Below are 56568 nucleotides of genomic sequence, written 5' to 3'. Positions count from 1 at the left end.
AAGAGAAGCTGGCAGACAAGACAAAAGCATTTTATTGGAAAAATCCCATAAAATGACAGTTGCTTGTTGTTGACTTCTGTTTTCTACACAGCTGTTATTATTTACCAGTTTTACCTTCTTTACGGCGTACAAATTCACCAACATAGCGAATCCCTTTGCCTTTATAAGGTTCTGGAGGACGAACGCCACGGATGTTAGCAGCTAATTCACCAACAACTTCTTTGTTGATGCCTTTAACGATAACTTGTGTGTTCGCAGGTACTTCAAATGTTACGCCTTCTGGTGCTGTCATTTCGACAGGATGAGAATAACCAACGTTTAAAGTTAATTTGTTGCCTTGTACTTGGGCACGGTATCCGACCCCGATAAGTTCAAGTGCTTTTTGGAAACCTTCAGAAACACCAACAACCATGTTGTTGAAGTTTGCACGAGTTGTTCCGTGGATTGTTTTCATTTCTTTTGAATCGTTTGGACGAGTGAATGTCACTTCGTTTCCTTCGATGTTCATTTTGATATCAGAAGAAAATTCGCGTGTTAATTCACCTTTAGGTCCTTTAACTGTAATGTTGTTTCCGTCTTGCTTGATTTCAACACCAGCAGGAAGAACAACAACTTTATTACCAATACGGCTCACTTAGAGACACCTCCTTGTGTATTTTTTAGAATTACCATACGTAGGCGATTACTTCGCCGCCGATATTTTTCGCTCTAGCTTCTTTGTCAGTAATTACACCCTCTGATGTAGAGATGATTGCAATTCCTAGACCGTTTAATACTTTTGGTACTTCGTCAGCTTTTACGTATGCACGTAAACCTGGTTTAGAAATACGTTTTAAGTTTGTGATAACACGTTCTTCGTTTTTACCATATTTTAGGAAAACACGGATTACGCCTTGTTTGTCATCTTCGATGTATTCTACGTCGCGGATAAATCCTTCACGTTTCAGGATTTCTGCGATATCACGTTTGATTTTTGAAGCAGGTACTTCTAAAGTTTCATGTTTAACCATGTTCGCATTACGAATGCGAGTTAGAAAATCTGCAATTGGATCTGTCATGACCATTGAACTATTTACCTCCTTTATGCGAGTTTACTTGTTTACCAGCTAGCTTTCTTCACGCCGGGAATTTGACCTTTATAGGCAAGTTCGCGGAAGCAAATACGGCAAAGATGAAATTTACGATAAACTGAATGTGGACGTCCACAACGTTCACAACGAGTATAAGCTTGTGTTGAATGTTTAGCAGGACGTTTGTTTTTAGCAATCATTGATTTTTTAGCCACGTAGTTCGCCTCCTTATATTATTTTTGGAATGGCATACCTAATTGTGCCAACAATTCGCGAGACTCTTCGTCAGTGTTCGCTGTTGTAACAATTACGATGTCCATACCGCGTACTTTATCTACTAAATCATAATCAACTTCTGGGAAGATTAATTGTTCTTTAATACCTAAAGTATAGTTACCACGACCATCGAAAGCTTTTTTGCTGACACCGTGGAAGTCACGTACACGAGGTAAAGAAACTGTTACTAATTTATCTAAAAATTCGTACATTCTTTCGCCGCGTAGCGTTACTTTCGCACCGATTGGCATTCCTTCACGTAAACGGAATCCAGCGATAGATTTTTTAGCTTTTGTGATAAGTGGTTTTTGACCAGTGATTAATGCTAATTCTTCAACAGCTTTGTCTAAGTTTTTAGCATTTGATACTGCATCACCCACACCCATGTTGATAACGATTTTATCAACTTTAGGTGTTTGCATAACTGAGCTGTAATTAAATTTTTCCACCAATGATGGTGTTACTTCTTTAATATATTTTTCTTTCAGGCGGTTCATTCAGTAAGCCCTCCTTCCGCAATTTTTATTTATCTAAAACTTCACCTGTTTTTTTAGAAACGCGGACTTTTTTGCCGTCGACTTCTTTAAACGCAACTTTAGTAGCTTCTCCGTTTGAAGGATCAATCACCATTACATTAGAAACATGAATTGGCGCTTCCACTTCAAGGATTCCACCTTGTGGGGCTGCTTGGTTTGGTTTTTGGTGTTTTTTAACGACGTTGACACCTTCAACGATAACTTTATCTTGTTTAGGAAACGCTGCTAAGACAACGCCTTCTTTGTTTTTATCTTTACCAGTGATAACTTTTACTTTATCGCCTTTTTTAACAAACATTACTGTTTCGCACCTCCTTTAACGTGGGCTCGAGATTATAATACTTCTGGTGCTAGAGAAACGATCTTCATGAAGTTGTTTTCACGTAATTCACGTGCAACTGGTCCGAAGATACGTGTTCCGCGTGGGCTTTTATCGTCACGGATAATTACCGCAGCATTTTCATCAAATTTGATGTAAGAACCGTCAGCACGACGAGCGCCAGATTTTGTACGAACGATAACGGCTTTAACTACTTCACCTTTTTTAACAACCCCACCTGGCGTTGCTTGTTTGACAGTAGCAACAATAACGTCACCGATGTTAGCAGTTTTACGACCAGATCCGCCTAGGACTTTGATCGTTAAAATTTCACGTGCGCCAGAATTGTCAGCGACTCTTAAACGACTTTCTTGTTGGATCACGATGTGTATCCCCCTTTCAGATTTTGTGCTTCAATCTATTAGGAAATTCTCGTTTTATTAGATAATAACTGCTTCTTCGACTACCTCTAGTAAACGGAAACGTTTTGTAGCTGATAATGGACGAGTTTCCATGATTTTTACGATGTCTCCAACTTTCGCTGTGTTGTTTTCATCATGCGCTTTATATTTTTTAGAATATTTCATACGTTTGCCATAGATAGGGTGGTTTTTCTTTGTTTCAACGACAACTGTGATTGTTTTATCCATTTTGTCTGATACCACGCGACCTTGGTAAACTTTACGTTGATTTCTTTCTTCAGTCATACGCGTTTGGCCTCCTTCCACTATTAGTTAGCTTGTTCACGCAATACTGTTTTGATGCGTGCAATCGATTGACGTACTTCTTTAATACGTGCAGTGTTTTCTAATTGACCTGTTGCTAATTGGAATCTTAAGTTGAACAATTCTTCTTTTAATTGTTTTTCTTTATCTAGCATTTCGGCAGTGGTTAATTCTCTGATTTCTTTAACCTTCATTCGATTCACCACCCATTTCCTCACGTTTTACGATCTTAGTTTTTACCGGCAATTTGTGAGATGCAAGACGAAGAGCTTCACGAGCTACTTCTTCAGGAACGCCTGCGATTTCAAACATGATTTTACCACGTTTAACTGGTGATACCCAGCCTTCTGGTGCCCCTTTACCTTTACCCATACGTACGCCGATAGCTTTACTTGTGTAAGACTTGTGAGGGAAAATTTTAATCCATACTTTCCCGCCACGTTTCATGTAACGAGTCATTGCAATACGGGCTGCTTCGATTTGACGGTTAGTAATCCAGTGAGATTCAGTTGCTTGTAAACCCCATTCACCAAATGCTACTTCTTTTCCGCCTTTAGCTTCACCGCGCATTTTTCCGCGGAATTCACGACGGTGTTTTACACGTTTAGGTACTAACATGATTATTTCCCTCCTTTCTCAGTGTTTTTTTTCGTTGGAAGAATTTCTCCACGATAGATCCACACTTTAACTCCTAGTTTTCCGTAAGTAGTGTCCGCTTCTTCCCATGCGTAATCAATGTCCGCACGTAATGTGTGAAGTGGTACAGTTCCTTCAGAGTATCCTTCTGAACGAGCGATATCCGCACCGTTTAGACGACCTGATACTTGAGTTTTGATTCCTTTAGCACCAGCACGCATTGCGCGTTGGATAGCTTGTTTTTGAGCACGACGGAAAGCAACACGGTTTTCTAATTGACGTGCAATTCCTTCGCCTACTAATTTTGCATCTAAATCTGGTTTTTTGATTTCAACGATGTTGATGTGAACTCGTTTGCCAGTTAATTTGTTTAATTCTTTTCTTAGGTTTTCGACTTCAGATCCGCCTTTACCGATAACCATACCTGGTTTAGCTGTGTGAATTGAAATGTTAACACGGTTTGCAGCGCGTTCGATTTCAATTGTAGATACAGCAGCATCAGCAAGTTTTGTTGCGATAAATTTACGGATTCTTAAATCTTCGTGTAAGAATTCAGCATACTCTTTTTCAGCATACCATTTCGCATCCCAGTCGCGGATGATGCCTACACGCATTCCAATTGGATGTACTTTTTGACCCACTGATTGTCCCTCCTCTTAAATGTTTAAGCTCTGTTTTCATAAAGAAAACAGCCTATTTCATGAGACTTATTTCTCTGTTACAACTACTGTGATGTGACTAGTACGTTTGTTGATTGGTGAAGCTGAACCTTTTGCACGAGGACGGAAACGTTTCATTGTTGGTCCTTCGTTAACAAATGCTTCAGATACGACTAAGCTTTCAACGTCTAAGTCAAAGTTGTTTTCTGCGTTAGCAACTGCTGACATTAAAACTTTTTCAATGATTCCAGCAGACTTGTTCGGTGTGAATTTCAAGATTGAAATTGCATCCGCAACGCTTTTCCCTCTGATAAGATCGATTACTAAACGTGCTTTACGAGGTGAAGTGCGAACTGTTTTTGCAGTTGCTTTAGCTGATGTAATTTGTTCTGACATTTGCATATCCTCCCCTCAAAATTAGCGTTTAGTTTTTTTATCGTCAGCAACGTGGCCACGATAAGTTCTAGTTGGTGCAAATTCACCTAATTTATGTCCTACCATGTCTTCTTGAATGTAAACAGGGACATGTTTCCGTCCATCATATACAGCGATTGTGAAACCTACGAATGATGGAAAAATTGTAGAGCGGCGAGACCAAGTTTTAATTACTTTTTTCTTTTCGGCACCTTGTTGTGCTTCGACCTTTTTCATCAAATGATCATCGACGAAAGGTCCTTTTTTTAAACTACGACCCATGGTGAACCTCCTCTCAAAATGTACGACACATGGTCAAAAAAATTATTTAGTACGACGACGAACGATAAGTTTGTCTGATTTAGCTTTTTTATTACGTGTTTTGTATCCAATTGCTGGTTGACCCCATGGAGATACTGGCGCTTTACGTCCAATTGGTGTTTTACCTTCACCACCACCGTGTGGGTGATCGTTAGGGTTCATTACGCTACCACGAACAGTTGGGCGTTTACGCATCCAACGAGAGCGGCCAGCTTTACCAATGTTGATTAATTCGTGTTGTTCGTTACCAACTGAACCGATTGTTGCACGGCAAGTTGCTAAGATCATACGAACTTCGCCAGAGTTTAAGCGGATTAATACGTATTTGCCTTCTTTACCAAGTACTTGCGCGCTTGTTCCAGCTGAACGGATTAATTGTCCACCTTTACCAGGTTTCATTTCAATGTTGTGGATAACTGTACCAACTGGAATGTTTTCCAATGGTAATGCGTTACCTACTTTAATATCTGCTTCTGGACCAGATACTAGGCGCATGCCTACTTCTAATCCTTTTGGTGCTAAGATGTATGCCTTAACCCCGTCTTCGTAATGAACTAACGCGATGTTAGCAGAACGGTTTGGATCGTACTCGATCGTTTTAACAACCGCTGCGACGTTATCTTTATTACGTTTGAAGTCAATCACACGGTATTGACGTTTGTGACCGCCACCTTGGTGACGAACCGTAATGCGACCGTTGTTGTTACGACCGGCATTGTTTTTTAATGGCTGTAACAATGATTTTTCTGGTGTTGAAGTTGTGATTTCAGCGAAATCAGAACTTGTCATGTTACGACGGCCATTTGTGGTAGGTTTGTACTTTTTAATCGCCACGTCTTATTTCCCTCCTACGTTGATATTGTTCAGGACTGCTTATTCAGCAGCTTCGAATAATTGAATTTCTTTTGAATCTTCAGTTAATGTAACGATCGCTTTGCGACGTTTTTTTGTATAACCTGCATATTTACCCATGCGTTTGAATTTTGGACGCACGTTTAAGATGTTTACGTTTGCTACTTTAACATCGAATGCTGATTCAACAGCTTGTTTTACTAAAGTTTTGTTTGCGCGAGTGTCCACTTCGAAAGTATATTTCTTTTCGTCCATAGCTAACATGGATTTTTCAGTGATCACTGGGCGTTTGATTACGTCTAGTAATTCCATTATGCAAGCACCTCCTCAATTTGAGTAAGAGCTGTTTGTGTTGCCAAGACTTTGTTAGCTGACACAACATCTAACACACTAACGTTATCAGAAGTTACTACAGAAACGTTTGGTAAGTTACGAGCTGATAAAGCTGCAAAGTCGTTACCATTTTCTAAAACAACTAATACTTTAGTATCGATAGACAAGTTAGCAAGAACTTGTTTGAATTCTTTTGTTTTTGGTGCATCGAAGCTTAAACCTTCTACTGCTACCAAGTTATTTTCAGCAACTTTGTCTGATAATACAGATTTCATTGCTAAGCGACGAACTTTTTTAGGAAGTTTGTAGCTGTATGAACGCGGTGTTGGTCCAAAGACTACGCCACCTCCACGCCATTGTGGTGAACGGATTGAACCTTGACGAGCACGACCAGTTCCTTTTTGACGCCATGGTTTGCGGCCACCGCCACGAACAGCGCTACGGTTTTTAACTGCGTGTGTTCCTTGTCTTAATGAAGCACGTTGCATGATGATTGCATCATAGACAACACTTTCATTAGGTTCGATTCCGAAGATTTCTTCATTTAAAGTGATTTCACCGTTTTGAGTTCCATCTTGTTTGAATAATGCTACATTCGGCATTCCTTAGTTCCTCCTTTCCCTACACTTATTTAGCTTTCACAGCTGATTTGATTGTGATTAAAGATTTTTTCGCTCCAGGAATGTTTCCTTTGATTAAGATAACATTTCTTTCTACGTCCACTTTAACAACTTCAAGGTTTTGAATTGTTACGCGGTCGCCACCCATACGGCCGGCTAGTCGTTTATTTTTAAATACACGGTTAGGCGCTACTGGACCCATTGACCCAGGACGACGGTGATAACGAGAACCATGAGACATAGGTCCGCGGCTTTGGCCGTGACGTTTGATTGCCCCTTGGAATCCTTTACCTTTCGTAGTACCTGTAACATCAACAACGTCTCCTGCTTGGAAAACATCTACTTTGATTTCTTTACCTACTTCATATTCTCCTAGCTCAACATTCTTGAATTCTTTAATGAAGCGCTTAGGAGCCGTGTTTGCTTTTGCAACATGACCTTTCGCAGGTTTGTTTGATAAAACTTCACGTTTGTCTTGGTAACCAACTTGGATAGCTTCGTATCCGTCAGTTTCAACAGTTTTCACTTGTAAAACTACGTTTGGCGTAGCTTCAACTACTGTTACTGGAATTAATTCACCAGACTCAGTAAAGATTTGTGTCATTCCCACTTTTTTCCCTAAGATTCCTTTGGTCATGAGTACACCTCCATCTTAATTTTATAGTTTGATTTCAATATTAACACCAGACGGTAAGTCAAGCTTCATTAGAGCATCAACTGTTTTTGGTGTTGGGTTCACAATGTCAATTAGACGTTTGTGAGTACGCATTTCGAATTGTTCGCGAGAATCTTTGTATTTATGAGTCGCACGAATAACTGTGTAAAGTGAGCGTTCTGTTGGTAATGGAATCGGACCTGATACGTCAGCTCCAGTTCTTTTTGCTGTTTCCACAATTTTATCCGCTGATTGATCTAAAATACGGTGTTCATACGCTTTTAAACGGATACGAATTTTTTGTTTTGCCATCTTGTTCCCTCCTTCGCCTATTTTAAAAGTAGACATAGCTCCACGAAAATTTATCCGGCATGCTCGTTCATGGCAAAGCGTCCGAGCGTGTCGCAACCTCTCGCTTCACAGCCGGCAAATCAAATCGTTGATCTACCAATGCTTTTTACACTCCTGTAAACAGCACCTTTTTGATTATACTATGAAAGGATAGTGTTAGCAAGGATTTTCTGCGTTTTTTTGAAAGAATTTTTTCTTGTTTTGAAAAGCATTTGTTTTGTTTTTCAATTCTTTTCATTCTATTTTTATAAAAAAAAGAATTTGAGATTCCTTTTTTACCAGAATCTCAAATTCTCTCTTTTTTATTCTATTAACCAATCCGGCGCATTGGAATATCATTGTTATCTGGATGAACCAATAAATATTGAATAACATCAATATTGCTTGCTTGGAATGAGGCTGCACATGCTTGCAAATATAAGTCCCACATTCGATAGAAGCGCTCGCCTTTTTCGTCAACAATTTCTGCTTCTATATTATGGAAGTTTTTTGTCCAATGTTCCAACGTCAATTGATAATCTCTGCGCAAACTTTCCAAGTCAATCACTTGCAAGTCGTTTTCTGTCATATGGCCGACTAGCTCAGTGACACCAGGAATATAGCCACCTGGGAAAATATAACGATTAATCCAAGCATTTTTAGCCCCACCTTGTTGGCGACTGATCCCATGAATCAACGCCGTACCTTTAGGCGCTAAATTTCGTTGAACGACGTCAAAATATTCATGTAGATTTTCTGCACCGACATGTTCAAACATCCCAACACTCGTAATATGGTCAAAAGACTCTCCTTTTAAATCACGATAATCCATCAATTTGACAGTCATTCGATCTTGTAGGCCTTCTTTTTCTATAATATGGCGAATATGATGAAATTGCTCTTCACTTAATGTAATCCCAGTTGCTTTGGCTCCATATTCTTTCACCGCAGTTAAAATTAACGTGCCCCAGCCGCAGCCAATATCCAGTAAAGTGTCGCCCTCTTTGATAAATAATTTATCTAAAATATGATGAACTTTATTCACTTGCGCTTGTTCTAATGTATCTTCAGGCGTTTTAAAATAAGCACATGAATACGTCATTGTTTGGTCAAGCCATTTTTTGTAAAAATCATTTCCTAGATCGTAATGGCTGTGAATATCCTCTTGCGAACGTTTTTTTGAATGACTTTCTTTAGGAAGCCATTTAATAAATTTAGCATTGTGTAAAAAGCTATCCTTTTGGTTATACACATCATAAATCAGTGCTTGGATATCGCCTTCGATTTCAATTTTGCGATCCATGTAGGCTTCCCCTAAAGTTAACGAAGCGTTATTCAGTAAATCCTTCACAGGAATTTTTTCATTGAATACAATTTTAAAAACCGGATCCCCCGACCCTTGCCCATACTCTTTGACGGTACCATCCCAGTATGTGACTTGTGTCTTTTTTGAAAAAGACCATTTAAACAGTTGACTGTACGTTTCTTTTTCTAACATTGCATTCCCTCCATTAAATACCATTTGAAGCCAAAACAAAAAGAAGTCGCTTTCCGGTAGTTCGTCAAAACAAACACCACAGTCCGTTCTAAACTGAAGCACAGAAAAGTTATCACCCCTTCTATGTTCCGCTTCTTGTTTTGCAATTACAGTTCTATTCTACTCCTCTTTTAAAAATTTGAACATTCTTTTAACGTAATACCTACTATTGTTATTCTTTATCACAAAAAAACTAGAGCCAGTCCTTGACAGACTCCTCTAGTTCTAAATATTATTCTTTCTTACGCATCCGTTGTTCCGCATGAGTGTATGCGCCATGCCACACGTGCCCCACATAAGGATTAACTTGAATACCGTGTTTAATCGCCGCTGCTACAAATTTTTTTGCTAAAGTTACTGCTTCTAACACCGAATAACCTTTTGCCAAGCCAGCTGTGATTGCCGCTGAAAAAGTACAACCTGCACCATGATTATAATCAGTAGGATATAATTCATTTTCCAAAAGATGCGCGGTGTGACCATCGTAAAACAAGTCCAGTGCTTTTTCACCAGCTAAGCGATGTCCCCCTTTAACCACGACATGTTTGGCTCCCATTTGTACAATTCGTTTTGCCGCTTCTTCCATCTCCGCCACGGAAGAAATTTCGCCTAAACCAGATAAGATGCCCGCTTCAATTAAATTAGGCGTGGCAACTAATGCTAATGGCAGTAAATCGTTTTTTAGGCCTTCCACACTTTTGGGTTGCAGAATTTGTGCCGTTCCCTTACAAGCAATGACTGGGTCAATCACGACTTTTTGAATTTTCTCTTGTTTAATGTACTTACTAGCCATTTTAATATTTTGTTCATTACCCATCATCCCTGTTTTCAAAGCCGCTACTGGACCGCCTGCAAAAACCGAAATCAATTGTTTTTCTAAGAGCGTTTCTGGCAATTCAGTTACTTCATGCGACCAGCCTGTCGTAGGATCCATCGTCACAATCGAGGTTAAACTTGAAAATCCAAAAACTCCATACTCTTCAAATGTTTTTAAATCTGCTTGAATTCCTGCCCCTCCAGTTGAATCGGAGCCTGCAATCGTCAATACTTTTTCCATTAAATCACCTAACCTTTTTCTCCAAGTATACTGAAGAAACAAGTCTGCTAAAACAGCCAATTGGCTTATTTTTTAGCCAGCCAATTTCTAAACAAAAAAAAAGACCAGAGAATAAATTCTCTGGTCTTACGTCCGAATACCCCAGTTTTTTACGCTGGTTAAAGCTATAGTTAAAAAGTTAATTATTTAACGATTTCAGTAACAACGCCTGAACCTACAGTACGTCCGCCTTCACGAATAGAGAAACGAGTTCCGTCTTCGATAGCGATTGGGTGAATTAATTCAACGTCCATAGCAACGTTATCACCAGGCATTACCATTTCAGTACCTTCTGGCAATTCTACAACACCAGTAACGTCTGTTGTACGGAAGTAGAATTGAGGACGGTAGTTAGTGAAGAATGGAGTGTGACGTCCGCCTTCTTCTTTTGATAATACGTATACTTCAGCTTTGAATTTTGTGTGTGGAGTGATTGTAGCTGGTTTAGCTAATACTTGTCCACGTTCGATATCTTCACGTGCTACACCACGTAATAAAGCACCGATGTTGTCGCCTGCTTCAGCGTAGTCTAATAATTTACGGAACATTTCAACACCTGTAACAGTTGTTTTAGATGTTTCGTCTTTAATACCAACGATTTCAACTTCGTCACCAACGCGAACTTCACCACGTTCAACACGGCCTGTAGCAACAGTACCACGTCCAGTGATTGAGAATACGTCTTCGACTGGCATCATGAATGGTTTGTCAGTATCACGTTCTGGAGTTGGGATATATTCGTCAACTGCAGCCATTAATTCTAAGATTTTTTCTTCATAAGACTCGTCGCCTTCTAAAGCTTTCAAAGCAGAACCTGCGATAACTGGAACATCATCGCCTGGGAAATCGTATTCTGATAATAAGTCACGAACTTCCATTTCTACTAATTCTAATAATTCTTCGTCATCAACCATATCCATTTTGTTTAAGAATACAACGATGTATGGTACACCAACGTTACGTGATAATAAGATATGTTCACGTGTTTGAGGCATAGGACCATCAGCAGCAGAAACTACTAAGATAGCTCCGTCCATTTGAGCAGCACCAGTGATCATGTTTTTAACGTAGTCCGCGTGTCCTGGGCAGTCAACGTGTGCATAGTGACGAGTTTCAGTTTCATATTCGATATGAGAAGTGTTGATTGTGATTCCACGTTCTTTTTCTTCTGGAGCGTTATCGATAGAATCGTAGCTTTGTGCTTCCCCGCCACCGTGTTTTGATAATACAGTAGCAATTGCAGCTGTTAATGTAGTTTTACCATGGTCAACGTGTCCGATAGTACCAATGTTAACATGGGATTTAGAACGGTCAAATTTTTCTTTTGCCATTTTGAATGTTCCTCCTAAAAATATAAATTTTATTGTTTGTTTTATATGTGATAGACGTTACTAAAAATCGTCTGATCATCATAAGCTATTTTACACGAAATCTTGAAAAAAGGATAGTTCTAAAAACAAACCTTTTATTCTCAAGGAAAATTATGCGTTGCCGCCGTTTTTCTTGATGATTTCTTCTTGAACAGACTTAGGTACGTCTTCATAGTGGTCAAATACCATCATAAATGTACCGCGTCCTTGTGTTGCTGAACGTAATGTTGTAGCATAACCAAACATTTCAGCTAAAGGTACCATCGCATTAACGATTTGAGAGTTACCGTGTGCTTCCATACCTTCAACACGTCCACGACGACTTGTTACGTGTCCCATGATATCACCTAAGTAATCTTCAGGAACAGTAATTGTAACTTTCATCATTGGTTCTAAAATAACTGGGTTTGCATTTTTAGCCGCAGCTTTCAATGCCATAGAAGCAGCTACACGGAAGGCCGTTTCATTTGAATCGACATCGTGGTATGAACCATCGTAAAGTTTTGCTTTGATATCAACTAATGGATAACCAGCAAGAACACCGTTGTTCATAGAGTCTTCTAACCCTTTTTCAACTGCTGGGATGTATTCACGAGGAACCACACCACCGACAATTGCGTTTTCAAACTCGAAGCCTTTACCTTCTTCATTTGGTGTAAATTCAACCCATACGTGACCGTATTGTCCTTTACCACCAGACTGACGAACGAATTTACCTTCTGCTTTAGTCGCAGCACGGAATGTTTCGCGGTAAGATACTTGAGGAGCACCTACGTTAGCTTCAACTTTGAATTCACGTTTCATACGGTCTACTAAAACGTCTAAGTGCAATTCACCCATACCAGAGATAACTGTTTCACCAGTTTCAACGTTTGTTTCAACGCGGAATGATGGATCTTCTTCAGCAAGTTTTTGTAGAGCCACGCCCATTTTATCTTGGTCAGCTTTTGATTTAGGTTCAACAGCGACTTGGATAACTGGGTCAGGGAATTCAATAGATTCAAGAATAACTGGTGCATCTAATGCACATAATGTATCACCAGTTGTTGTGTCTTTCAGACCAACAGCAGCAGCAATATCACCAGAGTACACTTTATCAATTTCTTGACGAGTGTTGGCGTGCATTTGTAGGATACGACCGATACGTTCTTTTTTGCCTTTTGAAGCGTTCAATACGTATGAACCACTTTCAAGGACACCAGAATAAACACGGAAGAAAGTTAAACGACCTACGAATGGGTCAGTCATAACTTTAAATGCTAATGAAGCGAAAGGTGCTTCGTCATCAGCTGGACGAGTTGTTTCTTCGTCTGTTTTAGTATCGATCCCTTTGATAGCATCGATATCTAATGGAGATGGTAAGTAATCAAGAACAGCGTCCAACATTAATTGAACCCCTTTATTCTTGAATGCTGAACCAGCTAATACAGGGAAGAACTCAACGTTGATTGTTGCTTGACGGATACCAGCGACTAATTCTTCTTCAGTGATTTCTTCACCTTCAAGATATTTCATCATTAAGTCTTCGTCAGTTTCAGCAACAGCTTCAACTAATTTTTCGCGCCATTCTTGCGCTTTTTCTAAATAATCTTCAGGAATATCAGTTTCTTGAATATCTGTTCCCAAATCATTTGTGTAGATTTCAGCTTTCATTTTAATCAAGTCAATGATTCCAGTGAAGTCTTCTTCAGCTCCGATTGGAATTTGAATTGGATGAGCGTTTGCTTGTAAACGATCATGTAATGATTCTACTGAATAGAAGAAGTCCGCACCGATTTTATCCATTTTGTTACAGAATACAATACGAGGAACTTTATATTCAGTCGCTTGACGCCAAACAGTTTCTGTTTGAGGTTCTACACCTGATTGAGAGTCAAGAACTGTTACCGCACCATCTAATACGCGTAGAGAACGTTGTACTTCAATTGTGAAGTCCACGTGTCCTGGAGTATCGATGATATTTACACGGTAGCCTTTCCACTGTGCAGTTGTCGCAGCGGATGTAATCGTGATACCACGTTCTTGTTCTTGTTCCATCCAGTCCATTTGTGAAGCACCTTCATGGGTTTCACCGATTTTATGAATTTTACCAGTGTAGTACAAGATACGCTCAGTTGTTGTTGTTTTACCAGCATCAACGTGGGCCATGATACCAATGTTACGAGTTTTTTCAAGTGAAAATTCTCTTGCCATTTTGTATGTTTACTCCTCTCTTTATTTAAATCGATTGTAAATTGACTTTCTGCTGCCACTTTACGCGACAGACAGAGAGGATCTTACCAACGATAATGAGCAAATGCGCGGTTTGCGTCTGCCATTTTGTGTGTGTCTTCGCGTTTTTTAACAGAAGCGCCAGTGTTGTTAGCAGCATCCATGATTTCTTTCGCTAGACGTTCTTCCATTGTGTGTTCACCACGTAGACGCGCGTAGTTAACTACCCAACGTAAACCTAAAGTTGTACGACGTTCTGGACGAACTTCAACTGGTACTTGGTAGTTAGAACCCCCAACACGACGTGCTTTAACTTCAAGAACAGGCATAACGTTTTTCATTGCTTGTTCAAAAACTTCCAATGGATCGTTACCTGTAGATTCTTTGATGATATCAAATGAATTATAGATAATGTTAGCAGCAATCCCGCGTTTACCGTCAACCATTACACGGTTGATTAAGCGAGTTACTAATTTTGAGTTATAAATTGGATCTGGTAAAACATCACGTTTTGCAACAGGACCTTTACGAGGCATCCGTAACTCCTCCTTCCGAAATATGATTTTTCAAGTTGTTATTGTCTTATTATAATTAAGCTTTAGGACGTTTTGTACCGTATTTAGAGCGGCTTTGTTTACGGTCGTTAACACCGGCAGTATCAAGCGCACCACGAACGATATGGTAACGTACCCCTGGTAAGTCTTTTACACGTCCACCACGTAATAATACCACGCTGTGTTCTTGTAAGTTGTGACCGATACCTGGGATATAAGCTGTAACTTCGATTAAGTTTGACAAACGAACACGGGCATATTTACGTAAAGCTGAGTTCGGTTTTTTAGGTGTCATCGTACCCACACGTGTACAAACTCCACGTTTTTGCGGAGAGTTAACGTTTGTTTGAGTTTTCTTAAAACTGTTATATCCTTTGTTTAAGGCTGGTGAATCAGATTTTTCTACTTTAGATTTACGAGGTTTACGTACTAATTGGTTAATTGTAGGCATTCCTTGTTCTCCTCCTTCCCTACTTCGCTTCTAGTTCCACACATCCAGGTGGTTCTTTTTTCGCGATAAAAAATAATGCAATCTCTGCACTCTTTATCAAATATGCTTTGATAGACAGTCAGCACGTCCCTATAAGGAACCTGTAGATAAAGCACCTTTGTTAGGATACCACGATAAGTATCAGCTGTCAACCCTCTTCTTTCGCCTTTCGAAAAAAAGCTTTTCCTTCTATTTAAACGTACTTTTCCTTTAAAAATTTTTATGACTTTTTCAAAAACTTTCTATCTTTTTTAGTTAAATAACGGTACAATATCTTTGACTATTGAAGGGGGCGGAAAACAGCGATGAATCTGAAACAAATGGTAGGAATCGAAGCTGCAAAATATGTAGAAGACGGCATGATTGTCGGTTTGGGTACTGGCTCAACAGCAAAATTTATGGTAGACGAAATTGGTCGTCGCGTAAAAGAAGAAGGATTGTCAATCGTAGGGGTTACTACTTCAAAAGAAACAGAGAAACAAGCCTTGGCCTTGGGCATTCCTTTAAAAAGTATTGATGAGGTTCCGTATGTAGATCTTACGATTGATGGCGCCGATGAAATCAGCGCTGATTTTCAAGGAATCAAAGGCGGTGGCGCTGCCTTACTTTTTGAAAAAATTGTGGCCACTTATTCAAAGAAATGTATTTGGATTGTGGATAAATCAAAAATGGTGGACGATTTAGGGGCTTTCCCGCTTCCAGTTGAGGTTGTTCCTTATGGCAGCCGCCAACTAGTGCATTTATTTGAAGAAAAAGGCTATCACCCAACACTTCGTTTAAACGCTGCTGGCGAAACATTAATAACAGATGGAGGCCACCATATCATCGATTTGCATTTAGAAAAAATTACAGATCCAGAAGCTTTAGGTTCTTATTTAGACAACTTGGTTGGCGTCGTTGAACACGGCTTATTTTTAAATATGGTTTCTATGGTAATCGTCGGTTATGAAGATGGACCGAAAACCTTACATGTTCCCGCACGTTAAGAATGTGTGAAAAAAGATTATTTATATAGGAAGGATAATATATGAAACGAATTGGTTATGCACGCACAACTATTATTGAAGACGATTTAAAAAATCAACTAACCACTCTCCAATCGTTTGGTTGTGATGATATTTTCCAAGAGACATTTGATCCTCAAGCGGAGATCAGTGTCTTAGACGAAGTCGAAAAACTTCTTTCTGCTGGGGATACACTTATTGTTTGTAAATTGCACCATTTAGGTAAAACAACCCGCCAATTAACAGACTTTATGAAAATGTTAAAGGAAAAACAAGTTGATTTTGTCAGCATTTCAGAAGGAATTGATACTCACCTTCCAACAGGTGAAGCCTATTTCCAATTAATGGAGAGCTTATCTGCGATGGAATGTGCACTAATTAAAGAACGAACACTCGTCGGGCTCCACAAAGCTCGTGAAAACGGAAAAGTAGGTGGACGTCCAAAAATTGATGGACGCACCGTCCGCAAAATCCGTGCATTATATTATGAAAACAAAGAAACAATCCAATTTATTTCTAATAAATGCGGCGTTTCGGTGGGCACTTGTTATAAGTACATCAATTTACCTGAGACAGATGTCGAGCGGCTGTATTCCTAAGAATAAAAAAGAAGTCCTTCAGATGGGGCTTCTTTTTTGATTCGATTTCACTCTAATTTTTCAGCAACTTTCACGTTTTTTTACTATTTTCCATTGGAAATCTTGCGCAAAACGGTGTACAATAAACGTGGAAATCTTATTTTCAGAAAACTAAACTCAAAGGAGAGCTTATACATGCCAAAATTAGTTTTTTCTCGTCATGGACTTAGCGAATGGAATGCCTTAAACCAATTTACTGGATGGGCTGACGTAGATTTAGCACCTGAAGGTGTTGAAGAAGCAAAAGAAGGCGGCCGTAAAATTAAAGAAGCAGGCATCGAATTCGACGTTGCTTATACTTCTGTTTTAACTCGTGCCATCAAAACTTGTAACTATTTACTAGAATACTCAGATCAATTATGGGTACCTCAAATCAAATCTTGGCGCTTAAACGAACGTCACTATGGTAAATTACAAGGACTAAACAAAAAAGAAACTGCTGAAAAATACGGAGACGAACAAGTCCACATCTGGCGTCGTTCTTACGATACTCTTCCTCCATTAATGGAAGCAACAGATGAAGGTTCTGCAGCAAACGACCGTCGTTATGCAATGTTAGACCAACGCGATATTCCTGGTGGCGAAAACTTGAAAGTTACTTTGGAACGTGCATTACCATTCTGGCAAGATGAAATTGCGCCAGCTTTAAAAGACAACAAAACTGTCTTAGTAGCGGCTCATGGTAATTCATTACGTGCTTTAGCTAAACACATCGAAGGCATTTCTGATGAAGATATTATGGATCTTGAAATCCCAACAGGTAAACCATTAGTTTATGAATTAAACGATGATTTAACTGTGAAAGAAAAATACTACTTATAAGAACTTGTTTCTTATTAACAAAAGCGGTTTGCCAAGGCAAACCGCTTTTTTATGGATTAAATAAATTGACTTTCGGTTAAACAATCTTTATAAATCGCTACTATATCCGCTGCATCCAATGGTACATAAGCCTTTTCGGCAATTGCACTATGGGCCACAGCTTGTTGTGCCATTTCTTCAAATTTATCTGCTTCGATGCCAACTTCTGGTAATGTCATTGGAATGCCACAAGCCACAAAGTAATCATATAATGCTTGAATACCTTTTTTCGCTGCTACTTCCTCTTCTTGTTCGACTATTCCCCAAACATTTCGAGCAAATTGCGCAAACTTGCCTACGGTTTGTTCAGACAAAACGTAATTCATCCAACGAGGCGTTAAAATTGCTAAGCCAATCCCATGCGTAATGTCATAAAACGCACTTAATTCATGTTCCATTGGGTGACAAGACCAAACACCTTGTTTGCCGCGCCCTGTTAACCCATTTAAGGCTAAACTACTTGCCCACATTAAATTAGCACGTGCATCATAATCTTCTGGATTTTCTAAAGCAATAGGACAATTTTTGATAACCGTTCGCATTAAGCCTTCTGACACAAAATCTTGGACGTCCGTGCCTGTCGAAATACTAAAATAGTTTTCAATCAAATGACTGAAAATATCCGCTGAGCCAGCTGCTGTTTGATTTTGAGGAACCGTAAAAGTATTCGTTGGATCCAAGAACGAAACTTTTGGAATCATATTCGGACCACCAAAGCCTAATTTTTGATTGGTTTCTAAGTTAGAAATGACAGCACCTGCGTTCATTTCACTACCTGTCGCTGCTAAAGTCAAGATGGTCACGATTGGTAAAGCAGGACCTGTATACCCTTTTCTGGCTGCAATGACTGTCCAGATATCTTCTTCCGAATAAAAGCCCGCAGCTATTGCTTTGGAACAATCAATGGTTGAACCACCGCCAACTGCTAAAATAACATCGACTTGGTTTTCTTTACACAACTCAATTCCTTTTCTAACGGTTTCAATGCGCGGGTTTGGTTCGACACCGCTCAACTCAATCAGTGTATGCCTGTTTTTTTGGGCCAAATCAGTAATTTGTTGGTACAAGCCATTACGTTTGATACTACCGCCACCATAAACAAGTAAGACATTTTTGCCAAATTGATCTAACACAGCAGGTAATTCGTCTAAACGATCTTTCCCAAAACGGATGTCTGTTGGTACATAAAAATTAAAGTTTTCCATTCTTTCATCCTCCATTCAATGCTCTTACGCATTTATCATACTATTTTTTCAAAAATCCGCCAATAAAAAAGCCGAGCAAATGACAGTTGCTTTCACAACGACCGATTGACCCAGCTTTTGATTCTTTTTTATAACGAATCGCTTGTTTTGATTAACAAATAAAGAAAATAAGGCGCACCGATGATCGCAACAATAATCCCTGCAGGCATTTCTCCATTGCCAGGCAATAGCCGACCAATCGTATCACTAACCAATAAAAGTAAACTCCCAAACAACGCCGCCAATGGCAATACCTGTTTTTGTTGCGTAAAACCACATTTGCGAGCAATATGTGGCGCAAGTAAACCTAAAAAATTAATTCCCCCTGTAACGGAAATCGCTGATGCCGCCAACATCACCGCTAACAGCAACGAAACGATTCGTTCTTTTTTCACAGCAATACCTACAGAAATAGCTGTTTCGTCCCCCAATTGTAAAATATCCAACAGACGATGACGCTTCATCGCAAAAAAGAACCCGATGACTAGCCAAGGCAACAAAGCGCCCACAAAGAACCAATTACTACCCCAGATACTGCCTGCTTGCCACATTGTAACAAAACGGTACTTTTCAGTGTCAATTTTTGATGTAATTAATAAGGTGAGTGCTGAAATACCCGTACTCAAAATGACACCCGCTAAGACCATTCGAACTGGCGTCAATCCTAAACGATGATGATACGCGATTACTAAAATCCCAACAGCCGCTAGCAAGCCGCCAACTAAGGCCACGAGCGGAAGTGCAAACGTCGTGATACTTGTCGTCTCAACAAAACTAATAAACAAAATCACTGCCAAACCCGCACCCGCATTAATGCCTAAAATCCCAGTATCTGCCAACGGATTCCGAGTAATCCCTTGAAGAATAGCGCCGCTTAAGCCTAAAGCTGCGCCCGCAAGGACCGCTAGCACAATCCGTGGTAACCGAAAATCCCAAACTAACAGTTGTTTGGCCTGACTTCCCTGTCCCAAAAGAAGGGCTTTTAAATCCATGACGGAAACAGATAATTCCCCTTGCGTTAAACTGATACAAGCAGTTAGGATAATCCCAACTATTAAGATAGCCACCCAACGGGACACTTTTTTCTGTGTCATCCTAGTTGCCCTCCTTTACGAAATAAATAAAGAAAGAATGGGATGCCAATTAAGGCCGTGATAATCCCAAATGGTGTTTCAAAAGGCGGATTCACCATTCGAGCGATTAAATCTGCCACCAAAACGAGGAGCGCACCGCCTAACGCCGAGAACGGAATCAAGCGACGGTAATTTTCTCCAGAAACTGTTCGCATCACATGAGGCACCACCAAACCAACAAAACTGACCGAGCCAACTAGCGCCACAGACAATCCTGATAAAAGCAAAATCGTTATACTGGCAAACAACCGAATACGCTGCGGATTTCGCCCCAAACCAATTGTTGCATCATCGCCAAACCGTAAAATAGTCACCGACGGACTAATCAGAATTGCTAATGCAAATGCGCCCAGAAAGATCGGGACGACTATTTTTAATTGTGCCCAAGAAATAACGCTGACGCCGCCAAGAAACCAAAACGTTAACTCTTGACTCAAATTGAACTGAATGGCTAAGAATTGACTAAATGATAAAAAAAGGGCACTAATACCAGCCCCCACCAAGGTCAGACGCATGGGGCTTGCTCCTCGAATTGAATGATTAGAAAGATAATAAATCAGTGCCACACTCACGCCGGCACCAAGAAAAGAAACAACTAAAAGCCACCAATAACTTGCCTGAGGGAGGAAAGCAAAAACAAGCGCTAAGCCCAAGCCAGCCCCAGCATTGATACCCAGCAAGCCAGAATCTGCCAATGGATTTTGTGTAATCCCTTGCGCTAACGCCCCACTCACCGCTAAACTTGCTCCCACAAAAGCGGCACCTAAAATCCGCGGCAACCGAACCGTTTGGATGACTTGATGCGCTTGATTGGTCGCATCGAAGTGCGTAAATGATTCAATAATCGTTTGAATCGAAACCGACGTCGCACCAAACATCAATGACAGAAGCATTGTCCCCAGCAGCAAAAAAAGACAGACAAGCAACACTTGCCATTGGTGTCTATAAAATCCGCTTATGCCTTTCATCCATCCAGCTCCATTTCCATCAACTCATAAGAAAGCACTAGTGGCCGCTGTGTCTGACTATGATAACTAATTTCTGCTTGAATAGCGAAAACATCTGCTAAGCCAGTAACAGTAATCACTTCTTGCGGTGTTCCCTCATTGATAATCTTTCCCTCTTTCATCGCAATCACGCGATCAGAAAAACGAGAAGCTAAATTAATATCATGAATCGTCATCACGATTGTTTTCTGATGTTCTTGATTGATTCGTTTTAACACATTTAAAATTTCTAGCTGATGCGCAGGATCCAAATAGGTGGTCGGTTCATCTAAAATTAAAATATCTGTATCCTGTACTAGCGCCATAGCAATCCAAACCCGTTGGCGTTGTCCACCTGATAAAATTGCCACAGACTCTCTAGCTAACTCAGTTAAGCCTGTTAATTCTAATGCCCATTGTATGTACTCTTGATCTTCTGTGGTGACACTTTTCCAGCCCGATTGATAAGGATATCGCCCGAAAGAGACGAGGTCAAAAACAGATAAATCGATTGTATTTTCTGGCGTTTGTGATAAGATCGCTAGTTCTTGTGCTACTTCTTTTGAAGAAAAATGTTGAAGTTCTTGGTTCTTAATGAACACCTTGCCTTTCTCAGCTGGCAAAATACGCGCAAGTGTTTTTAACAAGGTCGATTTGCCACAACCATTTGGTCCAATAATACTTGTAATAGTTCCCGCTTCAAATGAACAGTTCAGCGCTTCACTAATCACTTGACGACCATATCCTGTAGTTAAGTCCTCTGCCTCTAAATAATTCATAACCATTCCTCTTTAATTTTTTTGTCGTTATTTTACATTTATTGAGAATCGTTCTCACTCATTGTTCCTTGATTATAAAAGAGCCTTCCTTAAAAAGCAATGTTTCTTCCAATCAAAAAAACGAATTATCTAAAAAATGCAACTTATTTGCTCAAAAAAGCAAGCGATGATTGACAAACCGTCGTTTTTAACTGATAATGAGAATCGTTATCAACTAAAAATAAAGGAGTTACACAATGAAACTTTTAAAAAAGACGGTCCTAATTGGTACAACCCTTCTTCTTGGTTCATTCTTACTCGCAGCTTGTGGTAATACGAATAAAGAAGCCAACAACGCTGACAAAACACATGAAGTAACAGATACCTTAGGCAATAAAGTAACCGTCCCCGCGAAACCCAAACGGATTATTGCGAGTTATTTAGAAGATTATCTAGTTGCATTAGGAGAAAAACCAGTGGCACAATGGACAGTTGGACAAGGCAGCATTCAAGATTATTTAGCGAAAGAATTGAAAGATGTCCCCACTATTTCCTATGACTTGCCATATGAAGCGGTTCTAAAATTTGAACCTGACTTATTATTAATCAGTTCATCTGCTCTAGTTGAAGGCGGTAAATACAAAGAATACAGTAAAATTGCGCCAACTTATGTAGTCAAAAACGGCGAAAATGTCACTTGGCGTGATCAATTGGAAGATATTGCCACTGTTTTAGATAAAAAAGAACAAGCGAAAAAAGTGTTAGAAGATTATGATACCTTAACCAAAGGCGTCCAAGAAGACCTTGGCAAAAAAGATGCTGGCAAATCTGCGGCAGTCTTATGGGTAACCAACAACCAAGTCTTTATGGTTAGCGATAATCGCTCAAGCGGAACCGTGCTCTATCAGGACTTAGGCCTCCAAGTTCCAAAATTAGTGGAAGAAATTTCTAAAAATGCTACTGCGGATTGGAATCAAGTTTCTTTAGAAAAATTAGCTGAGCTTGACGCAGACCACATTTTCCTTGTAAACAGCGATGAATCAGCACCTCTTTTCCAAGAAGCAATTTGGAAGAACTTACCTGCTGTGAAAAATAACCAAGTTCATACCTATGATAAAAAAAGTAGTTGGTTATACAATGGACCTATTGCGAATACTCAAATTGTTGAAGATGTAAAAAAAGCGCTCTTAAATTAAAAAAATGCTTGGATGAAAATAATCATCCAAGCATTTTTTTAATTAGCAATTGCCGTTTCTAAACCAACTTCAATCATTTCATTAAACGTCGTTTGGCGTTCTTCTGCCGTTGTTTCTTCGCCTGTCACCAAGCTATCACTCACCGTCATAATCGCCAATGCTTCTACATCAAATTTTGCTGCTAAATAATATAACATTGCCGCTTCCATTTCAATCGCTAATACCCCGTATCGACCTAAACGAAAGACATCATCTAAGCTATCTTTGTAAAAAACATCATCTGACAATACGTTACCAACATGGGTAGTAAAGCCTTTTGCTTTAGCAATTTCGTAAGATTTGAGTAAAAGATCAAAGCTCGCAATTTGTGGAAAATCATATTTAGGAAAATCATTGCGAATCGCGGAAGAAGGCGTCGCTGCTGCTTGTGCGATAACTAATTCACGAACGTTGACTTTTTCTGAAATAGAACCACACGTACCAACACGAATTAACTTCTTCACATCGTAAGAGTTAATTAACTCATGGGCATAAATACCTGCTGAAGGCATCCCCATCCCTGTCCCTTGGACCGAAACACGCTGTCCCTTATACGTTCCTGTGTAACCTAACATCCCACGAACTTGATTATAGCAGACAGGATTCTCTAAAAAAGTTTCCGCAATATATTTTGCTCGGAGGGGATCCCCTGGTAGTAAAATTTTATCGGCAATTTCACCTGGTTTTGCTTCGATATGCACACTCATTCTGGTTTACTCCTTTTTTTATAAAGCTGCTAGTGTTGCTTTCACTAACTCTTTGAATTGTCCTTTAACGCGTTCAGTTGTTTCAACTACTTCTGCATGATTTAAGCTACTTTGCATACCAGCTGCTAAATTCGTAATACAAGAGATGCCTAGTACTTTCATGCCACTATGCACAGCTACAATGACCTCCGAAACAGTTGACATGCCAACTGCATCCGCACCCATCGTCCGTGACATCCGAATTTCTGCAGGCGTTTCATATGTCGGGCCAGAAAAGCCCATATACACGCCTTCTTTTAAATCAATATTTTGTTCCGCAGCCACTTTTTTTGCTACTTCCCGATATTCTTGCGTGTAAGCATGACTCATATCTGGAAAACGCGGCCCGATTTCTTCATCATTTTCACCAATTAACGGATTATCGCCTGTAAAATTAATGTGGTCATTGATTAACATCAAATTCCCCGGTGTATATGTTTCATTTACGCCACCAGCTGCGTTGGTTACAATCATTGAATGAATGCCTAAAGCAGCCATCACACGAACAGGATAAGTGACCGTTTGCATCGAATGTCCTTCATAATAATGAAAACGTCCTTGCATCGCCAAAACTTTTTTTCCAGAAAGCGTTCCGTAAACTAATTGTCCAGCATGTCCAACGACTGTTGAAACAGAAAAATGGGGAATTTCAGAGAAAGGAATAGCAATCGCATCGGTTATTTCATTAGCTAATTCACCTAACCCTGAACCTAAGATTAGACCGAAGTCTGCTTGTTGCACCCCTTTTTCTTTCAAAAACTCAGTTGTTTCGTTTAAATGGTTCGTTAACGTTGTCATGTGTTGCCTCCTCGAATTATTGTAATTGATTTAAAAAGCTTTGACCGTTTTCCGTTGCAGGAACTTCAAAGTTTTCAGCAATCGTTGCTGAAATATCTGAATAAAATCCTTGTGGCAAGCTGCCTTGTTTTGTCATTTTTTTACTATAAGCCAATAAAGGCACATATTCACGTGTATGGTCTGTTCCTGGGAAAGTTGGGTCATTCCCGTGATCTGCTGTAATTAAAAGCAAATCATCTTCGGCCATAGCTGCCATAATCTCTGGCAAACGACCATCAAAATCTTCGATGGCTTTTGCATAGCCCTTTACATCACGACGGTGGCCATACAGCGCATCGAAATCCACTAAGTTAGTAAAACTTAAACCTGTGAAATCTTTGTTCATGACCGTTAATAATTGATCCACCCCATCCATATTGCTCTTCGTGCGGATAGCTTCAGTAATTCCTTGTCCATTAAAGATGTCGTTAATTTTCCCAACAGCGATCACATCATTGCCGTTTTCTTTCAACGAATCTAAAACAGTATGGCCAAAAGGATCTAAAGCATAGTCATGACGGTTACTGGTTCGAGTGAAATTACCTGGTTCACCAACATACGGGCGAGCGATAATCCGACCAATCATATAAGGTTCGTCTTTCGTAATGTCACGAACATATTGACAAATTTTATACAATTCTTCTAATGGAATAATGTCTTCATGCGCCGCAATTTGTAAAACAGGATCTGCTGAAGTATAAACGATTAAATCCCCAGTTTTCATTTGATGTTCGCCATAATCATCAATGACTGCTGTCCCGCTATATGGTTTGTTACAAACAACTTTTCGCCCAGAAAAATCTTCAATTTGTTTCAGTAATTCTTCAGGAAAGCCGTTTGGGAATACTCGAAAAGGTTTTTTGATGTTCAAGCCCATAATTTCCCAGTGACCGGTCATAGTATCTTTTCCAACAGAAATTTCTTCTAATTTGGTGGCATAGCCATCGTGGTCTACCACTGCTTTGACACCTGTTAAAGGAGCAATAGTTCCCAATCCAAGTTTTTCTAAATGAGGAATGGTTAGTCCCGCTTCTTTGGCAATATGACCCAGTGTATCACTGCCGACATCTCCAAATTTTTCAGCATCTGGTGCTTCACCAATACCGACTGAATCTAGTACGATTAAATGAACACGTTTAAACACACTTGCTTCCTCCTCTAAGGTCGTAAATACGTCAAGAATGACAATTATTTTACGCTAGCCTTTTAAATAGTCTCGAGAATCAAACAGAATAATCTATTTATTCTCAGCTCTTCAATTATACCATGAATCCGCTATTATTGCCTGAAAGAGCATTAAAATTTTCACTGATTCCTTCGATTTTAGCAGGGCTTAAAAACTGAAAGAAAAAAAGTCTCCCACCGTAATTAGGAAACTTTTTTATTGTTTTTTTCGAATAGCCTGCTCCTTAAAAAGAACACGGCTCTTTATCCAATCGAAACTTTTAACACTCCAAGCGGTCTCCCTCTTTTGGCACATTTAAATACCAGATAACCGCTTCTGATAAAATCACACCAATGCCAATGGGCGGATAAAAATAAATGCCGATATATCCGATTGCGAAAAGACAAAGATGAATGATTTTTGTTGCCTTACTATAAGATTTCGATTTTCTTAACTTAGCTGCACCTTGTGGATCTTTCACTACATTGTCTTCATAAATGATCCTTGTTAACAAGAAGTAGGCAAAATCCCAAACCGTATACACAACAAGATAAAAATAAACAGGTGCCCGCATCCACCAAAATTCACTCACCCAAGCAGTTGCTACCGGAATGAAGGCCATGGAGAATAACCAAAAATTATTTGCCCAAAACGCTTTTTTAGAAAACCAATGAGTTACGGACATTATGTAATGATGATTGTACCATGCGATACAGATAAAAATAAAACTGACAATAAACGATAAAAAATATGGGATATTTTCTATCAAACCTGCCAAAACACCCACTTGAGGGGTCTTAATTTCTAAAATCATGATGGTCATGATGATGGCAATGACTGCATCACTAAATGCTTCTACACGTGTTTTATTCATTGAACGTCCTCCACTTTTCCTATGCTTACTACAAACAAAAGTATAGCAGAAAAACCAACGATTTTTGAAAAAAAGCTGCTAGACCTGTTTGGTTTTTTTCAAAATTTCGACACTTCCTTCGAATTGTAAAAAACAGCCAAAAGAAAAGTTACCTTTATCAACTCGCTTTTTTGCAGTGAAGCAGTACCTAATGCCGCTTGTGTTCAACTGATTATCCTAAGAAAAGAAATGGCCCCCCGTCGCTTTGACGGAGGGCCCATTTCTTTTCTTATTTCGTTTTGACGTAATTTTTCCCGTTCGCTTTTGGTCCCGATGATTTTCCGAAGAACACAACTAGGACTAAAATGGTTAATACGTATGGTGCTGCTTGTAGATAAACTTTTGGAATTTCTGAAATAATTGGTAGGTTTTCCCCAGCAATACTCAAGTTTTGTGCAAAACCAAAGAATAAGGCTGCGCCCATTGCCCCAAGTGGATTCCATTTACCAAAGATCATTGCGGCCATTGAAATAAACCCTTGTCCTGCAATTGTGGTAATCCCAAAACGACCCGCAATACTTTGAGCAAAGACAGCTCCGCCCATACCGCCTAAGAAGCCGGATAGCAAGACGCCAGAATAACGCATTAAGTAGACATTAATCCCCAATGTATCTGCCGCTTGTGGATGTTCCCCCACAGAACGTAACCGTAAGCCAAAACGTGTTTTATAAATGACAAACCAAGCTAAAATCGCAATCAAAATTGCTACGAAAGCTGGCAAAGAGGTTTTTGCAAAGAATAGTTCACCAATCACTGGAATTTTTGACAATCCTGGGAAAGAAAAATAACCAAATGATTGTGTAATCATATCTGTTTGTCCTTTTTGATAAATAACTTTTACTAGGAAAACCCCTAGCGCCGGTGCCATCAAGTTAATGACAGTACCACTGATAATATGATCTGCTCGTAAGTTAATAGTTGCAACGGCATGTAAGAGAGAAAAGACAATCCCGACAACGCCTCCTACTAAACAAGCAATCCATGGTGTCGCCGCGCCAAATGTATCAGCAAACGTCAAGTTAAAAACGACCGAACTGAAAGCGCCCATTACCATAATACCTTCCAAACCAACGTTAACCACACCACTTCGTTCTGAGAACGTTCCGCCTAATGCTGTCAAGATGAGCGGAGTTGCATACACTAATGTTTGCGTGATGATTGAGGAAATTGTTGCTAAATCCATTAGATGTCTCCCCCCTCTTGATTGTTTTTGTCTGGCGCCGCTTCAATTGTTTCTACAATCGCTACTTCTTTTTTACTACCAGACGCTTTTGCTAACAAGAAACGAATTAAATAACTAATTCCCACAAAGAAAATAATTGCTGCAATAACAACATCAACTAATTCGGTTGGTACACCAGCTATCAACGGCATTCCTTGTCCACCAAGTTTTAACATTCCAAACAGTAATGCGGAAAGTAAAATCCCGATTGAGCTACCTGCTCCTAATAGAGACACGGCCATACCATCGAACCCAATGCTCAACGATGTGTTTTGAATAAAGAAGTTTTGGAAAGTCCCCAATCCTTGGACCGCACCACCTAAACCAGCCAGCGTTCCTGAAATCATCATGGATAAAATAATCGTTCGCTTGCTGCTCATTCCAGCATATTCAGAAGCAAATGGGTTTAACCCCACCGACCGAATTTCAAAACCAAGCGTTGTTTTTTTCATCAAGAACCACACAAGAATAAGGAAAATGAAGGCCAAGAAAATGCCGATGTTCAAACGAGAGCCATCACTGATACTTGTTAAAAACGGTGAGCGTAATGATGCATTCGCACCAATCATTTTGGTAATCCCTTTATTCGCCATAATACTTGGTTTCATGACATTATTAGCAATATGATTTCCTGTGTATAATAAAATATAATTCAACATAATCGTAACAATAACTTCACTCGTCCCAAAATAGGCACGCAAGAAACCTGGAATGGCTGCTGCTAAAGCTCCTGCAACTGCCCCAACAATAATCGCCACCGGCAACGCAATCATCCGGGGGGCATCAGGCATGGATAAAGCGACCCAAATACTAGCCACCCAACCACATAAGGCTTGTCCAGAAAGCCCGATATTAAAGAATCCAGCCGAATTTGCCACCGAGAATCCTAAAGCGGTAAAAATCAACGGTGCTGCGGTGACAAAAATCTCACCAATACTTTTCTTTCCTTGGAAAGCTGTTTCAAACATCGCTTGATACCCAGCCACTGGGTCATAGCCAAAGATAACCATAATAATTGCCCCTAAGAGGAAACCCATAATAACAGATAACACAGGGACTAAAATATTTCTTATTTTTTCAGAACGATTATTCAACAGTTTCACCTGCCTCTACTTTTGATAACTCAGCACGGGCTTCTTCCAATGAGTAGCCAGCCATTAACAAGCCCAATTCATTTTCTGTCGTTTCTTTCGGATCAACAATTCCGACGATTTCCCCCGCATGAATAACAGCGATACGATCAGAAACGTTCAAAATTTCGTCTAATTCAAAACTTACTAATAAAACAGCTTTATTTTTATCTCTTTGTTCAATTAGTCGACGATGAATGTATTCAATAGCTCCGACATCTAAACCGCGTGTTGGTTGAGAAACAATCAACAAATCTGGATCGCGGTCAACTTCTCGGGCAATAATCGCTTTTTGCTGATTCCCACCTGAAAGCGCCCGAGCTGGTACTAATTCATTAGGAGTCCGTACATCATATTCTTCAATTAATTCACGGGCGTGTTTGTTAATCATTCGATAGTTTAAAATACCTGTTGAACTGTATGGTTTTTGGTAATACGTTTGTAGGCCAATATTTTCAGCCAATGTCATCTCTAATACCAAGCCATATTTATGTCGGTCTTCAGGAACGTGGGCGACACCCATTTCCGTAATTTCCCGAGGTTTGCGATTAGTAATCTCTTTTTCATTCAAATGAATGGAGCCGTTTTCGACTTTGGTTAATCCTGCTAAGGCTTGGATTAATTCTGTTTGTCCATTGCCATCAATCCCCGCAATCCCAACAACTTCCCCTGCTCGGACATCTAAACTAAGATTTTTCACTGCATCTAAGCCGCGGCTTTCTTTCACTACTAAATCTTTAATTGATAAAATTGTTTCTTTCGGTTGCGCTGGTTTTTTCTCTGTTTTGAAGGAAACAGAACGACCCACCATCATATCGGCTAACTGTTGCGAAGAAACGTCTTTCACATTGACGGTGCCAATACTTTGCCCCCGGCGAATAACCGTACAACGGTCCGCCACTTTTTTAATTTCATCTAACTTATGTGTAATTAAAATGATCGATTTGCCTTCATCGGTTAGTTCTTTCAAAATAATCATTAATTCATCAATTTCTTGTGGCGTTAATACTGCGGTTGGTTCGTCAAAAATTAAAACGTTCGCACCACGATATAAGGTCTTTAAAATTTCAACCCGTTGTTGCATACCCACAGAAATATCGCGAATATAGGCATTGGGATTTACATCCAACCCGTATTGCTCAGACACTTCTTCAATCTCTTTTTTCGCTTTTTTCCGGTCTAAAATACCGCCATGGGTAGGTTCACTACCTAAGATAATATTTTCAGTCACAGTAAAGGCTTCAACTAACATAAAATGCTGATGGACCATTCCGATTCCTAAACGATTGGCTGCAGTAGGACTTGTAATGTTGACTTTTTCGCCATTCATATAAATCTCACCTGAGGTCGGTTCCAATAGCCCTGATAAGATATTCATCAAGGTCGACTTGCCTGCACCATTTTCACCTAGCAGTGCGTGGATTTCACCAGGTTTTACTTGTAAATCAATTTGGTCGTTGGCTTTGAACGTCCCAAATTCTTTGGTGATTTTACGCATCTCAATTACGTTTTCTTCTTGAGACAAGGTCTATTCACTTCCTAACAAAATTATATTGGCAATACTTTAGAGGGTAATTTTGACCCTTAACTAAGTAGTTGAAGAACCTCAACTATTTAGTTAAAAATCCAAACATCATAAAGGGTTTCCTTGGCAGCCGTCGCTGCCAAGGACCACTTCATTTTTAGAAGGAACAATAATGAGCCCTTCTTTTTTCATTTAGGAGCTTAAATTATTCTGGTTTTTCTGGGACTTTTACGTCACCTGAGATTACTTTATCTTTTGCTGTTTTAACAGCTTCTTTTGTTTTGTCGTTTAAATAGCCGTCTGTTAAGTCAACGCCACCATCTTTTAATCCATAAACTAAATGTTCGCCACCAGGGAATTTGTCTTCTAACGCACGGTTGGCAATATCTTGAACCGCTGTGCCGACACCTTTAAGGGTTGAAGTTAACGTGAAGTTGTCTTCTTTGCCGTCTTTTGTTTTGTACTTGCCATCAGCATCTTGATCGCGGTCAACACCGATTACCCAAACTTTGTCGCCAGAACCTGATTCATTCAAGTCTTTTGCTTCTTGGAAGACCCCTTGTCCAGTAGCACCAGAAGCATGGAAGATGATATCAACGCCATTTTGGTACATTGCAGCAGCTAAAGCTTTCCCTTTGGCAGGATCAGCAAATGAAGCCGCATATTTTGTATCAACAGTAATTTCTTTACCTAATTCTTTCGCAGCATCAGCCACACCTTTTTCAAAACCAGCTTGGAAACGGTCAATTACGACCCCTTCTTCACCACCAACAAAACCGACTTTGTTCGTTTTTGTTTCGTTTGCAGCAGCAACACCGGCTAAATAAGCTGCTTCATTATCTCTAAATGTTGCAGAAACGACATTCTTTTTGCCATCGATTTGATCATCGATTAAAACAAAGTTTGTATCAGGGTTGGCATCTGCTGCAGAAGAAATTGCATCTTTTAGCAAGTAGCCAATACCAAAGATTGTGTTGAATTTACTTGATACCGCTTGGTCAATATTTGTTGTATAGTCAGCTGCATCATTCGATTGAATATATGCATACCCTTTTGAACCTTCTGGTAAATCATGTTCTTTACCCCAAGCTTGCAATCCTTCCCAAGAAGATTGGTTGAACGACTTGTCATCCACGCCGCCTGTATCTGTAATGATTACAGCACTATGCGCTGCATCCCCTTTGCCACCGCCGCTTTCAGCGGTTTTGCCTTTGCCACCACCACATGCTGCAAGTGAAACTGATAAACCTAATGCAATCAAACTAAAACCGAATAATTTTGCTTTTTTCATTTCTGTAAAGCCTCCTAAAAATAGTTTAATGTATTTAAACAACTAAGTTGTTTCTAAGGTTGGTCTGGGACTTTTACGTCACCAGAGATGATTTGTTCTTTGGCTTCTTTAACTGCCGTTTTGGCTTGATCGCTTAGGGCTTCTGTTGTTAAATCAACACCGCCATCTTTCAATCCATAAGTTAAATGTTCGCCGCCAGGGAATTTATCTTCTAATGCAAGATCAGAGATTTTTTTCACAGCAATATTTACCCCTTTAATGGTTGAAGCTAACGTTAAGTTATCATCCTTGCCATCTTTGGTTGTATATTTACCGTCTTCGTTTTGGTCACGGTCAACACCAATCACCCAAACTTTATCTTTTGAACCTGTTTCATTTAGCGCTTTGGCTTCTTGGAAGATTCCTTGTCCTGTAGTCGCCGCTGCGTGATAAATAATGTCGGCACCTGCTTGATACATAGAAGAAGCTAAGGCCCGTCCTTTTGAAGCGTCTGCAAATGTCCCTGCATAAGTAGACGTAATTTGAATATCTTTTCCTAATTTTTTGCCAGCATCTGCTACACCTTTTTCAAAACCAGCTTGGAAACGGCCAATAACAGGTCCTTCAACCCCGCCGATAAATCCTACTTTGTTGGTTTTCGTAGTGTTAGCTGCTGCCACACCTGCTAAATACGCAGATTCATTATCTCTAAATGTTGCAGAAGCGACGTTGTTTTTCCCATTAACTGTATCGTCGATTAGAACGAAATTCGTTTCTGGGTTGGCGTCCGCTGCATCTACTACTGCATTTTTTAGTAAATAGCCAATGCCAAAAATCGTTTTAAATTGACTTGAAATGGCTTGGTCAATGTTTGATGTATAATCAGATGCTTCATTTGATTGAATATACGCATACCCTTGAGGTCCTTCTGGAAGTTTGTGCTCTTTGCCCCACTCTTGCATTCCTTCCCACGCAGATTGGTTAAAAGATTTGTCATCAATGCCGGCTGTATCTGTGACCATTACGACACTATGTTGTGGATCACCTTTTGTGTTGGCATTCTTTTTGCTATTGCCGCCACATGCAGCTAACCCAATGGTTAAGGCAACTGCTGCCAATCCTAGACCTAAAAATTTTGCTTGTTTCACTTTCCGAAAAGCCCCCTACTATTTTATCTATTATTTCATTCGCATTTATGCTATTGAAATCTACTTTGAGCCCAACGAAACCTTATGTCCTTTTTTTAAAAATCTTTATCTGTAAATGAATAGGGCAATAATGCCTCAACTGTCATTGTTTTAGTCGCGCCATCTTTACCAACTAGCGTGACCGGCATTTGTGGATCAAAGAATTCAGCCATTACTTGACGACAAGCGCCACATGGAGAAATGGGTGCCTCTGTATTACCTGCTACAACTAAATGTTGGAAGGTCCGTTCATCTTCTGAAATGGCTTTAAAAATCGCCGTTCTTTCTGCACAATTTGTTAAACCAAAGGAGGCATTTTCAATGTTGACTCCTTGATACATTTTCCCGTCTGTAGTCACTAAGCAAGCGCCCACAGGAAAGTTAGAATACGGTACATAGGCGTGTGCCAATGCTTCTACGGCACAATCAAGCCATTCTTGTTTTACTGTCATCTTTTTCGCCACACCTTCGTTTAATTTGAAATACGAATTAATACCCTTCGCCAGTTGCGCCAGAAACAATTGCTACACCCGTACTTGCACCGATGCGTGTTGCCCCCGCTTCAATCATTGCTAGCGCTTCTTCTGCATTATGCACGCCACCAGAAGCCTTAACGCCCATGTCAGGACCAACTGTCTCACGCATTAAACGAATATCTGCTACTTTAGCGCCGCCTGTTGAGAAGCCAGTAGATGTTTTAACGAAATCGGCACCTGCTTCTTTGGCTAATTCACAAGCTTTAACTTTTTCTTCGTCTGTTAATAATGCTGTTTCAATAATCACTTTGACTAACGCTTTTCCTTTGGCTGCATCTACTACGCCTTGAATGTCTTGACGTACGTAATCGTATTGTTGTGATTTTAATGCACCAATATTAATCACCATATCCACTTCATTCGCACCATTTTTAATTGCATCAGCTGCTTCGTATGCTTTAACTTCTGGTGTATTTGCCCCCAAAGGAAAGCCAATAACGGTACACACAGCGACGTCGGTATCTGCTAATTGCTCGCTAGCGAAAGCGACCCAACAAGGATTGATACATACAGAGAAAAAGTTGTACTCCTTAGCTTCGTCAATAATTTTTTGGACAGCGGCTTCTGTCGCTTCTGGTTTCAAAATAGTGTGGTCAATCATGCGGTTTAATTCCATGATGAGAATTCCTCTTTTCTTATTGTTTTATTCCGTAATAATATCGTGAATCAAAATAGGCTCTTCGCCGGTTGGTCCAATTTCAATGTTTTTATAAAGCAATTGTTCGACTTCTGTCACGTCTTCACGATTGGCATAAATAGTTAGTAATGATTCGCCTTTTTCAACTGGGCTCCCTACTTTTTTGTGAAGTTTCAAGCCAACTGCAAAATCAATCGTATCTTCTTTCGTAGCACGACCAGCGCCCAGCAACATTGCGGCAACGCCAATTTCATTGGCAACGATTTTTTGTACCACGCCTGTTTCTTTGGCAGGTAAATCAAATTGATAAGTCGCGGTTAATAATTTTTCTGGCTGGTCAACAACGGAACTGTCGCCGCCTTGATTTTCAATCATTTCTTTAAATTTTGCGAGCGCTCGACCGCTTGTTAAAGCTTCTTCTAATAAAGCCCGTGCTTCGTCTAACGTCTCGGCTTTTTTAGCTAAAACGACCATCTGACTTCCTAAGACATAGCACATCTCCACTAAATCTTCTGGTCCATTTCCTTGCAAGGTCTCGATTGCTTCAACGATTTCTAAACTGTTTCCGATGGCCTCCCCTAAAGGTTGTGACATGTCTGAAATTACTGCCATCGTTTGGCGATTTGCCAGTTTTCCAATGCGAACCATTGTTTCCGCTAATCGACGAGCACTTGCTAGGTCTTTCATAAAGGCCCCTTCACCAGTAGTCACGTCTAAGACAATCGCATCTGCCCCTGCGGCAATTTTTTTACTCATAATGGAACTTGCAATTAATGGAATTGAGTCAACAGTGGCGGTCACATCGCGTAACGCATAAAGTTTTTTGTCTGCTGGTGCTAGATCACCTGACTGACCAATCACTGCCACTTTTGTATCGTTCACCAATTGAATAAAACGTTCTTCTGTCAATTCAACTTTAAAACCAGGAATCGCTTCTAATTTATCCAACGTACCGCCCGTGTAGCCTAAGCCACGACCAGACATTTTTGCTACATTGACCCCGACACTAGCAACTAATGGCGCTAAAATAAGCGTCGTAGTGTCGCCTACGCCACCTGTAGAATGCTTGTCGACTTTGATTCCTTCTATAGAAGAAAGATCCACAATTTCGCCTGAATGGACCATTGCTAACGTCATTTGTGTAATTTCTTCGTCTGTCATATCTTGGTAAAAAACAGCCATTAAAAAGGCACTTACCTGATAATCTGGAATTGAACCATCTGTGTATCCGTTGATAATAAATTGAATTTCTTCGCTTGTTAGTTGATGCCCGTCACGTTTCTTTTCAATAATGTCTACCATTCTCATGAATTCGTTCCCTCCGATTTCCCGATAATGTATTATACAACAAAATCGTTCAGCTTTAAACCATTTAGTAAACCAGTTTACTATTATTTTTTTCTTGTGAAAACGCAAACAACACGAACATTCCGTTTCTAAGCTGTTTTTTAAATCGGTTTTGTGCTTTTTCTAGCAATAAACGTCGCATCGAAAACTTTATTCGGAACTTTCCCTGTTGGATCTGCAATAGCTTCCACCAAAAATTTTGCTGCATAATAGCCAATATCAAAACTCGGCTGATAGACGGTTGTTAAACTCGGCACCAAATATTCGGAAATTTCCAAGCCATCAAAACCAACCACCGAAATATCGTCAGGAATTTTCTTGCCCGCTTCTTCAATGGCTTGATAAGCTCCCATCGCCATTTCATCATTACCACAAAAAATTGCTGTGATTTCTTCATTTTTCAAAACTTCTTTCGCCGCAGCATAGCCGCCATGCAAGTTCAATTCCCCAGCACAAACATAATGCGGACGAAAAGGTAAATTGTTGTCCTGTAACGCATGCTGATACGCCGTCACTCGTTCCGTTAAACGATAATAGCCGGCACTTTCACGCAACATGCCAATATGCTGATGCCCTTGTTGAATCAAATGATGGACCGCTTGATAAGCACCTTCGTACTCTTTAACGATTAATCGTCCACTATCTCGTGGATTAATCCCACGATCGACAAGAATGACAGGAATCGGATGTTCTCGTCGGTCTTTTAAAATATGATTTTCTGGCAAAACATTCGGCGTGGCAAAAATAATGCCATCCACCGACCGATGAATCAGCTCGCTAACATATTGCATCGCTTGTTCGGAATCATGCTTTGAATTGCATAACAAAATCATGTAGCCTAACGAATTTAAATATGTTTCCACACCTTCAATCACTTTTGAGAAAAAGAAATCCGTCACATCTGGCACAATCATACCAATGGTTTTGGAATGACGGTTGATTACATTCGAAGCAAAGTAATCTGGTTTGTAATGATTTTCAGCGACTACCGCCAACACCTTGTTGCGGGTTTTTTCACTGAAACGACTCCCTTTATTATTCAGAATTTGTGAGACGGTTGTGACAGAAACACCAGCCATATCAGCAATTTCTTTAATCGTTAGTTTCATCGCGCCCCTCCCAACGTCTCCTTTTGCATTGACAGACATTTGTAGACGTGTTACAGTCTTCAAAATACTTATCGAATCTTTTACATTTTAACAAAAAAAAGACAAAAGAAATAGACTAAAAAGATTAAAAAACAAAAGAAAATGGAGGCTATTTTTTTCATGGAAGAATCCCGTGTCCGTCAATTACCAAAAATCGAGTTGCACTGTCACTTAGATGGGTCAATTCGACCAACCACTTTACGCACCATTGCTGAAAAACAAAACATTCCATTACCCCAAGACGAACAAGCCTTGAAAGAGTTAGTGGTTGCCCCTGAAAAATGCACCGATTTGAATGATTATTTAACTCGGTTCGACTTCGTGCTAACCTGTCTACAAACAGCTGAAGCTTTGCAAGCAGCGGCGTATGACGTGATTAGCCAAGCTGCCGAAGATGGCGTGGCATACATAGAGGTGCGTTTTGCGCCTTCGCAACATACAGAAAAAGGCTTACGGTTACCTGAAATCGTGACTGCTGTTTTAACTGGCTTAAAACAAGGCGAAGAAGATTTTGGTGTAAAAAGCAATGCACTGTTATGCGGCATGCGGCATGACCAACAACAAGCCATAGAAAAAATCGTTCACTTAGCGCATGATTTCAGAGAGACAGGCGTTGTCGGCTTTGATTTAGCTGGCAATGAAGTCGATTTCCCTCCATACACATTTGAAGACGTATTAGCTTTAGCCAACCAATTGTCAATTCCATTAACACTCCACGCTGGGGAATGCGGCTGTGGCAAAAATGTCGCTGATGCTGTCACTTTAGGTGCTACTCGGATTGGTCACGGTATTGCTTTGAAAGATACACCCGAATACTTGGCGCTCTTAAAAGAAAAAAAGGTTCTTTTAGAAATGTGTCCAACTAGCAACTTCCAAACAGGCACCGTCAAAACATTGGCTGAATACCCTTTTCAACAATTTATAGAGGCTGGCTTAGCCGTCTGCATCAATACCGATAATCGCACTGTTTCAGATACTACGTTAACGAAAGAATTCATGAAATTGGCCACTTGGTATCAATTAAGTTATGACGAAATGAAGCAACTCACTAAAAATGCGCTTGCAGGTGCTTTTTTATCGCCAGACGAAAAAAAACTGTTGAACCAAAAAATTGATCAAGCATATCTATTCTAAAAAAGAACCTCCACTAAAGTGGCGGTTCTTTTTTACTCTGCTTCTTTAACACTTCGTAAAATATAATAGCCTTTGTCTTTTGTCACAATTTCAACATTGCCAAATACTTCAGCCATTTTCTTTTCTGCACTAGGTGCACCTTGTTTCTTTTGAATAACCACCGTTAGTGTGCCACCAACTTTCAACAACGGAAAAGCCCCTGTTAAAATGCCATGGACAACTTTTTTGCCTGCACGAATGGGCGGATTGCTAACAATCGCCGCGTAGGTCGTTTCGTTTAAGGTTTCATACACATTGGAAGAATGGATATCCACAGTAGTAATTTGGTTGCGTTGGGCGTTCATTTGAGCTAGCCCAACTGCCCGTTGGTTGACATCCACCATTTCCACCAGTCGACCAGTCGCCGCTGCTAAGGACAACCCAATTGGTCCATAGCCACAACCAACATCTAACAAACGGCCTGCTGGTAAATTTTCCCATTCAAAGGCATCAATCAACACACGAGAACCATAATCCACTGTTCCTCTTGAGAAGACCCCGCTATCGGTCGTAAACTGAAAGGTCCGACCACGTAATGGAAAAGACCAGCTTTCTAAATCATGTGCTAATTCTGGATTTTCTGTATAATAATGATTCGCCATTTTGTTCTTCCTATCTATGCTTGTTTTGGTTTTAGTCTACCCTTTATTTCTCGAACAATCAAGGCACCTAATAATTCATAGCCTACTTGTGAAAAATGCAAACCATCTGCTTGTAAAAATTCATCCGTTCCAGGATAAACAGTCATCGCTTTATACAAATCAATAACTGGCAAGTTATGTGCCGCTCCGACTTCTTGTGCAACCTTGACCAATTCCTTGATACGCGTTTGTGGACGTTCTGGACGTCTGCCACTATCCGCATATGGTGGTGTAATTAAAATCACCTTTTCTGAACCAATTTCGTGAATCATTGTTTCAAGGTTTTCTCTAAACGTGGCTACTGTTATATTTCGATCCAGTGACGCATCATTGGCGCCAAAGAAAATCACCACTTCATCAGGTTTCTCAATTAGTACTTCTTTATTTAATCGTTTTAAACCATCCTCTGTTGTATCGCCAGGCATTCCAGCATTAATAACAGCCACTTCTTCTAGACCCATCGCAGCAATATCCCGTTTCACTAAGTCAACAAGAACAGGTGAGACGGCTTCGTCTAAATAACCAGCAGTAATGCTATCACCAAATAATACAATTTTTCTCATGGCTTTTCCCCTCTTTTCTAACAGTTTTCTCTTTTCATGATACCATTTTCATCATAAATTGGCGAAGAAGGGAATTCTTTTGTAAAATCCTGTGTTTCCCTTGTGAAATTATGGTAAAATGTACAAAGATTGAACAGGGTTTGGTGGAGGAACAATGGACGATAAAATGAATTACTACCCAATTTCCAGAGAAGAATGGCATGGGTTTTATCATGACGGCAAAGCACCGTTAACCGAAGCAGAATTGGATAACATTAAAAGTGTGAACGACCAAATTTCACTAAAAGATGTACAAGAAATTTATGTACCCTTAACGCATCTTATTCATTTGTACATGAAAGAATTTGAATCGCTAACACTTAGCAAAGGATTATTCCTACATGAATATGTCTCTGTACCACCATTCATCATTGGAATTGCCGGCAGTGTCGCCGTTGGTAAAAGCACCACCGCTCGTCTTTTGCAAAGAATTCTGGCCCGAACGTTTAAACGAAGAAACGTTCAACTCATTACAACGGATGGATTTTTGTATCCCAATAAAGTGTTAGAAGAACAGGGAATGATGGACCGAAAAGGGTTTCCTGAAAGTTATGACATGGAAAAGCTAATTAATTTCTTAAACGAAGTCAAAAGCGGCAAAGACGAAATTAAAGCACCCGTCTATTCTCACAGTGTCTACGATGTTATCGAAGGCGAATATGAGTTGATTCAACAACCAGATATTTTGATTGTTGAAGGCATTAACACATTACAGTTGCCCGCCAATCAACAAATTTATGTGAGTGATTTTTTTGATTTTTCTATTTTTGTGGATGCCGATCCAGCCTTAATTGAAAAATGGTACCTAGAACGTTTTGGGGCCTTATTAGATACGGCTTTCTTAGATCCTAATAATTATTATTACCAATATGCAATTGGCAAACGAGAAGATGCTTTCGCCATGGCACGGAATGTTTGGAAAACCGTGAACTTGCCGAACTTGGAGGAATATATCTTGCCAACGCGCGGACGTGCGGACATTATTTTGCATAAAACGGAAAATCATTTGATTGACCAAATCTATCTACGTAAATATTAAGGGTTGACGAGCTAAGAAATATCCTGTATCTTTTGTAGAAATATCCTTGAAAATTTTCAGCAGAATGCATGACTTTCAAGGAGTAAAATGTTTTAATAAGTATAGCTAGACAAAGAAGAGTACGGAACAAAAGTGAACCACTTTTTAACCGCCTGATTTTCGGCTGTTTAAAAGTAGCCCCTGCGGAATTAAGCCAAAATTTTCTAAAAATCGTAAAACAATTTTTGAAAATCCTCTCTTAATTCTTGGTGCTGACCACTTTTTAACCGCCTTTTCTTTAGATAAATTTAAATGGATAAGGGGTAATAGACGTGACTAACGTTGCCGATTTGACATCTGTCGAAAAAATTATTGTTTTAGACTTTGGTAGTCAGTTTAACCAATTGATTACTCGTCGTATTCGTGAATTTGGCGTATTCTCTGAGTTATTAAGCCACCGAACTACGGCAGAAGAAATTCGCAAAATCGCGCCTAAAGGAATCATCTTCTCAGGTGGACCAAACAGCGTGTATGACAAAGATGCTTTTAGCATTGATCCAGAAATTTATGAGTTAGGAATTCCCATTCTTGGCATCTGCTACGGTATGCAATTAATGACTCATAACTTAGGCGGAAAAGTAGAACCTGCCGCAAACCGTGAATACGGAAAAGCAGAATTAGAAATCCTTGGTGATGCGACATTATTCCAAGGAACACCTGCGAAACAAACCGTTTGGATGAGCCACGGTGATTTAGTAACAGAAATCGCTCCTGGATTCGAAAAAGTTGGGACAAGCAACGACTGTCCAATCGCTTCTATCGAAGATGCCAACCGCAAATTCTACGGCGTACAATTTCACCCAGAAGTTCGTCATTCAGAATATGGTAACGACTTATTACGTCACTTTGCTTTTGATGTGTGTGGCTGTACTGGTGACTGGAGCATGGAAAACTTCATCGATATGGAAGTCGCTAAAATTCGTGAACAAGTAGGCGATAAAAAAGTCTTACTTGGTTTATCAGGTGGCGTTGACTCAAGTGTTGTCGGCGTGCTTTTACAAAAAGCCATTGGCGACCAATTAACTTGTATCTTCGTTGACCATGGATTATTACGTAAAGGTGAAGCAGAACAAGTAATGGAAAGTTTAGGCGGTAAATTTGGCTTAAACATTATTAAAGTAGATGCAAAAGAACGCTTCTTAAGCAAATTAGCAGGCGTTTCTGACCCTGAACAAAAACGTAAAATCATCGGTAACGAATTTGTGTATGTTTTTGATGACGAAGCAACTAAACTTGCTGGGGAAGAAGGCGTTTCATTCCTAGCACAAGGAACTCTTTACACAGACGTCATCGAATCTGGTACAGAAACTGCGCAAACAATTAAATCACATCACAATGTTGGTGGTCTTCCTGAAGACATGCAATTTGAATTAATTGAACCTTTAAATACATTATTCAAAGACGAAGTTCGTGCCTTAGGAACTGAACTTGGCATGCCTGATGCAATCGTTTGGCGCCAACCATTCCCAGGACCAGGATTAGGTATTCGTGTGCTTGGTGAAATTACAGAAGATAAATTACAAATCGTTCGTGATTCAGATGCTATCCTACGTGAAGAAATCGCAGCAGCTGGCTTAGATCGTGACATTTGGCAGTACTTTACTGTCTTACCTGGCATCCGCTCAGTAGGCGTTATGGGCGATGGCCGTACCTACGATTACACAGTCGGTATCCGTGCTGTGACTTCTATCGACGGCATGACCGCTGACTTTGCCCGTATCCCTTGGGATGTTTTACAAAAAATCTCTGTGCGCATCGTGAACGAAGTTGCACATGTAAACCGTATCGTGTACGATATTACTTCAAAACCACCTGCAACTGTGGAGTGGGAATAACACACAACCCGCTAGAAAACCTATTTTATAGGTTTTCTAGCGGGTTTTCTTTTGCGTTATCACACTTTCCTCCCACCATTCTCCATTTTTCCTTTGCTCCACCGCCCTCAAAGTCCTATAATTTAATCATAAGAATAGTAACTATTAATAAAATTCATCAATTAAAAGGAAGCGATTTCAACATGTCAAAAAAAACTTTTCTTAAGTATGGTTTTGTTGTCCTCTTCATAGGAATTTTTTTACTTCGTGCCCAAAAATTTATTTCTGAGCCCCTTTCGTACCTTTTTTCGGGTATTCTTTTGCTTATTGTTGCGTATTTAATACTCGTGAAAAAAATGAACTTTTTCTCAAGTTTGCTCACAGTTACCGACCAGCCTTCTTCTACCCAACAACGATTAGGTCAACTTTCTGGTCTTGTCAGTTTATTGATTGGTTTACTTCTGGTAATTTTTTCAGTCATTTTATAGACACTTTTTCACTATTGTTCTTATAAAAACAAGACGTTCTTGTTTGGCCTTTGACGTTGTCGTATACTATAAATAATAAATAAGCTATAAAGGAGTAAATTAATGAAAAAAAGTGTTATAACTAGTTCTATGTTAGCGGTTTTGTTGTCGGGATTTCTCGTTACCCCTATTTCTGCTTACGCTTTGGAACGCTCTAAGGGAACTACTGAAGAAACGGTGGCTTCAGAAACATCTCTAACGGAGCAACAAATGAGTAGCGGTGTCACTGAAGAAATGAATCCAAGCATCATAAATTCTCAAGAGGAAACAGAAACAACTTCCACTTCCTCAACCTCCGATTCCACCACTGAAGTTTCTACATCAGAAGTAACAACTGTTAATGATACAGAAAATAGTAGCGACGATACTGAAACTACTTTGGAAACATCACAAAGTAATGAGGACACACCTGTAGCACCGGCAAAAGCAGAAGAAAAAGTTCCTGATATTAATTATCAGACACATATCCAAGACATCGGATGGCAAGGGGTTGTCAAAAACGGGGAAATTTCTGGGACTAGCAGACGCTCTTTACGTCTTGAAGGAATTAAAATGAATATTTCAAATTCAGATTTGGCTGGATCTGTAGAATATAGAACACATGTCCAAGAAATTGGGTGGCAAGGATATGTGAAAGATAATCAATTGTCTGGTACAAGCGGAAAGTCTTTGCGGCTCGAAGCGATTCAAATTCGCTTAACTGGAGAAATAGCTAACGCATATGATGTTTATTATCGTGTGCATATAGAAGATAAAGGTTGGTTGAATTGGGCAAAAAACAGTGAGTCCGCAGGTAGTCAAAGCGCCGCTAAAAGATTAGAAGCCATTCAAATTAAATTAGTGAAGAAGGGCGAAGCGGCACCTGAAGGAAATGGAAAAGCCTTTTTAATTGGAAATGAAGCAAAACGTCCAGATGAAATCAAACCAACTGTCAATTATCAAACACACGTGCAAAATATTGGTTGGCAAGGGGTTGTCAAGAATGGCGAAATAGCTGGTACAAGTGGGAAAAATTTACAACTGGAAGCAATCAAAATCAACCTGAATGATGCTGCTCTAGCTGGAAATATAGAATACTCTACGCACATCCAAAATATCGGATGGCAAGATTATAAAGCCAATGGGGCATTATCTGGCACAACTGGAAAAAATTTACAATTAGAAGCTATTAAAATTAAACTGGCCGGTGATGTTTCAAGATATTATGATGTCTATTATCGAGTGCATATCCAAGATAAAGGTTGGTTAAATTGGGCAGCTAATGGCGCCCCAGCTGGAAGTCAAGCTGCCTCTAAACATTTAGAAGCTATCCAAATCAAAGTAGTTAGAAAGGGCGAAACTGCTCCTAAAGGAAATGGAAAAGCCTTTTTAGTTGGAAATGAAGCAAAACGTCCAGATGAAATCAAACCAAATGTCAACTATCAAACACACGTGCAAAATATTGGTTGGCAAGGGGTTGTCAAGAATGGTGAAATAGCTGGTACAAGTGGGAAAAATTTACAACTGGAAGCAATCAAAATCAACCTGAGTGATGCTGCTCTAGCTGGAAATATAGAATACTCTACGCACATCCAAAATATCGGATGGCAAGCTTATAAAGCTAATGGGGCATTGTCTGGCACAACTGGAAAAAATTTACAATTAGAAGCCATTAAAATTAAACTGGCCGGTGATGTTTCAAGATATTATGATGTCTATTACCGTGTCCATATCCAAGATAAAGGTTGGTTGAATTGGGCAGCTAATGGTGCCTCAGCTGGAAGTCAAGCTGCCTCTAAACATTTGGAAGCTATTCAAATCAAAATAGTTAGAAAGGGTGAAACGGCTCCTAAAGGATCTGGAAAAGCTTTTTTAGTTGGCGATGAAGCTCGCACACCAGCAGAGATAGCAAACAGATTACGTGCAGAAAGATTAAAGAAAAAACCTTATTATTATTCTCAACGTGACCCACAATGGATTAATACTTATATCGGAAACTATACCATTGGCGCAGCAGGATGTGTTCCAACAAGTTTATCTATGATTTTAAGAGGCTCTTACGGTTATAATGTAAATCCTGTCAGTGTTGCAACAAGAATGGCTTCTTATGGCGGGTTAAATCAAAGATACTTTGGCGCTTCTGCAACTGATTTAGTGATAACAGCTCAATCATATGGCCGTTCGATCAAAGTTATTAATGATGTAGCTACATTAAACGCCTATCTTTCTGAAGGATATCCCGTTATTTTATATCAAAATGTTGGGATTGGACATGCTATTGTCGTTCATGAGTACAAAAATGGTTACACTTTAACCTATGATCCGTATGGTCGCCAGTTTTACTCAGGTTGGGTGTCAACACAAGCACTTTGGAATACCCCGTCAAATGATCCAATTGATTGGACAGAAGGCCGACCATGTTTCGTTATTTTATAGGAGGATATAATGAAAAAAAAACTTATTGTACTATTGTTAGCCTTATTTTTAACGGCATGTAGTAATAATACTGTGGAAAAAAATAGAGATTCTTCATCTACTGAAGTATCAACTAAACAGCAAACTACCCAGTCTTCTAAAAAAGATAGTAGTAATCCGGACACAACACCAACTTCTACATCATCTATAACAATTGAAACAACCGAGAATTTAAAGAATAGAGAATTGAATCCAACAGATGATGTTTCAAAAACTAGACGACAATTGTATGAACAAGGAATTAACAGTTCAACAATTACGGATAAAGAACTAAAGGAATATATATCAGAGGCTAAAGAACAAAAGAAAGATGTGATTGATTATATTAAGCAAAAAATAAATCAATAAAGTTATCTCATATTCATTCCCCCCTTGACTATCCCTTCACTCTTGGCTATGATTACCTTAGCAAGTACAATGGTGTACTGTGAACAGTCGAGCAACGGCGCTCAAAAAGATTGGCTTTCGTGCATTCTTTTTGAGGGCTTTTTATTTTTAGAAAGTAGGGAAATTGAATGGAAAAAATGTACCGCAGTCCGTATGAAGCGTACCCGTATCTATCTTCTAAACCAGAAGATTTACGATGTGATTTTGAATTAATGACTGATGAATTGGCCTCGATGACAGGTCTTCTACGAGGATATGTGCAACAATTAGACGTCCCTGAACAGCCTGCACTAACAGAAGAACTAGCAAAAATTTGCGAGTTAATCTACCATGTCAATCCAACGACCCGAACAAAATTAACAGTCACAGAGGAAGAAATAGCCTGGCTTTTGGAGCGTGTCAATGCTATGAATGAACTGACATACGAAGAAAATCGTCCTTTTGTTTTACCGATGGGCACAATCTGTTCCTCTTATGCACACATTTTAAGAGCCAAAGCCAAAGATATTGTTCGTTTACTTTATCGCATGGACTATGGTGGTAAAAAAATTGATCCGCAGCTGTATGATGTAGTCAACTTACTCTCAGGTTACTTTTTCATGTTAGCTTTGTACCTAAATCAGCTCGAAAATGGTGAAGAAGTTCCCTTTGTTTCTCGCAACTATTCTATTTAAAAAGTACACCGACCGCTAACGACGAATTGCTAGCGTTCGGTGTACTTTTATACAGGTAAGTAAGCTTCCCCTTTTGCAAATAGTTTAGCAGTGCCACCAATAATGACTCGATTTTCTTTCACTTCACAAGTTAAAAAGCCGCCTCTTGGGGACGCTTGATAGGCCGAAAGGGTCGTTTGATTGAGCCGTTTTCCCCAATAAGGAATTAAATTGGCGTGCGCAGAACCACAAACTGGGTCTTCGTTAATTCTTAGTTTCGGGAAAAAAGTTCGTGAAACAAAATCCACCGAGTCTCCTGATGCCGTTACAATGACTCCTACTCCTAAATCCAATGCTTTTAATGCAGAAAAATCTGGTGTGATTTTTGCCACTGTCTCTTCGTCTTTTAAGACAAAAAATAAATCGCGGCCTAAATACGCTTCATAAATTTTCGTGCCTAAAGCGGCTTCATACTCTGGCAAAATTGGAATCCTTTCCGGTAGGATATAAGGAAAATCTAGATAATAGTATTCCTCTTTTTTGGTCACTGCGAGCGGTCCACTTTGACTAGTAAAATGAAGCGTTTCTTCCGCAACGGAATAATAGTTAAATAACACAAAAGCCGTCGCTAATGTAGCATGCCCGCAGAGATCGATTTCTCGTTCCGGCGTAAACCAGCGCAGGGCGTAACTTTTTCCCTCTTTGACTGTAAAAGCAGTCTCTGACAAATTATTTTCAATCGCAATGTTTTGCATCACCGCTTCTGGCAACCATTTTTCCAAAACATAAACAGCGGCGGGATTGCCTTTAAAAACTTCCTCCGCGAAAGCATCGACAATATAATAGGGATAACTCATTTTAATTCTCTCCTTGTATTTTTTGATAAATGTATTCCGCGCAACACAAATCCTCAACTGCTAAGCCAACCGCATCAAAAATCGTGCGGCCTTTCTGCTCCGCCTTTTGTTTAACTTTGCCAGTGACTAATTCGCCGAGAGAACCTACAATTTTTTCAGCTGAAAAGGCACCTTCTGAAATCGGAATTAAAAGATCCCCGCTTTCTTTTAATGCAGCCGCGTACTCATCTACAAACACTTGACTGTTTTTAACAAGGTCGCTTGTTAATTCTTTGGAAGTCGGCGTGAATGTACCAATTGCATTGATATGGGCATTCGGCAAAACGTCTTTTTCTTCTAAAAATGCGTCCTGACTGGAAGTTAGTGTACAGATAATTTCCGCTTCCTGGACGGCTTCTTGGACAGAAGAACAACCAATAAAGGTACATTCGGGGTAATTGTGCTGTTGCTTAGCGATTAATTTTCGTGCACGTTCTGCTGTGCGGTCATATATAAAAACCTTTTCAATCGCCCGAACGCTTTGTAGCGCTGCGAGATGAGATGAAGCTTGTTGACCTGCACCAATCAAAGCGATACTTTTTGCCTTTGGAGCTGCTAAATAATCGGTTGCCAAAGCAGAAACAGCTGCTGTGCGAAGCCACGTAATCGCATTGGCATCTATCATCGCAACTGGTCTTCCAGTAGAACTATCAAACAATAAAATTTGACCAAGATGTGAGGCCAAATTTTTTTGTGGATTTTCTGGAAAAGCTGTAATGATTTTTGCCCCAAAAAAGCGATTTTTTCCTAAGTAAGCAGGCATTAATGCAAAAAGATTCTGATTTTCCCCATCTGGTAAAACCTCTACATGGCGCTCACTTTGCGAAATTTTTCCTTTTTGCAACTCTGCAAAGCAACGTTTCATCACTTGAATTGCTTCGGAAAGCGACAATTGTTGAATAACCCTCTCATAAGAAATAATGTCCATCTGAATTCCTCCCTTTGCGCTATCATAAACCAGACAAACAATACACTCAATGCTATAATTGTATGGAATACAATTTTATAGAAAGGAAGTTCCCCTCATGCCGATTAATTCCTATGAGAACTATGCGTTGTCATGGCGCCCTGTTAAAGAACGTCTAACAAGACCTTATTACCAATCATTGGTTCAACAATTAGAAGCGGATATCTTATCTGGTGCACTTCAAAAAAATGTGAAATTGCCTTCGCAAAGAGAATTAGCTGATTACTTGGATCTGAATTTCACGACGATTGGTCAAGCCTATAAACACGCTATGGAAAAAGGCTTACTTTATACCAACATCGGTAGCGGCACTTTCGTTTCTCCCAACGCGTTTCACTCAATTACAATCTCTACCAACCAAGTAGCGGACCATCTAATTGATTTAGGGCTGGTTAGTTCCTTTGATATGTGTAATCAGCGGATTTTACCTTTTATTGAATCCGTTAGTAAAAATGCGGCCCTTAACAGTTTGCTAAATTATCGCGATCCTTTAGGTACGCACTTTCAACGAGCAACCGCTGCCGAATGGCTTCAGACACAAGGCGTTCGGACCAATGCCGAAGAAGTTGCCATTGTATCTGGTGTCCAGAATGGGCTGGCCGTGACGTTAGCCGCCGCTTTTTCTCCAGGTCAGCGGATTGCCGTAGATCGATACACGTATTCAAATTTTATTGAACTCGCCCAGCTTTATCATTTAGAAATCGTCCCGATTGGCTATGATTCCGAGGGGATGGACCCAGAGCATTTACTGCAAGAATGCAAAAAGAAAAAAATACATGGTATTTTCTTAATGCCCGCATGTAATAACCCGATTGGTTTCCAAATGTCTAGCGCCCGCCGAATGACTTTAGCTGAAATTATTCAGCAAGAACACTTATGGGTAATTGAAGATGACATTCATTCTTTTTTAACAACTTATGCGCAGCAAACAGTTTTACCAACGTTTCAAGAACTCTTACCTCAACAAACGATTTACTTAGCGGGGATGACAAAGTTTGTCTGCACAGGCTTACGCATTGCGTACCTTGTTTTCCCTCCGCTTCTTCGCCAAGAAATAGAGCGTGCGATTTTTAATATTAACGTTAAAACTTCTGGCTTTGATGCTGAAATTGTCACCCAAGTCTTACGCTCACCAGTTGCAGAAGAATTAGTGATAGAAAAATTGGCTTTAACAAAACAAGCCAATGACTTATTTGATACCATTTTTGGGTTAGCTAGACCTAGCAATCCTTTGCCGTACTACCGAACTATTCCCCTTTCTACCGAAAAAACGGCGCCGCAAATTGAACAAGAATTTCTCCAAAATGGGGTACGTCTTTTTCACTCGAGCCGCTTTACTGTGCAAAATCAGCCAGATGCTTTTTTACGAATTTCCTTGGCCTCCAATCAGCTTGAGGTATTGGCGAAAGGATTAACCATTATCCAAGAACTCTTACCGACATTAAACGAAAAGAAAGGACATTCCCTATGAATTCATTGCCAATACTTGAAAAAGCAGTGGGCACGATTACCCTGCTTTCCGAAGAAAAACAAAATGCCGAATATGAAGGCTTTTTATGTCAAGTTAATGAATCGCAACAACTTATCCGCAGTCGCTTAGCCAAAAAAACGCCGAAAAAAGAAGGCTATTTTGCAGCCTTCTGGGAAAAAAATCAACAAAATCAGAACGAATCCTTTGATGCTACGGAAGCCCCTGAAATGTTAGCAATTGTCATTGACGATCAGGAAAAGCAAGGTCTCTTTCTTCTGCCGAAAGAATGTTTAATCCAACAAAAAATTCTCAAAACGCACCAACAAAAAGGCAAAATGGCGTCCCGTTTTTATCCTTCTTGGTGCCAAAATCTTAATCAAACCGCCAAAAAAACACAAAAATGGCAACTAGCTTACTTTACTGATTTATCTAAATACTAAAAACGTCAGCTGGCTTCTGAAGCCAGCTGACGTTTGTTTATTTTACTGTTTAGCCAATTGGTGGCGTACCTTCTGCGTTCCCAGCAATCGCTTCGATTTGAATCTGGGCACCTTTTGGTAAATCCGTCACACCAATCACTCTTCTGGCAGGCGTGCCTTCAGGGAAGTACGTTTGGTAGACGTCATCTACTGCCGCCAGCTCTTCAATCTCTTTCACAAAAATATTCACTTTCACCAGATCAGCTAAGCTGTGATCCACACTTTCAATAATCGCTTTGATGTTTTCTAAGCATTGCGTCGTTTGTTCCTTGATTCCGCCAGCGACTAACGCATTTGTTTTAGGGTCCAATGGTAGCTGAGCTGATAGATGGTTGTAATGAGAAAAAGCAACAGTTTGTGTCGAAAATGGACACTTCGGTGCGTGATCTGTATTATTTGCTTCAATAATTAATCCATGTCGATCTTCAATCGCTTGTGGTGGCGTACCATCCCCATGAGAAACCACCGCTTCTACTTGAACCGCCGCGCCCATTGGTAAATCAGCAACAGCAATCACTGTTCGTGCTGGCATGTAATTGACCGTACGCGCAATTCCTGAATCTGGGAAAAAAGCGGCATATACTTGATTGACAGCTTCTAGCTTAGATAAATCTTTTAAATAAATATTGACCTTCACAATATCATCAAAAGGCACATCAATACTGGTTAAAATGGCTTTTATGTTTTTCAAACATTGTTTTGTTTGCGTTTTAACACAGCCAGCCACAACTCTACCCGTTTGAGGATCTATAGGCAATTGTGCAGACAGATTGTTATAGTGAGAAAACGCAACCGTTTGACTGGCTAAAGCATCAATTGGTGCCTGAACCGTCTGATTTGTTAATTTAATTAAATCCCCAGCTTGAGGTGCATTAGGGATAGTTCCTTCCCCATTTGAAACAAGTGCCTCCATTTGAACGGAAGCGCCTAACGGCAAGTCTGCGACGGCGACCACTGTTTTAGCTGGATAATAATGGGTAAAAAAGGCCGCATAGACCTCCTCAACTGCGGCAGCATCCCGCATATCTTTGACAAAAATGGTCATTCTGACAATGTCACTCATCACATGGTTGATACTTTCAACAACCGCTTGGATATTTTTCAAGCATTGTGTCGCTTGGGCCCGAATGCCACCTTCTACCAATTGTCCAGAGGTTGGCTCAATAGGTAACTGTGCTGACAAATGATTATAGTGGGAAAATGCGACTGTTTGGGCTGCGAGAGGATGCTTTGGTGCACGCTCTGTATTTCTTGCTAAGACGATATTTTCATTACTCATAACTCTACTCCCTTTTTTAGCATTCCAACAAAAATGATTCCGCTTACATTTCCAAACATTAAACTTCCAACAAGATCCTTTTTATTTTCCTGCTTTTCTATTAATGGTGATAGCTTTCCAACACCACTTCTTTCAGTCTACAATAAGAACAGGAACATTTCAATAAGGCATTCCTAAATTGATTGTTGGCCCTCAAACAAATCTTCTTCCGTTAAAGAAGGCTGAGGTCGGGAAAGAACCGTTTAGCTCCGAGAAATAAGAAGAAATTTCCGAAAATTGCTCTTTAATTTTTGGAGAATTTCGGCTTATTTCCGAAGGAGTTGGTTCTGTTCCCGCCGTTTATCAGGTTTTGATCCTGGGACAAAAATCCAAAGTGATTTTTGTCCCAGGATCAGTCTTTATAGATAACTCGTTAGCTATAACTAGTTTTATTTAACCACCATATACTCACGATAATTTTCCGAGAACGTATCCATTAGCGTATAAATTCGTTCAAAATCATAGTCACGACGAGGGTCATCATACCAAACACATTGAATACTTCCAATAATTGGAAGATTCGGGCTACCTGCTGGCACATCTGTAAATTCTTTTTTCGACATATTTGCTAAAGCATCATCATATTGATAAATGCCAGAATCAACATTGCCAGCTACCCAATACCACGCATCATTGGTATTAAAAATTTTGTGTCCTTTTTGAACAAAGTACTCAGGTTTGGCTACGTCATATCCGCTCCAACCGGCTGTCCAATAAGAAATAATAATCTCTGGGTCAAATGTACCGAAAGAATCGTCGCTGTTGTAATAAATGCCATCATTGAAGCTCATTGGCTGCATGCCCGCATCTTTAATTATTTTAGCTAAATCATTCGCATAAGCGACAAAATCCTTGTAGCGCCCAGAAGATTGCAGTTTCGCCCAACCGCCTGTGTCGACATCATTTGCATACTCATCGCCACCAAAATTGAAAATTTCACTATGCGCGGAAAAATAAGCCACGTACTTACTGATAATCGCCTTTGTGAAATTCACTGCCTTTTGGTTCCCTAAATCTACTGTTCGTTTTGAGCCATCAAAAGCGGGATTTTTAATCGCTAGTTTTTCCATGGCCACTAACAAGGCATCCATATGTCCTGGACTGTTAATCACGGGAATGATGTTGATGTTGCGCGCTTTCGCAAAAGCCAACAACCGATCCATTTCTTTTTGTGTTAACGCGTTGCCATTAGGATCATTGTAATACGCGTTGTTGCCTCGTTGGATTGCTTTTGAAACCCGGTTGTGGTTGTATTTTTTACCATTCACATTGACCGACATATCATCCAAGATAAACCGTAAGCCATCATTTCCTAAAATTAATTGGACATCTGTGTACCCATTTTGACTGGCTTTGGCCACTAATTCTTCCAGTTGCTCCACGGAAAAATATTTTCTTCCTGCATCAATGGAAAAGACACTTTTTAAAGGTTGTGTTTGTTTCTCTTTTAAATTATCCAAAGCTGTTTGGACCTCCGTTTGCCAAGTAGTCACTTGCGCGGCTGTATACGTTTTTCCCGCAAGTTCTGTTGCGACTGTCTCTTTTGTGGTTTGTAGTGCTTGAATCGTTTCTGGTGTATAGCTTTCTGCCTTTTCAATGGCTGCAACTGCTTGATCCAACGCACGATATAAAGTGGTTAAGTCAATGGCTAACAGGCCTTTTTCTAATTCAGCATCATAGGTATTTGAAAGCCCTTGGCCATAATCGCCACCTAAAATAGCTTTATTCACATCATAAAGCGTTGTTGCTTGTGTCACTGCTTCTGCGGCTTTATTTTGTGCTTCAAGGTCTGTGTTGGCGTAGCTAATTCGTTTTAAATAGTGTTGCGCAGTCGCTTTCATCTCTGCAAGAGAAATGCCTTTACTCTCTGCAATGGCCGTTTTTGTCCAAAGTAAATTAGAAGGTTTTATCTGATTTAAATCGTCTTCATTATAGGTGCGACCATCGCGATCTAAGGCATAGAGGAACATGCCCCCTAAATTATTTTCATAAGAATAACGAGCTACTTTATACATGTTACTTTCCATATACGGCTCTTTTGTGTCATACCAGCGGTTGCGATCTTGCTCTTCTGGGAAAGTTAATCCTGGAACAAATCGTTCCCCATTGAGAACCGGACTTAAATTATTTAATGCTCGTTGCGTGCGTTGGTCATCGCTGCCATATTGTTGATACGCGAGAAAATCGAAACAGTCACTGACATCTTGTAAAGGTGGTAAATATTCTGCATTGGTATCATACAAAAATGGACGATCCGTTCCCGACTTCGGTCCAATGTATTTTGATAATGCACGAATGACACCATTAGATAGAACAATATCTTTTTCACTTGGACGAGTTTCCATGTCAATATCTAACCCATCAATTCCTAAATCATCGACAAATTTGGTTAACAACTCTTTCGCATAAGCATCAAATTCTGCTTCTGTAGGCGTTGTTCCTGCATAAGGAACTTTTAATAGCTCGCTGTAATCAATCCCACGAACTAAACGAACACCTCGTGCATGCAGTGCTGGCGCATACTCATTTTTTAACGTATCATAAAATGGCTGTGCAAGTGCTTCTTGTCCTTTTGGCACATAACTAAAGACATTCACAATGTCAATACCATAAGGAATATCGTGCATCGTTAGCCAATTTTCATCTGGCAATGTTGTATTAACTCCTTGCATCGTTTTGTCACGCCAAGCCCGATAATAAACCATAAAATGTTTCTCTTGGGTCGGCTCATTGGCTTGGCTGATCATTGGTTGATGAAACAGACTAAATAAGATAAACGCCAAGCCAACCAATAACGAAAGACCCAGCCAACTGACAATTGTTTCTCTGTTTTCTCCTTTTCTTGTCGATAAATTGTTCCCCACTTTAAACACCATTCCTTTCTGCACTCCGTTCATTTTGGTGTATCCGCCTAAAAAGAAAGCGCATACACAACCATCAATAGAATAACAAAAAATAACGAATTTGCAAAATAGAAACTGGAAAAATGAGGATTTTCTATAAAAATCTTTTCCCGCCTAAAATCACTTTTGTTAGACGGCGTTTAAATGGTAAATTTTGAGACTTGCAAGAAAAACAGGCCTGTTTTTCTTGCAAGTCTCCTTTACTTAGTCGTGATCAACATCGGCGATTTTCACAACAATTTTCCCTTGTGCTCGTCCTGTCAGTGAATAATCCACCGCTTCTTGAATTTGGCTAAAAGGTATGACTCGATCAATTATCGGCTGTAATTTTCCCTGTTCAATAAACTCAGTGAGTAAAGCTAATTGCTCGCCATCTGGACGCATAAACAAAAAATGATAACTAACATCTGTGGCTTGCTCCAATCGACGAATCTTGCGAGTAGCTATTTTAAAGGCCCATTGTTTCCAAAGCGGCAAGCCATACTCTTTAGCAAAACGTTCGTTGGGAATGCCTGACAATGTAACGACTTTTCCCTGAGGTTTAACCACTGAGAAAGCTTTTTCTAAGATTGTACCCCCCATTGTATCAAACACATAATCGTAGTCGGATAAAACTTCTTCAAAATTTTGTGTCCGATAGTCAATCACTTCATCTGCTCCCAACGCTTGAACCCATTCTTTATTTTTACTACTCGTGGTGGTGGCAACGTAAGCGCCCGCTAGTTTTGCTAATTGAATCGCAATGGTTCCAATCCCTCCTGAACCTGCTTGAATCAGGACTTTCTGGCCTGGCTGTACATTCATAATATCATGTAGCGCTTGATAACTTGTCAAACCGACTAACGGAATGGCCGCAGCTTCTTCAAACGTTAAATTTTTCGGCTTCATAGCTACAGCCGCTTGATCCACTGCAATATATTCAGCAAAAGTTCCCACGCGATCTTTGGGTACTCGTCCGTAAACTGCATCGCCCAGCCTAAAATTTTGAACATTTTTTCCAACAGAGACAACAATCCCAGCAAAATCACTGCCTAAAATCAGTGGCATTTGATAATTTAAAAGCATCTTTACTTTGCCATCTTTTGTTTTTAAATCAATCGGGTTAATACTGGCAGCGATAATTTTGACCAAAACATCGTTGTCATGAATGGTGGGTAAGGGCACCTCCTCGATTGCTAATTCTTTTTGTCCGTATTTATGAATTAAAGCGGCTTTCATCATTGAATCTTTCCTCTCTTTCTATCCTTTTTATCGGTTTAAAAGTTTAAACCTTTAATCAATTAGTATCTTAACGAAGAATGGGATCCACGTCAAGTTTCAGCCCTTAGCGTATTTCATTGACAAAAAACACGAAAAATGGTTTAATCGTTTAAAAATACGAACCAAAGAGGCGAAAAAATATGAAAGAATTAGAAGAAATTCAAACAGAATTTACTGCGCTTAGTGATTTTTTAATCGCATTAGGTGATGAAAAACGCCAAGCAATTATTATTGCACTGTTAGAAGACCAGGCCTGTGTTGGCCGCCGTGTCACTGAGTTAACAGAGGCGACACAACTCTCACGCCCCGCTGTTTCTCACCACTTAAAAATTTTGAAACAAGCCAAATTAATTGATTGTCGCAGTGAAGGAACTAAAAATTATTACTCACTTTCTCACGATACCACCAAAATTGAGCAACTCCAACAACTATTGACCCACATTACGTCGATTATGCCAGGGAGGAAGCAAGCATGAAAAAAATTCTCGTGGTCCTCACAAACGTCTCTCGTTATCACGGCACCGAAGAACCAACAGGCCTCTGGCTAGGTGAAGCTACGGAGTTCGTGGAAGAAGTAACTAAAGCAGGATTTTCAGTTGACTATGTTAGTCCCCAAGGAGGCTATGTCCCTTTGGATCCCCGGAGTATGAAATATGTAGATTCATCCATTATGGCGGTTTATGAAAGTGCCGATTTTCAAGAACGAGCGCTAGCGCATTCCCTCTCTCTTGAAGAAATTGATCCAGATGAATACGCAGCGATTTACTTTACAGGAGGCCATGGCGTTATGTGGGACTTTCCTGATAATCCTCAGTTGCAAGCAATCACTCGTAGCCTTTACGAACAGGGCAAGTACCTAACTTCTGTTTGTCACGGAATTGCTGGCCTTTTAAATGTCAAAGATGCGTCAGGAAATTATTTGATTGCAGATAAAACCATTACTGGCTTCACTACTGCAGAAGAAATTTTAGCCATGAAAAAAGCAGTTGTTCCTTTCTTAAACGAAACAATTGCCAAAGAACATGGTGCTACTTTTGCGAAAAAGCGTCCCTATAAAGAATTTGCGTATCAAGATGGCCGTATAATCACTGGGCAAAATCCTTTTTCTGTCCGCGCTGTCGCAAGATTGTTAATTCAACAACTATCAAAATGAAACAACAGCGACTACTTTTAGGTAGTCGCTGTTGTTTCATTGCTTCTTCTTTTTTCCGAAAGCCGAAGCCCTAACATAAAAAATTTTTGATTAGCTAAAGAGTAACATCGCGCCAATTAAGATAATTAGGTTAATTAAGCCTAAGACAATCATTGGTTTGGCCATGAATTTTGTCCAAGTGGCATATTGAACTTTGGAAATTTCCAAACCACCCATTACGACACCAGATGTTGGCGTGATCAAATTAATCAAGCCACAACCTGAAG

The 56568-nt window shown here is 39.9% G+C and carries 63 protein-coding genes (1 of these 63 running past the window's edge); 15 read left to right on the top strand and 48 right to left on the bottom strand.

The annotated features are described in order from the left end of the window. Positions 1-97: 97 nt before the first annotated feature. The 23 genes from rplF to rpsL form a co-directional block, all read right to left on the bottom strand. Positions 98-634 (bottom strand): 50S ribosomal protein L6, encoded by a 537-nt coding sequence (rplF, locus tag IGJ90_RS00810; RefSeq protein WP_002356217.1) that lies wholly within the window; start codon positions 632-634, stop codon positions 98-100. A gap of 31 nt (positions 635-665) precedes the next feature. After that, positions 666-1064 carry a 30S ribosomal protein S8 gene (rpsH, locus tag IGJ90_RS00805; RefSeq protein WP_002356215.1) on the bottom strand — a complete coding sequence of 133 codons (399 nt, stop codon included), beginning with the start codon at positions 1062-1064 and terminating at the stop codon, positions 666-668. Positions 1065-1099: 35 nt separating this feature from the next. Next, entirely contained in the window at positions 1100-1285 is a 186-nt protein-coding gene (locus tag IGJ90_RS00800) for a type Z 30S ribosomal protein S14 (RefSeq protein ID WP_002356214.1), read from the bottom strand. Positions 1286-1303: 18 nt separating this feature from the next. Continuing rightward, positions 1304-1843 (bottom strand): 50S ribosomal protein L5, encoded by a 540-nt coding sequence (gene rplE / locus IGJ90_RS00795; RefSeq protein WP_002356213.1) that lies wholly within the window; start codon positions 1841-1843, stop codon positions 1304-1306. A gap of 25 nt (positions 1844-1868) precedes the next feature. Next, a complete protein-coding gene (gene rplX, locus IGJ90_RS00790; protein WP_002356212.1) occupies positions 1869-2180 on the bottom strand; it encodes a 50S ribosomal protein L24 in 312 nt (103 codons plus the stop codon). Between the two features lie 35 nt (positions 2181-2215). Then, positions 2216-2584, bottom strand: a complete 369-nt coding sequence (rplN, locus tag IGJ90_RS00785) for a 50S ribosomal protein L14 (protein WP_002356211.1) — start codon at positions 2582-2584, stop codon at positions 2216-2218. A 57-nt stretch (positions 2585-2641) separates the two neighbouring features. Then, positions 2642-2908, bottom strand: a complete 267-nt coding sequence (gene rpsQ, locus IGJ90_RS00780; protein WP_002359348.1) for a 30S ribosomal protein S17 — start codon at positions 2906-2908, stop codon at positions 2642-2644. Between the two features lie 23 nt (positions 2909-2931). Beyond that, a complete protein-coding gene (gene rpmC / locus IGJ90_RS00775) occupies positions 2932-3120 on the bottom strand; it encodes a 50S ribosomal protein L29 (RefSeq protein ID WP_002383858.1) in 189 nt (62 codons plus the stop codon). Then, entirely contained in the window at positions 3110-3544 is a 435-nt protein-coding gene (gene rplP / locus IGJ90_RS00770) for a 50S ribosomal protein L16 (protein WP_002356208.1), read from the bottom strand. The genes rpmC and rplP overlap by 11 nt, the downstream gene beginning before the upstream one ends. A 2-nt stretch (positions 3545-3546) precedes the next feature. Beyond that, the gene (rpsC, locus tag IGJ90_RS00765; protein ID WP_002356207.1) at positions 3547-4203 is read right to left on the bottom strand and encodes a 30S ribosomal protein S3; all 657 of its coding nucleotides are present in this window, start codon (positions 4201-4203) and stop codon (positions 3547-3549) included. Positions 4204-4269: 66 nt separating this feature from the next. Beyond that, positions 4270-4617 carry a 50S ribosomal protein L22 gene (rplV, locus tag IGJ90_RS00760; protein WP_002356206.1) on the bottom strand — a complete coding sequence of 116 codons (348 nt, stop codon included), beginning with the start codon at positions 4615-4617 and terminating at the stop codon, positions 4270-4272. A 21-nt stretch (positions 4618-4638) separates the two neighbouring features. Further along, a complete protein-coding gene (gene rpsS / locus IGJ90_RS00755) occupies positions 4639-4917 on the bottom strand; it encodes a 30S ribosomal protein S19 (protein ID WP_002356205.1) in 279 nt (92 codons plus the stop codon). Between the two features lie 42 nt (positions 4918-4959). After that, positions 4960-5790 carry a 50S ribosomal protein L2 gene (gene rplB / locus IGJ90_RS00750; protein ID WP_002356204.1) on the bottom strand — a complete coding sequence of 277 codons (831 nt, stop codon included), beginning with the start codon at positions 5788-5790 and terminating at the stop codon, positions 4960-4962. Between the two features lie 39 nt (positions 5791-5829). Next, a complete protein-coding gene (locus IGJ90_RS00745) occupies positions 5830-6120 on the bottom strand; it encodes a 50S ribosomal protein L23 (RefSeq protein ID WP_002356203.1) in 291 nt (96 codons plus the stop codon). Continuing rightward, a complete protein-coding gene (gene rplD / locus IGJ90_RS00740; protein WP_002356200.1) occupies positions 6120-6743 on the bottom strand; it encodes a 50S ribosomal protein L4 in 624 nt (207 codons plus the stop codon). The genes IGJ90_RS00745 and rplD overlap by 1 nt, the downstream gene beginning before the upstream one ends. A gap of 25 nt (positions 6744-6768) precedes the next feature. After that, on the bottom strand, positions 6769-7398 hold the full coding sequence (rplC, locus tag IGJ90_RS00735) for a 50S ribosomal protein L3 (protein WP_002356199.1): 630 nt from the start codon (positions 7396-7398) through the stop codon (positions 6769-6771). Positions 7399-7419: 21 nt separating this feature from the next. Next, the gene (gene rpsJ, locus IGJ90_RS00730) at positions 7420-7728 is read right to left on the bottom strand and encodes a 30S ribosomal protein S10 (RefSeq protein ID WP_002389727.1); all 309 of its coding nucleotides are present in this window, start codon (positions 7726-7728) and stop codon (positions 7420-7422) included. A gap of 349 nt (positions 7729-8077) precedes the next feature. Next, positions 8078-9244, bottom strand: a complete 1167-nt coding sequence (locus IGJ90_RS00725; RefSeq protein WP_002391607.1) for an SAM-dependent methyltransferase — start codon at positions 9242-9244, stop codon at positions 8078-8080. A 271-nt stretch (positions 9245-9515) separates the two neighbouring features. After that, a complete protein-coding gene (gene thiD, locus IGJ90_RS00720) occupies positions 9516-10340 on the bottom strand; it encodes a bifunctional hydroxymethylpyrimidine kinase/phosphomethylpyrimidine kinase (protein ID WP_002368563.1) in 825 nt (274 codons plus the stop codon). Positions 10341-10522: 182 nt separating this feature from the next. Continuing rightward, positions 10523-11710, bottom strand: a complete 1188-nt coding sequence (tuf, locus tag IGJ90_RS00715) for an elongation factor Tu (protein WP_002356194.1) — start codon at positions 11708-11710, stop codon at positions 10523-10525. A gap of 150 nt (positions 11711-11860) precedes the next feature. Beyond that, positions 11861-13942: an elongation factor G gene (gene fusA, locus IGJ90_RS00710; protein WP_002356192.1), complete on the bottom strand. Its 2082-nt coding sequence runs from the start codon at positions 13940-13942 to the stop codon at positions 11861-11863. 83 nt (positions 13943-14025) lie between these two features. Then, complete coding sequence (gene rpsG, locus IGJ90_RS00705; protein ID WP_002356191.1) at positions 14026-14496, bottom strand: 30S ribosomal protein S7; 471 nt, start codon at positions 14494-14496, stop codon at positions 14026-14028. A 55-nt stretch (positions 14497-14551) separates the two neighbouring features. Then, complete coding sequence (rpsL, locus tag IGJ90_RS00700; protein WP_002356190.1) at positions 14552-14965, bottom strand: 30S ribosomal protein S12; 414 nt, start codon at positions 14963-14965, stop codon at positions 14552-14554. Positions 14966-15309: 344 nt separating this feature from the next. Here rpsL and rpiA point away from each other — a divergent pair, with 344 nt between their 5' ends. From rpiA to gpmA, 3 genes are all read left to right on the top strand, one after another. Then, positions 15310-15990 (top strand): ribose-5-phosphate isomerase RpiA, encoded by a 681-nt coding sequence (gene rpiA, locus IGJ90_RS00695; RefSeq protein WP_002363468.1) that lies wholly within the window; start codon positions 15310-15312, stop codon positions 15988-15990. A gap of 41 nt (positions 15991-16031) precedes the next feature. Continuing rightward, complete coding sequence (locus IGJ90_RS00690; protein WP_002356188.1) at positions 16032-16607, top strand: recombinase family protein; 576 nt, start codon at positions 16032-16034, stop codon at positions 16605-16607. 174 nt (positions 16608-16781) lie between these two features. Further along, positions 16782-17468, top strand: a complete 687-nt coding sequence (gpmA, locus tag IGJ90_RS00685; protein WP_002359343.1) for a 2,3-diphosphoglycerate-dependent phosphoglycerate mutase — start codon at positions 16782-16784, stop codon at positions 17466-17468. 56 nt (positions 17469-17524) lie between these two features. Here gpmA and IGJ90_RS00680 read toward each other — a convergent pair whose 3' ends face one another. The 4 genes from IGJ90_RS00680 to IGJ90_RS00665 all read right to left on the bottom strand — a co-directional run bounded on the left by IGJ90_RS00680 (position 17525) and on the right by IGJ90_RS00665 (position 21655). Then, the gene (locus IGJ90_RS00680; RefSeq protein WP_174119106.1) at positions 17525-18727 is read right to left on the bottom strand and encodes an iron-containing alcohol dehydrogenase; all 1203 of its coding nucleotides are present in this window, start codon (positions 18725-18727) and stop codon (positions 17525-17527) included. A 113-nt stretch (positions 18728-18840) separates the two neighbouring features. Next, on the bottom strand, positions 18841-19845 hold the full coding sequence (locus tag IGJ90_RS00675; protein WP_002363471.1) for a FecCD family ABC transporter permease: 1005 nt from the start codon (positions 19843-19845) through the stop codon (positions 18841-18843). Further along, positions 19842-20852: a FecCD family ABC transporter permease gene (locus IGJ90_RS00670; protein ID WP_002367634.1), complete on the bottom strand. Its 1011-nt coding sequence runs from the start codon at positions 20850-20852 to the stop codon at positions 19842-19844. Before IGJ90_RS00670 ends, IGJ90_RS00675 begins: the two co-directional genes overlap by 4 nt. After that, complete coding sequence (locus tag IGJ90_RS00665; protein WP_002356183.1) at positions 20849-21655, bottom strand: ABC transporter ATP-binding protein; 807 nt, start codon at positions 21653-21655, stop codon at positions 20849-20851. The genes IGJ90_RS00670 and IGJ90_RS00665 overlap by 4 nt, the downstream gene beginning before the upstream one ends. A 230-nt stretch (positions 21656-21885) precedes the next feature. On the opposite strand from IGJ90_RS00665, the gene IGJ90_RS00660 reads away from it, so the two are divergent. Beyond that, positions 21886-22824 carry an iron-hydroxamate ABC transporter substrate-binding protein gene (locus tag IGJ90_RS00660; protein ID WP_002361532.1) on the top strand — a complete coding sequence of 313 codons (939 nt, stop codon included), beginning with the start codon at positions 21886-21888 and terminating at the stop codon, positions 22822-22824. Between the two features lie 38 nt (positions 22825-22862). Here the strand turns inward: IGJ90_RS00660 and deoD are convergent, their stop codons facing one another. The 13 genes from deoD to IGJ90_RS00595 all read right to left on the bottom strand — a co-directional run bounded on the left by deoD (position 22863) and on the right by IGJ90_RS00595 (position 36487). Beyond that, positions 22863-23570, bottom strand: coding sequence for a purine-nucleoside phosphorylase (gene deoD, locus IGJ90_RS00655; protein WP_002359338.1), 708 nt, complete (start codon positions 23568-23570; stop codon positions 22863-22865). An 18-nt stretch (positions 23571-23588) separates the two neighbouring features. Continuing rightward, a complete protein-coding gene (locus tag IGJ90_RS00650) occupies positions 23589-24407 on the bottom strand; it encodes a purine-nucleoside phosphorylase (protein WP_002356180.1) in 819 nt (272 codons plus the stop codon). A 16-nt stretch (positions 24408-24423) separates the two neighbouring features. Then, positions 24424-25590, bottom strand: coding sequence for a phosphopentomutase (deoB, locus tag IGJ90_RS00645; RefSeq protein WP_002367632.1), 1167 nt, complete (start codon positions 25588-25590; stop codon positions 24424-24426). 301 nt (positions 25591-25891) lie between these two features. Further along, entirely contained in the window at positions 25892-26485 is a 594-nt protein-coding gene (locus tag IGJ90_RS00640) for a TMEM175 family protein (protein WP_002367631.1), read from the bottom strand. A 268-nt stretch (positions 26486-26753) separates the two neighbouring features. Continuing rightward, positions 26754-27707 carry an ABC transporter permease gene (locus tag IGJ90_RS00635; protein WP_002356172.1) on the bottom strand — a complete coding sequence of 318 codons (954 nt, stop codon included), beginning with the start codon at positions 27705-27707 and terminating at the stop codon, positions 26754-26756. After that, positions 27707-28840 carry an ABC transporter permease gene (locus IGJ90_RS00630; protein ID WP_002356171.1) on the bottom strand — a complete coding sequence of 378 codons (1134 nt, stop codon included), beginning with the start codon at positions 28838-28840 and terminating at the stop codon, positions 27707-27709. Before IGJ90_RS00630 ends, IGJ90_RS00635 begins: the two co-directional genes overlap by 1 nt. Beyond that, positions 28833-30401: an ABC transporter ATP-binding protein gene (locus IGJ90_RS00625; RefSeq protein WP_438767422.1), complete on the bottom strand. Its 1569-nt coding sequence runs from the start codon at positions 30399-30401 to the stop codon at positions 28833-28835. The genes IGJ90_RS00630 and IGJ90_RS00625 overlap by 8 nt, the downstream gene beginning before the upstream one ends. A gap of 205 nt (positions 30402-30606) precedes the next feature. Next, the gene (locus IGJ90_RS00620) at positions 30607-31692 is read right to left on the bottom strand and encodes a BMP family lipoprotein (protein ID WP_002356169.1); all 1086 of its coding nucleotides are present in this window, start codon (positions 31690-31692) and stop codon (positions 30607-30609) included. Positions 31693-31745: 53 nt separating this feature from the next. Further along, entirely contained in the window at positions 31746-32819 is a 1074-nt protein-coding gene (locus IGJ90_RS00615) for a BMP family lipoprotein (RefSeq protein ID WP_002356168.1), read from the bottom strand. 95 nt (positions 32820-32914) lie between these two features. Beyond that, positions 32915-33379: a cytidine deaminase gene (locus IGJ90_RS00610; protein ID WP_002383839.1), complete on the bottom strand. Its 465-nt coding sequence runs from the start codon at positions 33377-33379 to the stop codon at positions 32915-32917. Beyond that, positions 33348-34010 (bottom strand): deoxyribose-phosphate aldolase, encoded by a 663-nt coding sequence (gene deoC / locus IGJ90_RS00605; RefSeq protein WP_002356166.1) that lies wholly within the window; start codon positions 34008-34010, stop codon positions 33348-33350. Before deoC ends, IGJ90_RS00610 begins: the two co-directional genes overlap by 32 nt. Positions 34011-34037: 27 nt before the next feature. After that, complete coding sequence (locus IGJ90_RS00600) at positions 34038-35339, bottom strand: pyrimidine-nucleoside phosphorylase (RefSeq protein WP_002356165.1); 1302 nt, start codon at positions 35337-35339, stop codon at positions 34038-34040. Positions 35340-35479: 140 nt separating this feature from the next. Further along, on the bottom strand, positions 35480-36487 hold the full coding sequence (locus tag IGJ90_RS00595) for a substrate-binding domain-containing protein (RefSeq protein WP_002356164.1): 1008 nt from the start codon (positions 36485-36487) through the stop codon (positions 35480-35482). Between the two features lie 141 nt (positions 36488-36628). Between IGJ90_RS00595 and add the strand changes: the two genes are divergently transcribed. Beyond that, positions 36629-37660 (top strand): adenosine deaminase, encoded by a 1032-nt coding sequence (gene add, locus IGJ90_RS00590; RefSeq protein WP_002356163.1) that lies wholly within the window; start codon positions 36629-36631, stop codon positions 37658-37660. A 32-nt stretch (positions 37661-37692) separates the two neighbouring features. On the opposite strand, the gene IGJ90_RS00585 is transcribed toward add, so the two are convergent. After that, complete coding sequence (locus tag IGJ90_RS00585) at positions 37693-38301, bottom strand: class I SAM-dependent methyltransferase (protein ID WP_002356162.1); 609 nt, start codon at positions 38299-38301, stop codon at positions 37693-37695. A 14-nt stretch (positions 38302-38315) separates the two neighbouring features. Then, positions 38316-38903: an SGNH/GDSL hydrolase family protein gene (locus IGJ90_RS00580; RefSeq protein ID WP_002356161.1), complete on the bottom strand. Its 588-nt coding sequence runs from the start codon at positions 38901-38903 to the stop codon at positions 38316-38318. Positions 38904-39057: 154 nt separating this feature from the next. Here IGJ90_RS00580 and coaA point away from each other — a divergent pair, with 154 nt between their 5' ends. The 6 genes from coaA to IGJ90_RS00550 all read left to right on the top strand — a co-directional run bounded on the left by coaA (position 39058) and on the right by IGJ90_RS00550 (position 45876). Next, entirely contained in the window at positions 39058-39981 is a 924-nt protein-coding gene (coaA, locus tag IGJ90_RS00575; protein ID WP_002361524.1) for a type I pantothenate kinase, read from the top strand. Positions 39982-40292: 311 nt separating this feature from the next. Beyond that, on the top strand, positions 40293-41855 hold the full coding sequence (gene guaA, locus IGJ90_RS00570; RefSeq protein WP_002356158.1) for a glutamine-hydrolyzing GMP synthase: 1563 nt from the start codon (positions 40293-40295) through the stop codon (positions 41853-41855). Positions 41856-42037: 182 nt separating this feature from the next. Next, positions 42038-42322 carry a hypothetical protein gene (locus IGJ90_RS00565; protein WP_025186733.1) on the top strand — a complete coding sequence of 95 codons (285 nt, stop codon included), beginning with the start codon at positions 42038-42040 and terminating at the stop codon, positions 42320-42322. 102 nt (positions 42323-42424) lie between these two features. Further along, a complete protein-coding gene (locus IGJ90_RS00560; protein WP_002367624.1) occupies positions 42425-44776 on the top strand; it encodes a C39 family peptidase in 2352 nt (783 codons plus the stop codon). A gap of 9 nt (positions 44777-44785) precedes the next feature. Further along, positions 44786-45163 (top strand): hypothetical protein, encoded by a 378-nt coding sequence (locus tag IGJ90_RS00555; protein WP_002367622.1) that lies wholly within the window; start codon positions 44786-44788, stop codon positions 45161-45163. 167 nt (positions 45164-45330) lie between these two features. Then, positions 45331-45876: an ATP:cob(I)alamin adenosyltransferase gene (locus IGJ90_RS00550; protein ID WP_002385445.1), complete on the top strand. Its 546-nt coding sequence runs from the start codon at positions 45331-45333 to the stop codon at positions 45874-45876. 47 nt (positions 45877-45923) lie between these two features. Here IGJ90_RS00550 and IGJ90_RS00545 read toward each other — a convergent pair whose 3' ends face one another. Together IGJ90_RS00545 and IGJ90_RS00540 are read right to left on the bottom strand one after the other, a co-directional pair. Continuing rightward, positions 45924-46712, bottom strand: coding sequence for a PhzF family phenazine biosynthesis protein (locus IGJ90_RS00545; protein ID WP_002367620.1), 789 nt, complete (start codon positions 46710-46712; stop codon positions 45924-45926). Between the two features lies 1 nt (position 46713). Beyond that, positions 46714-47679: an ornithine cyclodeaminase family protein gene (locus IGJ90_RS00540; RefSeq protein ID WP_002367619.1), complete on the bottom strand. Its 966-nt coding sequence runs from the start codon at positions 47677-47679 to the stop codon at positions 46714-46716. Positions 47680-47776: 97 nt separating this feature from the next. On the opposite strand from IGJ90_RS00540, the gene IGJ90_RS00535 reads away from it, so the two are divergent. Continuing rightward, positions 47777-49189, top strand: coding sequence for a PLP-dependent aminotransferase family protein (locus IGJ90_RS00535; RefSeq protein WP_002367618.1), 1413 nt, complete (start codon positions 47777-47779; stop codon positions 49187-49189). Continuing rightward, on the top strand, positions 49186-49629 hold the full coding sequence (locus tag IGJ90_RS00530; protein ID WP_002367617.1) for a MepB family protein: 444 nt from the start codon (positions 49186-49188) through the stop codon (positions 49627-49629). The genes IGJ90_RS00535 and IGJ90_RS00530 overlap by 4 nt, the downstream gene beginning before the upstream one ends. A 49-nt stretch (positions 49630-49678) precedes the next feature. Here IGJ90_RS00530 and IGJ90_RS00525 read toward each other — a convergent pair whose 3' ends face one another. The 3 genes from IGJ90_RS00525 to IGJ90_RS00515 form a co-directional block, all read right to left on the bottom strand. Further along, a complete protein-coding gene (locus IGJ90_RS00525; RefSeq protein ID WP_002367615.1) occupies positions 49679-50947 on the bottom strand; it encodes a RidA family protein in 1269 nt (422 codons plus the stop codon). A gap of 428 nt (positions 50948-51375) precedes the next feature. Further along, complete coding sequence (locus tag IGJ90_RS00520) at positions 51376-53883, bottom strand: EndoS/ChiA family endoglycosidase (protein WP_438767417.1); 2508 nt, start codon at positions 53881-53883, stop codon at positions 51376-51378. A 210-nt stretch (positions 53884-54093) separates the two neighbouring features. Further along, entirely contained in the window at positions 54094-55110 is a 1017-nt protein-coding gene (locus IGJ90_RS00515; RefSeq protein WP_002367613.1) for an NADP-dependent oxidoreductase, read from the bottom strand. A gap of 179 nt (positions 55111-55289) precedes the next feature. On the opposite strand from IGJ90_RS00515, the gene IGJ90_RS00510 reads away from it, so the two are divergent. Both IGJ90_RS00510 and IGJ90_RS00505 read left to right on the top strand, forming a co-directional pair. Beyond that, complete coding sequence (locus IGJ90_RS00510; RefSeq protein WP_002356136.1) at positions 55290-55625, top strand: ArsR/SmtB family transcription factor; 336 nt, start codon at positions 55290-55292, stop codon at positions 55623-55625. After that, positions 55622-56302 carry a type 1 glutamine amidotransferase domain-containing protein gene (locus tag IGJ90_RS00505; protein ID WP_002367611.1) on the top strand — a complete coding sequence of 227 codons (681 nt, stop codon included), beginning with the start codon at positions 55622-55624 and terminating at the stop codon, positions 56300-56302. Before IGJ90_RS00510 ends, IGJ90_RS00505 begins: the two co-directional genes overlap by 4 nt. A gap of 90 nt (positions 56303-56392) precedes the next feature. Here IGJ90_RS00505 and IGJ90_RS00500 read toward each other — a convergent pair whose 3' ends face one another. Beyond that, positions 56393-56568, bottom strand: partial view of a YfcC family protein gene (locus IGJ90_RS00500; protein ID WP_002356134.1) — the 3' portion only. The gene runs 1276 nt beyond the window's last position; 176 of the gene's 1452 nt are visible here — the last part of the coding sequence; its start codon lies off the right edge, out of view; its stop codon occupies positions 56393-56395.

Source organism: Enterococcus sp. AZ129, from assembly GCF_051714505.1.
In the GTDB taxonomy this organism is placed as follows: domain Bacteria; phylum Bacillota; class Bacilli; order Lactobacillales; family Enterococcaceae; genus Enterococcus; species Enterococcus faecalis.
The sequence above is the reverse complement of the archived record's forward strand: the minus strand, read 5'-3'. Positions and strand labels throughout refer to the sequence as shown.

What these genes read in the sequence shown, in the direction of transcription:
- thiD (WP_002368563.1), bottom strand. Translation starts at nt 10,340, where the DNA reads ATGGAAAAAGTATTGACGATTGCAGGCTCCGATTCAACTGGAGGGGCA.
- IGJ90_RS00670 (WP_002367634.1), bottom strand. Translation starts at nt 20,852, where the DNA reads ATGAAAGGCATAAGCGGATTTTATAGACACCAATGGCAAGTGTTGCTT.
- IGJ90_RS00675 (WP_002363471.1), bottom strand. Translation starts at nt 19,845, where the DNA reads ATGACACAGAAAAAAGTGTCCCGTTGGGTGGCTATCTTAATAGTTGGG.
- IGJ90_RS00520 (WP_438767417.1), bottom strand. Translation starts at nt 53,883, where the DNA reads ATGAACGGAGTGCAGAAAGGAATGGTGTTTAAAGTGGGGAACAATTTA.
- add (WP_002356163.1), top strand. Translation starts at nt 36,629, where the DNA reads ATGGAGGCTATTTTTTTCATGGAAGAATCCCGTGTCCGTCAATTACCA.
- IGJ90_RS00515 (WP_002367613.1), bottom strand. Translation starts at nt 55,110, where the DNA reads ATGATGAAAGCCGCTTTAATTCATAAATACGGACAAAAAGAATTAGCA.
- IGJ90_RS00560 (WP_002367624.1), top strand. Translation starts at nt 42,425, where the DNA reads ATGAAAAAAAGTGTTATAACTAGTTCTATGTTAGCGGTTTTGTTGTCG.
- IGJ90_RS00635 (WP_002356172.1), bottom strand. Translation starts at nt 27,707, where the DNA reads ATGGATTTAGCAACAATTTCCTCAATCATCACGCAAACATTAGTGTAT.
- gpmA (WP_002359343.1), top strand. Translation starts at nt 16,782, where the DNA reads ATGCCAAAATTAGTTTTTTCTCGTCATGGACTTAGCGAATGGAATGCC.
- IGJ90_RS00745 (WP_002356203.1), bottom strand. Translation starts at nt 6,120, where the DNA reads ATGGAATTACTAGACGTAATCAAACGCCCAGTGATCACTGAAAAATCC.
- rpsJ (WP_002389727.1), bottom strand. Translation starts at nt 7,728, where the DNA reads ATGGCAAAACAAAAAATTCGTATCCGTTTAAAAGCGTATGAACACCGT.
- deoC (WP_002356166.1), bottom strand. Translation starts at nt 34,010, where the DNA reads ATGGAATTAAACCGCATGATTGACCACACTATTTTGAAACCAGAAGCG.
- IGJ90_RS00505 (WP_002367611.1), top strand. Translation starts at nt 55,622, where the DNA reads ATGAAAAAAATTCTCGTGGTCCTCACAAACGTCTCTCGTTATCACGGC.
- IGJ90_RS00535 (WP_002367618.1), top strand. Translation starts at nt 47,777, where the DNA reads ATGCCGATTAATTCCTATGAGAACTATGCGTTGTCATGGCGCCCTGTT.
- IGJ90_RS00510 (WP_002356136.1), top strand. Translation starts at nt 55,290, where the DNA reads ATGAAAGAATTAGAAGAAATTCAAACAGAATTTACTGCGCTTAGTGAT.
- rplE (WP_002356213.1), bottom strand. Translation starts at nt 1,843, where the DNA reads ATGAACCGCCTGAAAGAAAAATATATTAAAGAAGTAACACCATCATTG.
- IGJ90_RS00620 (WP_002356169.1), bottom strand. Translation starts at nt 31,692, where the DNA reads ATGAAAAAAGCAAAATTATTCGGTTTTAGTTTGATTGCATTAGGTTTA.
- IGJ90_RS00555 (WP_002367622.1), top strand. Translation starts at nt 44,786, where the DNA reads ATGAAAAAAAAACTTATTGTACTATTGTTAGCCTTATTTTTAACGGCA.
- IGJ90_RS00530 (WP_002367617.1), top strand. Translation starts at nt 49,186, where the DNA reads ATGAATTCATTGCCAATACTTGAAAAAGCAGTGGGCACGATTACCCTG.
- IGJ90_RS00725 (WP_002391607.1), bottom strand. Translation starts at nt 9,244, where the DNA reads ATGTTAGAAAAAGAAACGTACAGTCAACTGTTTAAATGGTCTTTTTCA.
- IGJ90_RS00650 (WP_002356180.1), bottom strand. Translation starts at nt 24,407, where the DNA reads ATGACAACGTTAACGAACCATTTAAACGAAACAACTGAGTTTTTGAAA.
- fusA (WP_002356192.1), bottom strand. Translation starts at nt 13,942, where the DNA reads ATGGCAAGAGAATTTTCACTTGAAAAAACTCGTAACATTGGTATCATG.
- IGJ90_RS00550 (WP_002385445.1), top strand. Translation starts at nt 45,331, where the DNA reads ATGGAAAAAATGTACCGCAGTCCGTATGAAGCGTACCCGTATCTATCT.
- rplC (WP_002356199.1), bottom strand. Translation starts at nt 7,398, where the DNA reads ATGACCAAAGGAATCTTAGGGAAAAAAGTGGGAATGACACAAATCTTT.
- IGJ90_RS00585 (WP_002356162.1), bottom strand. Translation starts at nt 38,301, where the DNA reads ATGGCGAATCATTATTATACAGAAAATCCAGAATTAGCACATGATTTA.
- IGJ90_RS00600 (WP_002356165.1), bottom strand. Translation starts at nt 35,339, where the DNA reads ATGAGAATGGTAGACATTATTGAAAAGAAACGTGACGGGCATCAACTA.
- IGJ90_RS00580 (WP_002356161.1), bottom strand. Translation starts at nt 38,903, where the DNA reads ATGAGAAAAATTGTATTATTTGGTGATAGCATTACTGCTGGTTATTTA.
- rpsQ (WP_002359348.1), bottom strand. Translation starts at nt 2,908, where the DNA reads ATGACTGAAGAAAGAAATCAACGTAAAGTTTACCAAGGTCGCGTGGTA.
- rplV (WP_002356206.1), bottom strand. Translation starts at nt 4,617, where the DNA reads ATGTCAGAACAAATTACATCAGCTAAAGCAACTGCAAAAACAGTTCGC.
- IGJ90_RS00595 (WP_002356164.1), bottom strand. Translation starts at nt 36,487, where the DNA reads ATGAAACTAACGATTAAAGAAATTGCTGATATGGCTGGTGTTTCTGTC.
- rplP (WP_002356208.1), bottom strand. Translation starts at nt 3,544, where the DNA reads ATGTTAGTACCTAAACGTGTAAAACACCGTCGTGAATTCCGCGGAAAA.
- IGJ90_RS00545 (WP_002367620.1), bottom strand. Translation starts at nt 46,712, where the DNA reads ATGAGTTATCCCTATTATATTGTCGATGCTTTCGCGGAGGAAGTTTTT.
- rpmC (WP_002383858.1), bottom strand. Translation starts at nt 3,120, where the DNA reads ATGAAGGTTAAAGAAATCAGAGAATTAACCACTGCCGAAATGCTAGAT.
- rpsS (WP_002356205.1), bottom strand. Translation starts at nt 4,917, where the DNA reads ATGGGTCGTAGTTTAAAAAAAGGACCTTTCGTCGATGATCATTTGATG.
- rplX (WP_002356212.1), bottom strand. Translation starts at nt 2,180, where the DNA reads ATGTTTGTTAAAAAAGGCGATAAAGTAAAAGTTATCACTGGTAAAGAT.
- IGJ90_RS00660 (WP_002361532.1), top strand. Translation starts at nt 21,886, where the DNA reads ATGAAACTTTTAAAAAAGACGGTCCTAATTGGTACAACCCTTCTTCTT.
- IGJ90_RS00640 (WP_002367631.1), bottom strand. Translation starts at nt 26,485, where the DNA reads ATGAATAAAACACGTGTAGAAGCATTTAGTGATGCAGTCATTGCCATC.
- rplD (WP_002356200.1), bottom strand. Translation starts at nt 6,743, where the DNA reads ATGCCGAATGTAGCATTATTCAAACAAGATGGAACTCAAAACGGTGAA.
- rpsG (WP_002356191.1), bottom strand. Translation starts at nt 14,496, where the DNA reads ATGCCTCGTAAAGGTCCTGTTGCAAAACGTGATGTTTTACCAGATCCA.
- rpsL (WP_002356190.1), bottom strand. Translation starts at nt 14,965, where the DNA reads ATGCCTACAATTAACCAATTAGTACGTAAACCTCGTAAATCTAAAGTA.
- IGJ90_RS00665 (WP_002356183.1), bottom strand. Translation starts at nt 21,655, where the DNA reads ATGGTTATGAATTATTTAGAGGCAGAGGACTTAACTACAGGATATGGT.
- IGJ90_RS00690 (WP_002356188.1), top strand. Translation starts at nt 16,032, where the DNA reads ATGAAACGAATTGGTTATGCACGCACAACTATTATTGAAGACGATTTA.
- rpiA (WP_002363468.1), top strand. Translation starts at nt 15,310, where the DNA reads ATGAATCTGAAACAAATGGTAGGAATCGAAGCTGCAAAATATGTAGAA.
- deoD (WP_002359338.1), bottom strand. Translation starts at nt 23,570, where the DNA reads ATGAGTGTGCATATCGAAGCAAAACCAGGTGAAATTGCCGATAAAATT.
- rpsH (WP_002356215.1), bottom strand. Translation starts at nt 1,064, where the DNA reads ATGGTCATGACAGATCCAATTGCAGATTTTCTAACTCGCATTCGTAAT.
- tuf (WP_002356194.1), bottom strand. Translation starts at nt 11,710, where the DNA reads ATGGCAAAAGAAAAATTTGACCGTTCTAAATCCCATGTTAACATTGGT.
- IGJ90_RS00680 (WP_174119106.1), bottom strand. Translation starts at nt 18,727, where the DNA reads ATGGAGGATGAAAGAATGGAAAACTTTAATTTTTATGTACCAACAGAC.
- IGJ90_RS00525 (WP_002367615.1), bottom strand. Translation starts at nt 50,947, where the DNA reads ATGAGTAATGAAAATATCGTCTTAGCAAGAAATACAGAGCGTGCACCA.
- coaA (WP_002361524.1), top strand. Translation starts at nt 39,058, where the DNA reads ATGGACGATAAAATGAATTACTACCCAATTTCCAGAGAAGAATGGCAT.
- IGJ90_RS00565 (WP_025186733.1), top strand. Translation starts at nt 42,038, where the DNA reads ATGTCAAAAAAAACTTTTCTTAAGTATGGTTTTGTTGTCCTCTTCATA.
- IGJ90_RS00540 (WP_002367619.1), bottom strand. Translation starts at nt 47,679, where the DNA reads ATGGACATTATTTCTTATGAGAGGGTTATTCAACAATTGTCGCTTTCC.